Genomic DNA, 57,671 nt, shown 5'->3' with positions numbered 1-57,671 from the left:
CTAAAAACACGTAATCTATATTAGCAGCTACTATTTGTTCTTCTATTTTTTCTCCTGCAGATTGCCTTGAGAATTGACTAATTCTTGGCAATACCTTTTGAATAATTGCTTTGTTTTCACCTTTTAACGGTTCAATTACAACCCAATCACCAACAGATGGATAATCACTTTTCACTTTTGCTTGGAATTGAAATTTACCAGAAACTTCACCAGTTAGTTCATTTTCTCCATCATGCAATTTATAAATTTGTCTTTGTTCAGATATAACTCTCGCAACTATAGTATTTTGATCCTTTTCTCCGAACGCTTCGTTCCAACCTAATTGTTTTAAATTCATTTTGTCCTCCAATGTATAAGGACAATAATGAAGATTTACTCCATTTTTTGTCCTCTAATATTTACCTTCTTCTGAACTAAATTAATTAACTTTCCCATATTCATCACTCCGTTTCATATATAGTACTTTTAGTATATCCAAATTTTAGAAAATCGTCCATACGAATTAATTGAATATTAAAAAAGGACAAAACATTCTATTATTATTTCGACAAATTTTGACAATTCCCACTTTTTTGTTTAATTAAACTTTTATAATATTAAAGTAAAAAATAATAAAAACCCTTGAAATATTTAAAAAATTTATTATTATTTAGATATAGGTCTTTTTGTTCAGGCTGTACTAATACAGGTCAATCGACAAAATCTAAAAATACTAGTTTAATAAGAAAAATCAGTATTGCAAGATTTGTCTGACAATATAAAAAACTTTACAGAGATACGCTATTATGTGTTATACTAAAATAGTAAATTGGTCCCAAGTTATTTTTGCGGATCTAGATAAAAATTTAGTAGCATTGTTCTGATGAAAATAGTTAGAAATTTTTTTTAACTTAAATTGTCGAAATTTGTTGAATTCAGAAATTATTTTTTACAATAAATTGACAGAATAGTATATGAATTGACGACAATAAATATTCATACAGAAAAATACACAGAATAGCACTTATGAGGGAGGAATTTGCATGAGCGTAGCAGCAAAACAAAACGTTTCATCAAACGAGCAAAATCAAAAAACGAAACACCCACCTGGCCTTTACTTACTTTTTGCAACTGAGGCTTGGGAACGCTTTAGTTATTATGGAATGCGTGCACTTTTAGTTCTTTACTTAACAACTTCAGTAGTTCAAGGTGGACTTGGATTTAAGGATGCTTGGGCACTACAACTTTATGGATTATTTACTGGACTAGTATATTTCACTCCAATCATTGGTGGTTGGATTACAGATAATTTCCTTGCAAAGCGTGCTGCTATAACTCTTGGTGGTATTATTATGGCAGCTGGTAATATCGCATTATTCGGTATTCATTCTTCAACAGGTTTATATCTTGGTTTAATTTTAATGATTATCGGTAATGGTTTCTTCAAGCCAAACATTTCAACTATTGTTGGTGAACTTTATGAAGGAGATGACCCACGTCGTGATGGTGCATTCACAATCTTCTACATGGGTATCAACTTAGGTGCATTCTTTGCTCCACTTGTTACTGGTTATTTAGCACAAACTTTATTTATGTCTAAAAATGCTGCTGGCGATGATTTATTTGGTTACCGTTATGGTTTCTTAGCATCTGCGATCGGTATGATTATTGGTCAAATTATTTTCAACGTATTAGCTCAAAAATATTTAGGTGATTTAGGTACTAAACCTAACGCTAAAGTTGTACAAGAGGGTAACAGCAAATCTGTTAAGGATGTTCCTCTTACTAAAAAGGAAAAACAACGTACTACAGTTATCTTTATCTTAGCTGCATTCGTAGTATTTTTCTGGGCTGGATTTGAACAAGCTGGTTCATCATTAACGCTTTATACTGAACGTTTCTTAGATCTTAAAGTTGGAAGCTTCAATGTACCATCTGCATGGTTCCAATCTGTTAACCCATTATTCATTATGCTTTTCGCTCCAGTTCTTTCTATGATCTGGATTAAAATGGCAAGAAATGGTAAAAACATTAGTGTTCCTGCGAAAATGGCAATGGGTCTTATCCTATTAGGTATTGGTTTCGCATTTACGATTATGGCGGTTATGAAAACAGGTTCTGATCCAAATCATATTACTGTAAAAGCAAACATGTTATTCATGATTATGACATATTTCTTCCATACAATTGCTGAATTAGTACTTTCACCAGTTGGTTTATCTGCAGTATCTCGTTATGCACCTGCTAAACTTGCTTCATTATTAATGGGTGTATGGTTATCATCAAGTTTCATTGCAAACTTAGTTGGTGGTCAATTAGCTGCATTTACAACAACTCTTGGAATGTTACAAGTATTCTTAGTGGTAGGTGGAGCAGCAATCGTAGCAGGCTTAATCTTACTTGCTTTATCACCAAAACTTGCAAGAATGTTAGACTAATTACAAAATTAAAAGAACTCGAGCATATCGAGTTCTTTTTTTATTTCTATATTATTTGCCTGTACTTCCAAATCCACTTACTCGTTCTTCCCCTGCAAAATCTTCATCAGCTAATAAAAACTTTTGGAAAACAGCTTGTCCAATTCTCTCACCTTTTTGAATGATAACAGGCTCCTTTGATACATTTATTAATTGCATCATAATATGGCCATCGTTTGAAGGATTGCTGTAGTAGTCTGAATCAATAACCCCTACCCCATTTCCTTTCATTAAACCTTTCTTTAACGGTGTAGACGAGCGTACAAATAATGCTAAAAATTCGTCTTTTTGCATATACGCTTTTAATCCTGTACCAACAAGTTTGATCTCGTTTGGATTAATAATCGTCTCTTCAATACTTTCGATATCATAACCAGCTGCATGAGTAGTTGCTCTTTTAGGAAGATTCACTCCACAGTTTTCAAATCCTTTTGCTACTTCAAATCCTCTTATTTTTTCCAAATCTTTCACCCTTTACCATTTAATCCTTTTCTAGTGTAACATAGAAATTTTCATAATGATAAAATTATTATAGTAAGTTAAAAAAGAGGCTGTCTGAACAAACAGACGACCTCTTACTATAAATTATTGGCTAATTTTATAATAATCTTGAGTGTTGTATTGTCTAAATCCACAATCTAAATATAATTTCTTCGCGTTACTATTTTCTAGAGCAACTTCTAGATGAATTTCGTTCCCAATCTCATTTTCTTTTTGAATGGTTTGGAGTAATGCATTTTTCCCATATCCCTTACCTTGGTATTCTGGAAGTATCGCAAAACCATAAATCCAACTTTCATTATTTTCACGTAGTAAACTCATTTTACCAATTTTTTCATCATTTACTTCTATAATAAATAAATCACGATCTGGTTCATCTATGATGCGCTGATTGTATTTCTCGGCATCAGTTTTTTCAAATCCAAAACATACAACATCTAAATTTGAAATAAAAGAGAAATCTAATTGCTCTGCTTTCGTGAATTTAACGATTGGTGTAAATTCTTTTACTTCTTGGTTTTTCCAAGCCATTTGATATTCTGAAAAAGAATAAGAACAATTTTTTTGATTTCTAATAAATTCCTTCGCTGATGTTGAAGCTTCAGGAGCATTTAATAAAATCGTAGTAACTGGAGATATTGCATTTAGCGCTTCATTTAACAAGCTAGAAAAAATACCTTTTTGGCGAAAACCTGGATGAACCATACCACAGATTTCAACTTTTTCTCCAAAATAGTAAGTTGCTAAAAATCCTACTAGTTGATTTTCTTCATAGTAAAAGAAATCTTCTTTAACATCATTTCTTCGATTTCTTAACATTTCCCAGTTTAACTTTAAAGTTATTTCATCAAATTTCTCGCATGTTTCTTGTAATATGTTGATTTCGTTTAATTGTTTTTCTGTAATCAATTTTTCCACCTTCTTCTTACACTATTTCTTTTAGTCACTTTAGAGTTATTCAACAAAAAAGCATCTCTTCCTTTATTTAGAAGAATGCTTTAATAGAATCAATTTCTATTTATTTCCTCAAGAAGTACATTTAGTGCATTACTTTGATTCGATGATTTCATATTTGTAATGAAAATGTCTTTTTTAGTTTGAAGTTCTTCAATTGATTCTTGTAGTGATTTGTTCGTTAATTCCTCTTCTTCCATCATTAATGCAAAGCCTTTTTCTTTAAAAGAATTTGCATTTAATATTTGGTCTCCCCTACTTTGATTTTTCGTAAGTGGGATAATTAACATCGGTTTATGTAACGCTAAAAATTCAAATATTGCATTTGACCCACCTCTTGTGATAATCATTTGAGATGCGGCCAATACATCAGCTAGCTCGTCATGAACATATTCAAATTGCTTATATCCTTCAATATTTTTTAAACTTTCATCAACATTTCCTTTACCACATAAGTGGACAATCTGATACTTTTTCGTTAGATCCGGTAATGATTCTCTAACCGTTTCATTGATTTTCTTTGCGCCTAAGCTACCACCCATAATTGTTAATATTGGTATATAGCTTTTAAAATGAAGATAGTCTAAGCCCTTTTGTCTTGAACCATTTAATAGTTCCTTTCTAATTGGAGAACCAATAACAGTTGTTTTATTTTTTGGAAAATAATTTTTTGCTTCTTCAAAAGACGTGAAAATTTTTGTAGCAAATCGCTGAGAAATTTTATTTGCAAGTCCTGGTGTCATATCACTTTCATGTATAAATATTGGAATTTTCAATGTGCTAGCAGCAATAATTACTGGTACAGAAACAAAGCCTCCCTTTGAAAAAACTAAACTCGGATTAATTTTTCTTAATGCTTTTCTAGCGTCAAGACAGCCTTTTATTACCCGAAACATATCAATAATATTTTCAAAATCTATATATCGTCTTAATTTTCCGCTTGAGATCCCATAATAAGGTATATCAATTTTATTTATTAGTTCCTTTTCAATTCCTTTTTTAGATCCAATATAATGGATATCCCAATCATTTTTATTCAACTCATTTATAATGGCGATATTTGGTGTTACATGCCCCGCAGAACCACCACCGGTAAATACAATCTTTTTCTTAGACATATTATCTCCAATCTATTTTCTTATTCAAATCAAAAATTTTCACAAAGCCCATACTGGGACTGGAATATCTTTATCGCCCCCACATATTAACTCTCTATTTATTCTCAATTTTATATCTTTATGAACCTTCATAGCTAAAAAATGCATAATTAGGCAAAGTATACTCTTGATAAATTCACCAAATCAGAGTGTATTTCCTCTATAAAGCAAAAATGCATTACTTCACTTTTTAGAAGTAATGCATTTGTTCAGTTGCAAATATATTTGTAACTAACTCTATGTTGTTGAATCTCACTACTGATTTGGCTAATAGATCAAATAGATAACCACTTCGCTCCAAAATCATTTAATCAGATCAAGCGATTTTATCTTTTATCATTAGGATCTACTTCAAACCATTCTGACATCGATAAGTTCGTAGTAGAATCCTCCCAATCATCAATTGATAAATCTGAAAAATCGGTTTCTAATAATTGTTCGGATGTCTTCTTTTGACTAGAGTCATTATCTTGATTGTGAGCATGATTGTGATTTTGGTGTTCTTCTTCATTATGATTTGTATTAGAAGACGATAATTCTGAATAATTTTTTTGATTAAAACTCGTTAATCCAGATGTTATCCCGCTCAATTCAATTTCGTCCATCGTACTTGCAGAGTACTGGTTAATATCTTCTATATTTTGATTATTATACTTTCTCCTATTTGCAACTCTTGAGTTATGTTGCTTTTCCTCGAAATGTTCATGTTCTTGATGTTCATGATGCTCTTGAACCTCTTGTTTATGTTGTTCATGCTCATGCTGTTGATTATGTTCTTGATGTTCTTGATGTCCTTGATGCTCTTTATGCTCTTTATGACCTTCATGATTAGGTTCAAATATACTTGCTGAAAATTCCTCCACATTATGTATAAGATTTTCAGCCCAATTAGGATGATCAGGATGGTGTTCGTGACCTCTGTGATGCTTGTGATGTTCGTTCTGCTCATGCTGATTGTGATGATCTTGATGTTTGTGATGATCTTGATGATCATTTTGTTCGTAATGTCCTTCGTTATGATCTATATTGTGGTGTGAACTTGATTCATTTTCACTGTTAATCATTGATAGAGTACTTTTTAAATCTTTTTCTATATTAACAATTTGATGGTCAAAATTATGTAATTGCTTTTTAATTTCTTCCATATGAGACTCTATTTCATCTATTCTTTTGTTAACCTTATGCAAATTTTTTTGGTGTTCATTTTTTTTCAAATCAAATTGCTCTAATAATTTATCAAATGAAAGATCCATTTTTCTCACCTATTTCGTTTTTTAATATTATGTGTAAATCCACTGTATCCAAATCCTATTTATTGTAAAATTAACATTAATGAAATCGAAATTGTAAAATACAAAAGGGACTCCTTTTAGAAGTCCCAATTTGATGCAGTATCATTCATATAATTTAAATAAAATTTTACCAGTAATAACAGTTACATCGTTCTGGTTCTTTGCGTTTACTTTAAAATATAGGTTGTTTTCATCAACTTTTTCAAGTGTTGAATTTAATGTGATTACATCATTTAAAAATACCATATTCTTAAATCTTATGGAGTAATTTTCAATAAAGCCAACTTCTAAATAATCTGAAAAAAGCTTCGCTAAATTTCCCATTGTCCACATGCCATGTGCAATAATTCCAGGTAAACCAGCTTTCTTTGCTTCTTCATCAATTGTATGAATAGGATTAAAATCACCCGAAGCTCCTGCGTATTTTATTAAATCAATTCGAGATACTGGTTCTAGTACGACTGGTTTTAATGAGTCGCCAATTTGCAAATCTAATACTGTCGTCATACCGAAAGCACCTTCCTAACCTCTTCAGTTATGATAACAACTGATTTAGTAGTAAATATCATATTGCCTGCTTGATCTTCTCCGTTATCTGACAGTACTAGAAAACCCATAAACCCATGCCCACCACGTTTTTCATAATAATCATTAATCTCTGTATAACAATTAATGGTTTCACCAACTAAAAGTGGTCTTTTATATTCAAATGTTTGCTCACCATGAATTAGACCGACATTAGGTAGGTTAAAATTGTCTATTTTCCCATAGTCAAATACTCTTGGAAAAGTCGTCGGAGCAATATTTTGTCTATACCTTGATTGTTTTCCGTATTCTTCGTCAACATAGATTGGATGTAAATCCCCAATTGCTTCAGCAAATTTTTTCACTGCACCACGTTCTACTGTATTTTCAACTGATTTAGAGCGTTTACCGATAAACGATTTAAACATTTATATTCACCTCAATTTTTTTAAGCTTTAGGTCCACCTGCAACATATAAAACTTGACCATTTACATAAGAAGACTTTTCATCGGCAAAGAAAGCAACTGCATTTGCAATATCTTCTGGTTTGCCTGTTCTTCCGGCTGGAATTTGGCTTAAACTTGCCTCAACTAGTTGTTCAAAAGTAATACCGATTCGATTTGCCGTTTCTTTCGTCATTTCAGTTTCGATAAATCCTGGTGCCACAGCGTTAGATGTGATTCCATATTTCCCAAGTTCAATTGCAAGTGTTTTCGTTAGACCTTGTAAACCAGCCTTTGCAGTTGCATAGTTTGATTGTCCACGGTTACCAAGTGCAGATGTTGAAGAAATATTAATGATTCTTCCATATTTTTGTTTAACCATATAGACTTGTGCAGCACGTACAACATTAAATGAACCTTTCAAGTGTACATCCATAACAGTATCCCAATCTGAGTCTGTCATTTTAAATAATAAATTATCGCGAATAACACCTGCATTATTGACTACAATATCTATTGAACCGAATGTATCATTTACTTCTTTCATAGCAGTTTCAACTTCATTGGAGTTTGTAACGTTTGCAACTTTAGTGAATAGTTCATACTGCTTAAATTCTGAAGCAGTTTGTGATAGTGCTTCTTCATTTACATCAATAATGGCTACTTTTGCACCTTCTTTTGCAAATAATTCTACAATACCTTTACCAATCCCTCTACTACCACCTGTAATAAAGGCTACTCTACCTTCGAATCTTCCTCCCATTTTCCTCACTCCTTATCTTTTAAACGTATTGTCCTAATTTGACATGTCCTTTTAGTAAATTACGTGAAATGATTAATCGTTGAATTTCATCAGTACCGTCGTAAATTCTCCATAATCTTGCTTCACGGTACCATCTTTCAATTGGAAGTTCTTTTGTATAACCGATTCCACCATGAATTTGAAGTACACGGTCAACAACTCGATTTCCCATATTCGAACCATAAAGTTTTGCCATTGAAGCTAAATGCCTATTGTCTTCTCCTTGATCGAGTGTATATGCTGCATTTAATACAAGCCATTTAGCAGCTTCTATTTCAACAGCAGAATCCGCTATTTGCCATTGGATAGCTTGTCGTTCGGCAATTGGTTTTCCGAAAGTTTCTCTTTCTTTTGAATAGTCAATGGCCATTTGTAATAAACGCTCAGCGGCACCAACAGCTGTAGCCCCTACAATCCATCTTGCAAATCCGATCCATTCAAGTCCTAAATTATATCCACCATTTAATTCACCTAAAATATTTTCTTCAGGCACACGGACATTCTCAAATACTAAACCAGCTGGTCCCCATTCGCCCATTGTATGAATAAATTCAGATCTCCAACCCATGTCCCGGTCTACTATAAAACAAGTTACACCATCTCTTCCACCAGTTTTTTGATGTCTTTCTTTATCCGTAATTGCAATGACCATTACAAAATCTGCTTCGTTTCCACCTGTAATAAATGTTTTCTCACCGTTTAATACCCATTCATTCCCATCCTTAATAGCGGTCATTTTAATGTTTTGAGTATCAGAACCCGCATTAGGCTCCGTCATCGCAAAGCATGATTTTTTATCGCCATTTATTGTAGGGATAAGGTAGTTCTTTTTTTGTTCCTCGTTACAATAAAATAAAATATTATCCGCATAACCACCGAATTTAAAAGGAACGAATGTTTTTGAAATTTCCATATAAATAATTGCTAACATCATTTGGCCTAAATCAGCACCACCATATTCAGTAGGTGTATTAATTCCCCAGAAACCAGCTTTTTTCGCTTTTAATTGAAGTTCCTTTTCAACTACCGGATCTAAGCTTGGTCTACCTTCACGCTCATTTCTAAGTACTTCATTTTCTAAAGGGATTAATTCTTTTTCAACAAATTTTCGAATTGTTTTTTGAATCATTTTTTGTTCGTCAGTCAGGCGTAAATGCATTTAAATTTCCCCCGTTTCGATCTGATCAAAGTTTTTCATATCAAAAATTCATTATTTTTTCGGCTCTAAAATCACTTTTCCTACTGTTTTTCTTGATTGCAATATCGTATGGACATTGGCTGCTTCACTTAATGGAAATACTTCTCCAATCGTGATCTTTAATTTTCCTTCAGCTAAATATGTAAATAACTCTTCTAAGCTTTGTTTTATTAATGCCTTTTTTCTCAAAAGAGGTGGTAAGAAAAACCCGATGACTGATTGATTTTTTGCCATTAAAGAGGACGGGTAAAACTTACTTTGCTGGCCACTTGCTACACCATAAATAACTAATCTTCCGAAATAAGCTAAGCAGTCTAATGTTTTATAAAAAACATCGCCACCTGCCATCTCTAAGGCAACATCTACACCTTTTCCGTTTGTAGCTTCAAGTACTTTTTGTTCCCAACCTTCTTCGGTATAATTGATTAATACATCAGCGCCCATCTCTTTTGCTAGCTGTAATTTTTCGGATGTACTTGCTGTTGCGATTACTTTGCCAGCTCCAAAAAGCTTCGCTAATTGCACTGCTAAAGTACCTAGACCACCAGCTGCCGCATGAACTAAAACGGTTTCTCCCGGTTCTAGCATCCCCATTGTTTTTAAGATATGGTAGGCACTTAATCCTTGGACGGGTAATGCAGCGGCTATTTTAAAATCCATTTTGTTCGGTAAAGGAATTACCGAACGCTCATCAGTCAAGGCAAAATCTGAGTATCCACCACATTCCAACATTGAAACAACTCGATCACCAATTTTAACTGAACTAACCTCATCTCCAATTTCCACTACGACTCCAGCAACTTCAGCACCAGGTACATATGGCAAAGTGGTCTTAACTACATATTGATTTTCTCTTCGCGCTGTATCAGCATAATTGACACCTGCTGCATGCACTTCAATTAATACTTCTTTTCCCTTTGGTACTGGTCTTGCAAGTTCGACTTTTTCTAATACCTCAGGGCCACCAAATTGTTTAAATTGAATTGATTGCATTATAAACTTCCTCTCAGTTTTTTATTTTCCAGTAAAAATCGCTTTTCTTTTTTCTTTAAATGCAGCAACACCTTCTTGATGATCTTCAGTTGCTACCATTAATGGCTGAGTAATTCTTTCAAGTTCTAGCATTTCATCTAATGTTGATGTAAAAGATTGATTAATTAATTTTTTCATCATACCATTTGCTTTTCCAGGTCCAGCGGCTATTTTATTTGCAAATTTTACTGTTTCCACAGCTAAATTTTCAGGTGGTACGAGTGTGTTAATCATACCTAGCTGATACAATCTTTCAGCAGGAACTGGCTCTGCAGTAAAGAAAAACTGTTTTGCTAAATATGGACCGATTAACCTTGGTAGGAAATAAGAACCGCCTCCATCTGAAATTAATCCTACTTGAGAAAAGCTTAAAGCAAATTTACTATCGTCTGCTGCGATGATTAAATCACATGCTAAAGCCAAGTTAAAACCAGCACCAGCTGCAAAACCATGAACTGAAGCAATAACAGGTTTTTCGATTTCACGAATCGTTTTAATAACTGTATTTAAGATTCCTATATGCTCATATACTGCATTTGGAGTAACGTTTCCCATCGTTTTAACATCTCCACCTGCTGAAAATGAACGACCTGCACCTTTTAGTACAATTGCTTTAATTTCCGGATTCAAATTTGCTTGATTAAGCGCTTCAGTCATACTATTCAACATTTCATAACTAAAAGAATTTAGACTTTCTGGCCTATTTAACGTTAAAGTTAATATCCGCGCTTTAACTTCTACTAATAAATGTTGATTACTCATTTATTACACTCCCTTTATATGAATCTATTTAACTGCTAGATCATTGGCAATCCTAATCAAATTTTCTGCGAATTGGTCAAACTTTGCAAAACGCTGGTCACTTGTTTGCCCTGCTTTAAATCGATAGAAGATTTGTTGAACAATTACTGCTAATTTAAAATAAGCAAAAGCCATGTAGTAATGTATGTTTGATAAATCTCTACCACTTTTCTTTGCATATGCTTCAATAAATTCATCTCTTGTAATAAATCCTTCTTGAATCGTAACAGGTGGTTTACCTAATCCAAATTTTAATAAATCTGGATCATCATTTTGAATCCAATAGCATAAAGCTACACCTAAATCAGCTAAGGGATCACCAATTGTTGCCATTTCCCAATCAAATAGTCCAATCATTTCCTTTAAATCATGACTAAACATTGAATTATTCAATTTAAAATCATAATGAATAATTGATGAGTGATGATTTTTTGGTACATTATTGATTAACCAACTCATTAGTCGATCAACCTCGGCAATTTCACTAGTCTTTGCTCTGTTATAACGTCCAATCCATCCGTTAACTTGTCTTTCCATAAAATTCTCAGGTTTCGTTATTTCTAGGAGTTTTGTTTTTGTATAGTCTATGGAGTGTAACTCTACCAGCTTATTTACCATTACAGTAGATAATCTTTTACGATCTTCAATCGTTACGTTTAAATGTGGAGGAAATGATGAGTCAAATACTTCACCATTTTTTCTTTCCATTATGAAAAATGGACTACCTACGATTACTTCGTTTTCTGAATATAAAATCGGCTTAGGTGCAGCCGAAAAGTGGGGATGTATTTCTGATAAAATCCGAAATTCTCTTTTCATATCATGTGCCTTTGGGGCAACTGGGCCAAGTGGTGGCCGTCTTAACACAACCTCCCATTCTCGAATTTTTAGTAAATAAGTTAAGTTTGAATGACCCGCTGAGAACTGACGAATTGTTAATTCTCCATCTGGAAGACCATCAATATTTTTTTCTAAAAATTTATGTAGAACATGAGGATTTAACTCTTCACCTTTACGAACTTGAATCGTTTCTAATTCAACCTTTTCAGCCATATTACCCCTCCTTCGCTTTAGAAAATCCAGTTTATTTCACAACTAAATGCCTATCTAACTTCTCTCTAAAAACTTCTGGAAGTACTTCACTACGTTGCTCTTTAAAGTTAAAAAATACGATGATCGCATTACCTGTAGCAATCATTTGATTTGTCTCTTCACAACAAATTTCATGTTCGAGATGAAAGCTTTTATTTCCTATTTTTGAAATATAAGTTGATACTGACAATTTTTGATTAAAGTGACCTTGATTTACAAAATCGCATTTTGTAGACGCTAGAATAAACTTCCAATCATCTAGATTCATTGAATAGCCAAGAGATTGGAAGAATTTAATTCGCGCTTCTTCTAAATAAATAAAGTAACTAGTATTGTTAATATGACCTAATGCATCCGTTTCACAAAATCTAGGGGTTACGGTGAATTTTTCCATAAAACAACCTACCTTTATCAATTATTTTGTATTTACCAATACTAACTAGTCGGTATGTAAAGTAGAAGGAGAAACTACTCCCCTACTTTAATCCCTTTTAAGATCATTTCTTGGAATGACTTCGCGATTTCAAATGCATTTTTTTGTCCTTCTGCGTTATACCATTCATAACTCCAGTTCATAACACCTAAAATACCGAATGAAACGATTGGTACATCTAAATCTGATCTTAAATCACCATTTTTAATTCCTTCATTCAGAAGTTTCTCAATATTAAATCGATATAAATCCCTTTTAGCCTTAATTTCTGTTAAACTTTCAGGATTTAAATGTCTCATTTCACGATAAAACACTTTTGCGCTTGGGCCTTGTTTTTTAATGTCCATTAAGCTTAAATAAATGACTTCAAATAGCTTATCTGAAAAGCTTTTCTTTGCATCATTAATAACTTCTTCTTGTTCATTTAATACTTCATCAATAAATTGAAGGTGAATTTCCATAAGAAGCTGTTCTTTGCTTGTATAATAATAGTAAAAAGTTCCTTTTGTAACTCCGATCGATTCGACGATATCTTGAATGGATGTACTCGTAAATCCTTTTTTATCAAATAGCTGTATAGAGTGTTCCTTTATTTTTTGTTTCATTAGATGTCCTCGCAATCTTAAAAATTCAATAGAATTATATCATAGTACAAGGAAGGTTTTATCATAATCTAAATAATTAAATAGAAGGACATCACATCTTACTATATTTATAGATGTTCCTTGTGAAAGATACTTATTATTTTTACTTATGCATAGTATTAATGAAATGCAGTATCAAAAGTAATACCATAAATACATTCTTTCCTTATACTTGCCTGATCGAGCTTTCTTCTTCTCTAATAGCTCTTCTTAATATTTTGCCAACATTCGTTTTTGGTAGTTCATTTCGGAATTCGATCACTCTTGGAACTTTATATGTCGCTAAATGATTTTTGCAGTATTCCTTCATTTCCTCTAAGGTAAGATGTTTATCTTCTTTAAGTACAATCACTGCTTTAACTGTCTCACCTCTATAAGAGTCGGGTACACCTATTACTACAGCTTCTTTTACGAAAGGATGCTCATAAATTACTTCTTCGATTTCACGTGGATACACATTAAAGCCACTTGCTATAATCATATCTTTTTTTCGATCTAAAATTGAGACGTATCCATCTTCATCGACGCTCGCAATATCACCAGTATATAACCATCCATCTCTAATTGTATTTGCAGTTTCTTCTGGCAAATTCCAATAGCCTTTCATCACTTGAGGACCTTTAATAATTAATTCACCAATTTCACCAACTGGAACTTCGTCTAATCCGCTAGCTATATCAACGATTTTTGAATCAGTTGATGGATATGGGATTCCCACAGTACCAGGCTTTCTTGTTGCAAATGCAGGATTACTATGAGTCGTTGGCGATGCTTCAGATAATCCATAGCCTTCTAAAATAGTAGCACCTGTCTTTTTTTCGAATTGCTTCATTAGTTCTACTGGCATCGGTGCACTTCCACTATTACAAAGCTTTATCGCATCTATCGCGTATTTTTCAGACTCAGGATGATTAATTAATGCAATATACATAGTTGGAACACCTGGAAATAGCGTAGGTTGTTCATTTTTTATCGTATTTAAAACTTCTTCAATTTCAAAACGTGGAAGGATAATCATTTCATTTGCCATAAAAACACTTAAATTAATGCATACTGTCATTCCATAAACATGGAAAAACGGTATGATGGATAAAACCCGCTCACGACCCGGATCAAATGCGCCATTAAAAAATTCGCTTTGCTGCATTATATTTGCGTAGAGATTTCGGTGGGTTAGCATGACTCCTTTTGAACGTCCAGTTGTTCCACCCGTATATTGAAGAATTGCAACATCTTCATGAGAATCGATTGTAACTCTTGATCTCCGCTTTGCAAAAATGTTCCAAATGGAACGCCTTCGCCATAATACTCTTCTGTACCAGTTAAATTTACTACGATAATTTTCCGTAAGTTCGTTTCTTCAATTAACGGTTTGACGGTTGGGTACAAACTATTTAATACAACAATCGTTTCAGTTCCTGAATCATTTAATAATTCCTTTAGTTCTCTTTCAACCGACATTGGGTTTATTTGGGTTACGATACCACCTACAGTAAGAATTCCATAATATGAAATAACATATTGTGGACAATTTGGAAGCATGATTGCTACACGGTCACCTTTTTGAATGCCATTTTTTTGTAAAGCAGAAGCAAATCTATTAACAGCCGACTGTACTTCTTTATAAGTATTTTTTTTACCATAAAATGATAAACAAGAATGATTAGGATAGTGATCGACAGTTTCATTAAACATTTCTGGAATTGATTTTGTTGGAATTGATAGTTCTTTTGCAATATATTCAGGATAGTGAGCTAACCAAACTTTATTTGTTGACATACATAACTCTCCATTTCTGATTATGAATATTGTTTTAAACAACTTTTCAAATCTAATAGATTAGAATATTAATCCTCCACCATCAACTGATAACGTTGCTCCAGTCACGAACGATGCTTCATCGGATGCTAAAAATAGTGCAGCAGATGCGACTTCATCAGGAGTCCCTATTCTACCAAGTGCATTTGCACGGGATAAAATCGGCCACTTTCTTTCATCATTTTTCCATTCCTTAATAATATTTGTATCGATTATTCCAGGAGCAATTGCATTTACTCGAATATTATATTTTCCGTACTACAATGCTGCATTTTGTGTTAATAAGACTACTCCACCCTTAGAAGCATTGTAAGCACTTACATATTTCCTACCTTTTAAGCCTAGTAAACTAGCTGTATTTATAATCACACCACTGCCAGATTTTTTCAGCTCAGGAATTGCATATTTTATGCCTAAAAATACACTTTTTAGATTAATATCAATTACCTGATCCCATTCCTCCTCTGCTAAGTCTACACTTCTTACTTCGGAGTTCCCTATTCCAGCATTGTTAAACAAAATATCAATTCTACCAAAATGTTCAACAGCCCGCATCATCAAATTTTGAATGCTCTTACTTTCGGCAACATTCGTTTTAACGAAAATAGCTTCTGGATATTGTTCTTTTATGATACCTAGCGTTTCTTCACCAGTAACTTCATTAATGTCTGCTATAACAATTTTTGCTCTCTCTTTTGCGAAGCGGATAGCTGTAGCACGCCCGATACCACTACCTCCGCCTGTAATAACTGCGACTTTATCTTTTAGTCTCATTTCGACCCTCTCTCAATCTGTCATTTAATTTGAATTAATTCTTTATTGTTGAGAAGTTATTTTCTGCAGCATGTTTTTTTAATTCTAATCTTGCTAATTGCGCTCGATGTACTTCATCTGGACCATCAGCTAATCTTAACGTTCTGGCATTTGCCCATTGAGCAGCTAATGTATAATCATCAGATACACCTGCAGCTCCAAAGGCTTGAATAGCGCGGTCAATTACTCGCAGGGCCATTGAAGGCGCGACGACTTTTATCATTGCAATTTCTGCTTTCGCCTCTTTATTCCCAACTGTGTCCATCATATATGCAGCCTTTAATGTTAGTAATCTAGCTTGTTCAATTTCTATTCTTGAATTAGCAATCCATTCTTGAATAACGCCTTGATTTGCAATCGGTTTACCAAATGCTGCTCGATTTTGAACACGCTTACACATTTCTTCGAGTGCCCGTTCTGCAGCACCAATTAATCTCATACAATGGTGGATCCGACCTGGACCAAGTCTACCTTGTGCAATCGCAAATCCTTTCCCTTCTCCCCATAAAATATTGCTTGCAGGAACTTTTACATTTGTAAACGTAATTTCTGCGTGTCCATGCGGTGCATGATCATAACCGAATACTGGTAATACCCTTTCGATTTTTACGCCAAGTGTATTTAATGGGACTAGAATCATCGATTGCTGTTCATACTTAGGTGCATCCGGATTCGTTTTCCCCATAAATATTGCAATTTTGCATCTAGGATCCCCCGCTCCTGAAGACCACCATTTTCGACCATTGATGATATAATAATCACCATCTTTTTTGATACTCGCTTCAATATTTGTTGCATCAGAAGAAGCAACCTCTGGCTCCGTCATTGAAAAGCATGAGCGAATTTCACCATTTAAAAGTGGTGCCAACCATTTTTCCTTTTGCTCTTTCGTACCATATCTTTCTAAAACTTCCATATTTCCAGTATCTGGTGCACTACAATTAAACACTTCTGGTCCAATCATAGAACGTCCCATAATTTCGCATAATGGGGCGTATTCTAAATTCGTTAACCCTGCTCCAAGGTCACTTTCAGGTAAAAATAAATTCCATAATCCTGCTTGTTTTGCTTTTTGTTTTAATTCTTCCATAATCGGAGGTACATCACTCCACCTAGTTTCTTGTGCATTTAACTGTTGCTCATATATTCGCTCGTTAGGATAAACATAAGTTTCCATAAAATTTTTTAATTTTAATTGAAGCTCTTTACTTTTTTGCGAATATAAAAAATCCATTCAATCATCCCTTTCACATATCGTTTTTGACTAACAAGAAGTTACAGTGATTAATAGATCAGTATTTAAATAGTTTCCTTTGAAAAATTGACATTTACTACGCTTATACCATCTGCAAATACCGGAACAACATTAAAAATACTTTTACTACAAACAAATTTTAATTCCTCTTCAAATCCATAGCGAATTAACATTTTACCAACATTTGATTCCGCTAAAATCTCATCACATTTTTCTTTCAACCCTAAGTAAAAATAATGAGCAGATTTAGCTGCATCGGATAAATCTAAATGACATGATTCATTTACTAAGCAATCAATAAAATAACCTGCTCCATAAAAGTCTTCCATATTAAATTGTCCTGACGACCCCGAACATACTAAAATAACAGACTCATCTTTATAGGATTGTATTAAATGATTTGCAACTGCATTTGCATTCAAAATGGATGCAGCGTATACCCTCTTTGCATTTTGAGAATTTTTTAATGCCACAGTTCCATTCGTTGTTGATAACACGATTGACTGTTCAGCAACAACTTTCTTTAAAGTTAATGGATTAGGAGATAGAAAACCTTCTATTGTATTCCCTTCGTATTCTCCTATTAATAGATATTCTTTGTTCAAATTTTTATTTGTGAAACGAACTGCCTCTTGTCCATTCTTAACAGGTATAACCTCTTTAGCACCAAAGGCTAATGTCGCTGTAATTGTTGAAGTAGCAAGTAACACATCAAAAACGACTACTATCTTTTCATCGTTTATTTTTTGAAAATCAATGTCTTCTTTTTTCATCAAAAGATGAAGTTTGCCCATTAACAAAACTCCTTTTTGATTATGATGTTTCAAACATTACACAATTGATGCTCCACCATCAACAACTAGAACAGATCCAGTCACATAATTCGAAGCTGGCGTTGCTAAAAATAAAGCCGCACCTTTTAATTCGTCTTCATTTCCAAATTTCTTAAGTGGTATAGATTCTATTATTTCATCTGTTCCGTGGGAAATAACATCTTTAGACATTTTTGTTGGGAAAAAACCAGGAGCTAATGCATTTACATGAATGCCACTAGGACCCCATTTAGCAGCTAAATCTTTTGTAAAACTGATCACTGCACCTTTACTTGCACTATAACCAACCGCATTCATTACTTTCGGATTAGTTCCCACTAAGCCAGCAATAGAAGCAATATTGATAATTTTTCCAGATTTTTGTTCTAACATGATTTTCCCAACTGCTTGGGACATTAAAAAAGTACCGGTTACATTAACATTCATTACTTTATTCCATGCCTCTAATGGCATGTCTTCAGCAGGTGCTCCCCAAGACGCACCACTATTGTTTACTAATATATCAATTCGCCCAAATTTCTCTTTCGTTTCTTCAACTACTCTTTGCACATCTTCTTTGTTTGTTACATCACACTTCAATGCGAAAGATTCTACACCTAAACTTTTCAATTCTTCACTAATTTCCTGGCATGCTTCTACATTTCGAGAACAAAGTACAACATTTGCACCTGCTTCAGCGAATCCTTTTGCAATTTGTTCACCAAGACCTCGTCCTCCACCAGTTACAATAGCTACTTTCCCAGTTAAATCAAATAACTCTTTTACGTGCATTTCAAATCCTCCTAAAATTAGTATTTATTTTATAAAGCCCCAATTTTTGCTCAATACTTTCGCTTCATTCTAAAACAAACTTTTAGATACTAACCAGTCGGTATGTTTGTTAATTAGATAATACAAGATAAATTCTGAATATTCAATATTAAATGTTGTTATTTTTTTTTATGTTACTTTTTATCCATATTCACATTTACTAGATTATTTGCTTACTATTTTAGTTTGAGTTAGGATATACCTTTTTCAAATAACCCATTTAAATAGGTTCCAACAGTAAAAAAATCTTTTAAAACGTTTAAACCAATAGATTTTTGATCATCCTTCATTTATACGGCTCCTTTTGTTTGTAGCTCTACAATTGGTTTGGGTAGGATTTATCCATCTCATTCGTTCCAATTGCAACCTACGTTCAGCAAAATGGAGCCGTTTCGTTTTTTACCAAGATAAATATAGTTTTATGCAATCGTCCCTCAAGCATTTGCTCAATAAATAGATTCAAATACATTTTTCATAATTTATGATGTCTACACTGCTGATTAGGTGTAGATTTTTCAAGATCTATGTGAGTTTCTAGTTTAGTCGGATTCATAATCGGTTGATGGTGGATTCGATGTGGTATTTGATTTACTTTTGCTGTTAAACGTGAAAGTGTATAGAAGAAGAATGAGGATCAGTATACTTGCGACAGTATCTTGAATGTAAAAACTGGTTTTGTAATCTGCCCAAAGTGTTTTGCTTGAGCTCATTTTTTGTTTCGATTCATGAATATAGTGTTTTACTTCTGGGTGGTTCGGATAGATTTTTTGGACTGCTTCAAATTTTGTCAGTGCATTTTTGTAATAGCCGGCCCAGTAGAAAATTAACCCTTCTTTGAACAATTTATCAGTTTTGCTTTCAGTGACATGAACGTCTGCTTTCTTGACAACCTTTTTCAATGTGTTCACAGGTACCGCAAAATGAAATCCTTGCACTTCTTGGTCATTCACCGTATCTCCTCGGAAAGTGAGTAAGCCAATCAATTGTCCTTTGTTATTAATGATGGGTCCTCCACTATTTCCATGGGTAGATGCTGCATTGATTTGAAGGACTGGGCTACCAGCTAATGTAGTTTTTGAGATAGCTGAGATTTGCCCTTTATTCATCGTGGGGATCACATAACTATGCATCGATAGCAATTCAGAATCTGCCGCAGCTGGGTAGCCAATCACCCAAATATTGTCTTGATCTTGAATGGAGTCACTGTTTCCAAGTGGAATTGTAGGATAGTGGGAGCCGTCTATTTTTAAGAGGGCCACATCTTTGCCATGATCGGTAGGTTGTTGATAGCTTTTGACGACTGCGCTAATAGGATCATCTACTGTCGGCAAGTATACGTCGACGCCTTTTTGGAAGATTTCGTAACTAGTATACTGTTTCAAGTATGCATCTGTGAATTTGTGCGTCCAATTATTTTCCGTAGCAACATCATCCACAAGAATTGAAAATGCTTGAGAAAGAATATCATGATCGGACAATTGATGAGAATAAATGAGAACATGAGCGTTTGTTACAATATAGCCGTCCGAATTAATGATAGCTCCAGATCCAAAACCGTCAAGTTCGGTTTTATAATCCCATTTCTTCAGCACACTCGTCACGCGTTCATCATCTAAATTAATCGTCCATTTCACAATCGCATAATCAACAATTCGAACAACTGCGGGCTTTGTGGTTTCAGCTAATTGTTGAGGTTTGAGTAAGTCAGGGGTTGAAGGTTTAGTCGAAGTGAGCACAAACGTTGTAGCGATAAGGATTGCTAACAAGATACAAAACGGAATGGTTATGAATGCTTTTTTTTTCATTCCACACATCCTCTCATTTGTTTTGCTTACGATCATCTCCCAATTGAGAGTACATACACAAAAGCAAAAAAATGACATACACCCTTACTGATATTTGCACTATAAAATCAATCATTTCTTTAGCCATTTAACTTTAATGCAATAGAAAAAGCCGCAATTATGCAGCTTATACTCTACTACTATTGTATGGTAATTCAATAAAAATTAGATTATTTATTGAAAATTTCTTCTCCAATCTACAATTAAAATATTATCATTACTAATTAAGGGATCGTAGTTAATTCTACATTTACTAACCATTTATCGATTGCTGATTTAGGATAGTAAAACTCTGATCCAATTTTTAAATGAGGAAGTTCACTCGAATAACTACCTTCACCATCATCTAACTCTGTTAATTTTTGAATTTCTTCCTTACTTAATCCTAAATAATCAACTAACTCTGACTGTGTTAATAGTTGATGTTGATGCTGTACAGAAAGACTCGTTGAAACTTTTGTTCCCATTCCATTAGAAATCATCCAACTTCCAATCACGATACATATCCCTAAAAGAAATATTGATATAGCTATAATATAATTTTTCATATGTTCACCTCTATTCATTTAATTCAATATCAGCACACTTTCCCTTTATTAAAAAACTAAACTTTTATCCAGTAATCAAAATTAGAGATTGAGAGTAAAACACATACTTTTACATTTGAAAGTTAATTTCATATTTATACCAAAGGGCTAAGATTTATGTTGTAAAACTTTATAAATCTTATTCTTCTTTTTCACATAACGGCAAAACGGTAGAATATTTGATTTCTCTTAAAGCTAAACTTGTTTGAATTCTTGTAATTCCGAGTTGATTTAACTTACGAATAAAGTTCTCCAATTCTTTTCGTTCTCTGTTGGCAACTTTTAATAAATAGTCATACTCCCCTGTTAATAAGTGGCACTCTAAAACTTCAGGCATAGATTGTAACGCTTTCTCTAACACTTCTAATTTATCGGCTTGATGGATATTTGTATTGATAAAAATAAAACAAAGCAAGTCAAATCCCAGCTTTTCTTGATTTAAGATCGCAACTTGTCGATCGATATATCCCTCATTTTCTAATCGTTTAACTCTCGCATGTGTAGCTGGTGGTGACAAATTCACATGTCGCGCTAGTTCCGTATTGCTAATTTGGCTTTCCTTTTGTAACTTATCTAAAATTTTAAGATCTACTTCATCTAATACTTTATTTCCTTGGTGTTCCACTTCTATCTACTCCCTTTCATTTATTCGGAAAATGGTTTCGATTCAACACTTAAAACGAATTATATTTCCCGAAATAACGCTTTTGATTAAGATTATTTCGTATTTATATCATTATACAAAATAATCTACGGTGAAATAAACAATTATGTTAAACTATTAAAAAAATAGTAAGAAATCACTGTGTAAGGTCTTTTTTAAACATTAAAACAGTGAATTTGGGGGTTTAGATATGCCAATCTTATATATACTGTTGTTATTATTAACAAGTTTGTTATGGGGAGGAAATTTTGTCGTTGGAAAATCCCTTGTTGGTCACGCTTCTCCAATGACCTTGACGACGCTAAGATGGGGAATTGCAATTATCGTATTATTACCAATCGTATGGTGGAAAGAAAAGAAGATTTTACCTCCACGTAAAGCTATTCTACCATTAATCATGATGGGAGTTACAGGTGTTGTTCTTTTTAATCTCTTTCAATTTATGGCATTAGAAAAGACATCTGCAACAAATGTCGGTTTAATTTCGACCCTAAATACAATTTCCATTGCTTTATTTTCATCTTTATTTTTAAAAGAAAGAATGAACTTTTTACAAATATTTTCAATGTTTATTTCGTTCTTAGGGGTTATCCTTGTACTTTCTAAGGGAGATCTTAATCTATTATTCTCAATGAAGTTTAATTTAGGAGATTTATGGATGGTCATTGCCGTCTGCATATGGGGAATCTATTCGGTTTGTAGTAGATGGGCAACAAGGCTTATATCACCTATGTTGTCTACACTATACTCAGGGATATTTGGACTCGTTGTAATCATCCCTTTTAATCTCTCAGATTTTACGCTTGTGAAAATGAATGGCTCATTTATTTTCTCAATTTTATATACTGGTATTATTTCGACTGTCTTATGTATGCTCTTTTGGAATATTGGTGTCCAAAAAATTGGAGCAACTTCAGCAGGTATTTTCCTAAACTTCAATCCGATTTTCACAGCCATTTTAGCGTTTTTCTTATTAAATGAAAAAATGACATGGGTTCAAGGACTTGGGAGCATTATCGTAATACTAGGTAGTTTCTTGTTCACTTACTTTAAAACAAATGGAATGTCTAAAAACAATCGGATTGTAAAGAAATCTATGAAATCTCCAGCTTAAAGTCTTCAAGTTGAGAATTTCTTCTGCCGTATATTCGTTAGCTGAATAATAATTATTAAAATAGCCTGTATCAACGATTACTTGGTAATCTTAGATACAGGCATTTTATATTAATCTTGTTTTCTTAAATAGATCTAGACTTTCACTCTTTAATGATCATTTCACTTTCTGGATTTATCTATTTTCGTAGAACAAATACTCCCCTTAATCTAAATAAGACATATACTCATATGCTGTAGTTCCATATACACTTTTAAAATGTTTATTTAAATGGGTTAAATCTACAAAGCCACATTCCGATACCGCTGAATATATATCTCTATTTTTTTCGATCAACTGCTTTGCGCGTTCAATCTTACAGTTAAGAAAGTATTGATATGGTGATATGCCCGTATGAGTCTTAAAGTATCTAATAAACTTGAATTTGGATAAATTAAGTTCATTACATATCTCATCAAGCTTAAGAACTTTTTCCAAATTGGAATGAATCAAATTCTTCGCTTTTTTCATTAGCGCGTTATCTTTCTTATAATCTCTTGAAAGATTAGTTCTAATAAGACGATCTGCTAGAGATACTAGTAATTCACTACAAAATGCCTCATCTTTTTCACTTAATATAGCATTAGAAAGACTTACTATTTTTTGTTCAAGTTGATGATCATACACAATAGGGTTCGAAAAACGTACTAAGTCCTTGTTCTCATTTACTTCTAACAGCAATTGTGGATCTAAATATAGCATGACATAATCAATACCAGACTCATCATATGCCATTCCGTCATGTGCTTGTTCTGGATTAAAAAGCATGACACCATTTTGATGTGATAACTGTAAACTTCCATCCAGATTATATTGTTGTATACCACGTAATGTAACACCTATGGCATACTCTTTGTGAGAGTGTTTTTTATACTTAAAATCAGTCATACTTGCTGAGAGCGCCGTAATACCTGATGATTTTTTGTAGATAAATTTCTCCATTAAACTCACCTCTTTAACAGCTTACTTATATCCATATCATGACTGCTGCGTAAACTAAGCAAAATGCCATCACGATATTAACAGTTTTTTTGTGTTTCTGTAAAAAAACTTTGAAGATTGAACCGAAAAGAACCCATGTAATAAATGCTAAGAATCCAATGATTGTGATCACGATAACATTAATTGTAACAGTAGACATTTTGACATGATAAGGCAATATATAGCTAGGAATAACTGTCATTGTAAACAGTACCACCTTTGGATTTAAAAACTGCATCAGAAATCCTGACATAAAGGTACCTGATTGTTTCTCGGATGATTTTGATGAATCCATTTTGTAAATCTGATAGGCAAGATAGATCATATAAAAGCTTCCTATAACCTGCATAAGATTTAAAATTTTTGGGATAATCCCTATCAGCATTGTGTTTAACATAGCAGAAATTAAAAGTAATAAACCAAAAGCAAGCGTTGCACCATATGTATATTCCAATGCCTTTTTTGTCCCAGTATTATGCACTGTCGATAATATTACGATATTAGTAGGTCCTGGTGTAAAAGTAACAATAAAACAATATAAAATAAAAGATGTAAAATTCATGAGGTAACTCCTTTCACGTTATTCTCATTTCATCTTACAGCTTAAATTTAAATGCTATATAGTATATTATTGCAAGTTTATTCTATAATTTCACGACACAAAAAAAGGTTGTCTAATTAGAAACCTTTATAAACCCTTATTGAACTTATGTATGTGTTGTTGTATCAGAAACTTATTTTAAGTCTAAGGAGTCATGACTATTAATTAATAATTAGGTCTAATAGAAAAAAAACCAGAAAAACCATCTCATAGGTTTTTCTGGCTTCTAACTTAATAAGGTAGTACTAAAAGCATTTTTTCTCCGACAACGCTTTCATCTCATATTCTCTATTTGTTTCATTTTTGCATCGATAAACATCATTATGAAAGTGGAACGTTGCCTATTTCAACTCGCTGTTGTTTCATGTTTTGATTCGACTTTCTCTTTCTTTCCAATTTTAAAAATAAAAAACGATGAAATTACTAAAACTGTAATTAATGATGTTAAAAAGAACTGTGAGCGAAGACCATCCATAAAGTACATCGAGAAATAAATTACGACCATTGCTATAATCGTAATGTAGGTTAAAAATGGAAAACCCCACATTTTTAAACGTAACACTTTTCCGTTTTTCTCAGCTTGTTTGCGCTTTATTACATGTGATACTGCAATAACAATATAAACTAGAAGGGCAATTGACCCTGATGCATTTAAAAGAAATGAAAAAAGTTTATCTGGTGAAATAAAATTAAATACTGCAGCCAAGAATGCAAAAGCTGAACTTGCCCAAACTCCCCAATATGGTGACCCACCTTTGTTTACTTTTGTAAAAATTTTCGGAGCATTCCCTTGCTTCGCTAACGAATATAGCATACGAGAATTCGTATAAAGTGCTGAATTCAGACAAGAAAGTACTGACAGAAGTACAACCACTTTCATGATTGTTGCAGCCCCAGGAATTCCTAGATTTGTAAGTAAAGTTACATATGGGCTACTTAACGATTTTGCGTCATTCCAAGGCATTAATAAAACTAAAATAGCAACTGATCCGATGTAGAACAATGCTACACGCCAAACAACTGAATTAATAGCCGTTACAACAGATTTTTGAGGGTCTTTAGATTCACCTGCAGCAATTGCAGCAATTTCAGATCCAAAGAAAGCAAACATTACAGTCATAAATCCACCTAATATCGCACTTATACCTTTCGGGAAAAATCCGCCATGCTGTGTCAAATTTGATAATCCCGGAGATTGAATGTTAGGGAAGAATTTAAATAAAATCGCAAGCCCTACTAACATAAACGCTGAGATCGCCACTACCTTTGTAATGGCAAACCAATATTCAAACTCTCCAAATGTTTTCACTGATAAAATATTAGAAAGTGTAAGTACAAAGGTAAGGATTAAAGCCCAGCCCCATAATGGAATACTTGGAAACCATGAATTCATAATATTTGCACCTGCAATCGCCTCGATTGCGATTGTAATAAGCCAGAAAAACCAATACAACCAGCCAATCGTGTATCCTGCCCAAGGGCCAATCGACTCTTTTGCATACGTTGAAAACGATCCACTATCTGGATTTTCAGCTGCCATTTCTCCTAACATTCTCATAAGAAGAGCAACTAATATTCCAGCTATTAAATAGGCAACAATTGCTGATGGACCTGCACTATGAATTACATTTCCACTACCTACAAATAAACCTGCCCCAATGATACCACCAATTGAAATCATCTGAATATGACGGTTCTTTAAATTTTGTTGTAAACCTTTGTTATGTTTCTCCATACTCACATATTCACCCTATTCTTTTTAACGTTAATATAAAACCCTTTATAAAAACCTTGCATTAAAAGACTCGAGCATTTCCAATTCAACTCCACATTCGGAGGTTACATTAAAAAAATTTAGACATATGAAAATGATTAAACGAACTGTTTAGTTGAAATTTGACAATCAGATAGTACGTTTTCTAAAATTGCAAGCCCTTCACTTAGTTCCTCATCTGTAATCACTAGTGGACTTAAAAATCGAATGATATTTCCATCTAGACCTGCAGTAAGTAATAAAAGTCCAGCTTCATTAGCTGCTTTTGCAATTTTTGTTGTTAGATCTTTATTAGGTGTTTTTGATGTTTGATCCGTCACAATTTCTACTGCACACATTGCTCCTAGACGACGGAATTCTCCAAAACAGTTGTACTTTTCTTGCCATTCTTTCACTTGGCTCTCAAGCACTTCTCCAATCCATTGTGCTCTTTCACATAATTGTTCTTCGTCAATGACTTCTAATACTGCTAATGCAGCTTCACAAGCAAGTGGATTTCCACAATAAGTTCCACCTAATTCACCTGGATCTGCCGTATCCATTATTTCCGCCTTTCCTATAACAGCACTTAATGGCATACCACCTGCGATCGATTTAGAAGCAGTCATAAGATCAGCTGCAATTTCGAAATGCTCCATCGCAAACAATTTTCCTGTTCTTGCGAATCCAGTTTGAATTTCATCTGCAACCATCAAAATACCATGTTTTGTACAAAATTCACGAACATGTTTTACAAATGATTTTGGCGGTATAACAAATCCACCTTCTCCTTGAATCGGCTCCATGACAATACATGCAACAGTCTCTGGTGCTACTGTTGCTACAAAAAATTGATCAAACTGTGCAATAACATCTGCTTCGTATTGCTCATCAGTCATCCCCTCTGGCTTACGATACATATATGGATATGGTGCTTGATATACTTCAGGTGCAAAAGGACCAAAACCAAGTTTGTATGGTTTCACTTTACTTGTCATTGTCATCGTCATTAATGTACGACCGTGGAATCCACGAGTAAATGTCACAACTCCTTGGCGCTTTGTATATTTTCTTGCGATTTTTACAGCATTCTCAACAGCTTCAGCACCGCTGTTTAGTAAAATTGCTTTTTTCGCAAAATCTCCTGGCGTTACTTCACACAATTTTTCACAAATTTCAATGTATGACGGGTACATAATGACATTGAATCCAGGATGAATGACCTTTTCTGCTTGCTTTTGTATAGCTGCTACTACTTTTGGATGTGAGTGCCCGACGTTGATTGTTCCGATCGCTGCACCAAAGTCAATAAACTTCTTACCTTCTATATCGTATAGTGTCGCTCCTTTACCCTCTACAGCAATTGCTCGGTTTCCATTACTAACGCCTTTTACTACGTATTTATCTCGTTTTTCTTGCCATTCTTTTGTTGATAGTTGCTTACCCATAATTTCATTCCTCCATTTTTATAATGATTCGTTGTTCGACTTTTCAATAACTGCATCTTTTAATTAGGGAGTAACCATAGCTATTATTTATAACTGCAAATTTCCTCACTTCAATTACCAGTATGAGAAACTATAAATATAAAAACGTATACCATCTATAAAGCCAATAAAGCTAGAAGGTAAACTTGAAAATAAATTATTTTTAGGCGATATATGCAATTTATCCTTTATGCCAAATAACTAGTTTCATTTCAGTCATCTCTTCAATTGCATATTTCAATCCTTCACGTCCTGTTCCACTTTCTTTTACGCCACCATATGGCATTTGATCAACACGGAACGTAGGGACATCATTAATAACAACTCCACCAACATGCAGCTCGTCCGCTGCTTTCAGTGCATTCGAAACACTATTTGTGTAAATTCCAGCTTGCAACCCATAACAGGAATCATTCACAGCATCGATTGCTTCGTCAACTGAAGATACTTTACAAATTGAAACAATAGGAGCAAAAACTTCGTTACACGATACTTTCATGTTACGCGTTACACCTAAAATAACTGTTGGTTCGAGAATGTTACCTTGCGTTTTACCACCTGAAGCAATTGTCGCACCATGAGATTTTGCTTCTTCGATCCAGCTTAAAGCACGATCTAAATCATTAGGTGAAATTAGAGATGAAACATACGTTTCAGGATTTAGAGGGTCACCTAGTTTAAGTTTGCTAGCCGCATCTGCAAACTGCGAAACAAACACATCGTAGATTTTTTCGTGTATGTAAATACGTTGTAAAGAGATACATACTTGTCCTTGGTTTGAAAATGCACCCATTAAGCAACGATCAATGACCTTTTTTACGTCGATGTCTTCGTCAATGATTAATGCAGCATTTGAACCAAGTTCAAGAGTTGTTTTCTTAAGCCCTGCCTTCGCTCGAAGTGAAATTCCAACAGAGGTACTTCCTGTAAAAGTCACCATACTAACTAGATCACTTTCTACAATAGTGTCACCTACGACTCCGCCTGGACCCGTTACAACATTTAATGCCCCGTCCGGTAGTCCTGCTTTTTTGAACAAGTCAGCTATAAAAAATGCAGAAAGTGGTGTTTGTGAAGCTGGCTTCAATACAACAGTATTGCCTGAAGCAATAGCAGGACCAACTTTATGTGCAACTAGATTCATAGGAAAATTAAACGGAGTAATTGCTCCAATAACTCCAATTGGATTTCGAACGGTGTAGCCTATTTTTCCAACTCCTCCAACTGCCGCATCAAATGGGATCGTCTCTCCATGGATTCGTTTTGCTTCTTCTGATGCAAATTTATAAGTTTCAATGGTTCTTATTACTTCTGCTTTGGCGAATATAAGTGGTTTAGCTGACTCGAGAGCAATCACTTTCACAGCTTCTTCAAAATTTTCTTCAAGAAGCTGTGAAACTTTCTCTAAAATCGTTGCTCGTTGATGAGCAGGCATTTTAGCCATTACTTCTTTAACATCATAAGCAGCTTGAATCGCTATTTGCGTTTGCTCTTTATTAGCTATTGAAATGTCTGCAATCTTTTCTCGTGAATAGGGAGAAAGCAATTCTGAAAAATGTTCTGTTTCTACATGTAGTCCGTTTATCCAAAGATTCTGTTTCATGGTTTCCCCTCCATAATTTATGAATACGTATTAATGATAAACGTCAGCAGGAATAAGTGTCAAATAATTTTTATTTTTTAGCATTTTTAAAATATTCATTTTTTTCCTAAAACCGTACCCGTTTTCTCAGTTTAGTGAGATTCTACTTCAAAATTACGTTAATTTCGGTTAGAACACTCTCGATTAAGCACATTTTTTTAAACAATCTCGGCGTTCCAATCTACATGATCAATAGTCATTCATTCTAGTTTTATGAATACGTATCCAAAATTTTCAATTATTTCCGTAAAAGTCTTAATCAAATTCTTTTTTATTTGTTATAATTAAGAATAATCTCATAAAATTTCTAAAGATTATGTTGTTTATGGAAATTAAAGTAGTTTTGGAGCCTGCCTTATTCATTGCATTTTTAAAATTAATTCACTATTATTTTAAATTAATATACTATGAGCTTGGAGTGATTTATTTGGTTTCTTCACACGATGTTGCGAGGTTAGCTGGTGTCTCTCAATCTACTGTTTCTCGCGTACTAAATGGATCTAAAAATATTAAACAAACTACAGTATCGAAAGTAGAGAGAGCCATAAAAGAATTAAATTATCGTCCGAATATGATTGCTAGAAATCTCGTGAAGAGAAAAACCAACATGATTGCATTAATCACAGGACATATTCAAGATCCATTTTATGAAGAATCTACGCGTGGAATTGTAACCATCGCAGCAAAAAAAGGATATAATGTTCTCGTTTATTTTCATAAATCAGATAACGATAACATGCTTTACAACCAAGTTTTAAGTGCACCTGTTGATGGAATCATAATGTCCTCTATTTTAATGGATGATCCTATTTTTCCTTTATTAGAAAGTATGGAAGGCAAACCGTATGTGACTTTCAATCGTAAGCATTCGTTTGGGAAAAACTATTTTGAGATTGATAACATAAAAGCTGGTGAACTAATTACAAATCATATGATAGAGCTAGGTCATAAAAATCTAGCCTTTATAGGTGGACCGCTACAAGCTTCTACTTTTTACGGTCGATTAGAAGGGTATAAAACAGAGGCTAATAGACAAAAAATAGAAATTCACGAAGATTGGATAAAATCAACCGATACAAGTGTAGAATCCATCGTCAAAGCATGTAAAGAGTTATTTTCAGGTATTGAATTTCCAACAGCCATTGTCGCTGCAACGGATGCTATTGCATTAATATGCTTGGATTTCCTACTTAATAAAGGCTTTAAAATACCAGAAGATATCAGTATTGGTGCAATTGACAATATAGAGTTTTCTGCCCATGCATCTATACAATTAACTACAGTGGGAACTCATTTAAGTCAATCTCTAGGAAATCTAGCTATGGAACATCTAATTAATATGATTGAAAATAAGGAGAAACAAATTGATCCTACAACAACTACAATCACACCCAATTTGATTGTTCGACGTTCAACTAGCCAACCAAGAATAAATAAGTAAAAAGAGACGTGAATAACTCACGTCTCCGATTTTCCAATCCATTTTCCAAATATCATTATGTTCACACCCTAATAAACTCATCCAATTTTCTCCCTTTTAGCACCTCCATTTTTTTAGTATTCTACTTTTTTATGAGTACTTTACATCTTTAATTGCAGCTAATAAATTTTCTCCAACAATAGGATAATGTTCAGGTTTAATTCCTAAGCTTCTATGTTTATGTGCAATTAGATTTACTTCTTTTAATATTTCGCCTAAATTTTCAATATGTAGCGCCGCCGCATAAACTGCATTTGCTAAAGCAGTTTGTTGTCTTCCTCTTTTTTTTTTTTGCTTCGTTAAATACATTAAGGAGTTCAGGGTGTTTCTGAAATAACAATTCATAAAAACGAGTTGTAATTGCTTCACCATGAATCTCTAATACTGGCACTGTTGACTTAATAATTTTTATCTTTTCTGGACTTAATATATAAAAAATATCCCTCCTTAAAATGGAAATACTTTGTTATAATTTCCTTTTAATTGAAAGAAAATTCGCAAATAGATTTGTAAATTACAATTAGTTTAACTACTAGAATACTTGTAAGTAGATTGAATAACTTTGAAAAATATGAAATAATTTATTTACTATCAGGAGGGATAAAATGACATTAATTTCAGAAATTCTAGAATACAATCAACAATTCGTTGAAAATAAAGAATATGAAAAATACATAACGACTAAATTTCCAAAAAAAAAAATGGTGATTCTTACATGTATGGATACACGACTTGTTGAATTATTACCACAAGCGATGAACTTTAAAAATGGTGATATCAAAATTATAAAAAATGCTGGAGCAATCGTTTCGCACCCATTTGGCAGTGTGATGCGAAGCATACTAGTTGCAATTATTGAGCTTGGCGCAAAAGAGGTAGCTATCGTTGGACATCATGGTTGCGGCATGAAAGGGCTAGAATCTGATTCTTTTATAGAAAAATGTGAACAAGCTGGGTTAGATAAAGAAATCATAAATACGTTAACAAACGCAGGTATTGATATTAAAAGTTGGTTAACAGGATTTCAAACAGTTGAAGAAAGCGTTGAACAAAGTGTTAAGATGGTCAAAAATCACCCAATGTTTCCGAAAAACATCAGTGTTCATGGACTTGTAATAGATCCAGAAACAGGAAAATTGGATATAGTTGTAGACGGATATGAGAGCTAGTTTAGTGGGAAATTTCATCCTTAAAGCAGTTTCACGATAAGAAAAAGGATTTCCCATTTTGTTATATCCCTGTCAAGTAGACAATAAATAAAAGGTACGCAAATTAAACAACCTTATCCCAATATTCAGTAGGGACTAAGGTTGTTTTAATTTCTTTTCGATTTCAGAAAAAACACTCCGTTTTTACATGGTTAAAAACTCTCTATACAAGCATTATCCAAACTATTCCCTTTTCTGGACTTTACCTTTTATTTTTGTCTTCAGTTAATACTTGTCCTAAATCTTTTGAAAAAGTTGCATGATCTTGATCAACTAAGCTAGTTGCCTCAGTCTCTGTTAGCTGTTGACCTTTTAAACTTGATTCAAGTTGAGCGACTTTTGCTGGCTTATTATTAAATTCAACAATTACACTCGTTTGGTTAGTAGATTCTAAATCGATATCAGGTTTAACTCGAAGCCCTGTCTCATTACTCGTTGAAAGTTGATGAAGTGCTGCTCTCTCGGCTGGTGATAAATTTGCTAGCATTTCATCTACTTTCGAATAACTAGCTGCCTTTGTTGAGTTTGTTACATGAGTTAGGGAACCAAGAAAAAACTTGAAGATAACGCTTATACGGAAAAACTTTTTACAATCTTACTCCTAATTCTTTTTTCTCATAATCATTTGCTTACTCATATAAGTAAAATTTTCTTATTAAGTAAAGGATACTTAATGAGTAGTTAAAATTAAAAATACTACCTATCTAAGGAGGTATTGTGTTTGGCTAAGCGTTTATTAATATTCATATTTACTTTATTATTTTTTTTATTTTCTCCAGTTTTAAGTGCTAATGCTTTGATTGTATATGAAGTAAAACCGGGAGATACTTTGAAAAATATATCAAAACAATATAAATTGAATGAAAAAAGCTTTGCAAATTTAAATGGATTAGATCGAAATGATAATCTTGTGATTGGACAATCTATGATAATTCCTGGGTCTACTTACTATGTGAGACAAGGAGAAACTTTATGGGATATTGCATTTCGACATTCAATTGACATTAATTATTTGAAAAGTAAAAATAATATTACTAGCGATGTAGTAATTCCAGGCCAAAAATTAATTATTCCTTCATCTCCTAAAATCACTATTTGGACTGGTTCTTATTTAATTCCTAAAAATAAAAAAACTAATACATGGATGATTGATTATTATAAAAAGTCACTTACAAGTATTTTTATATTTGAATTTCACCCTACTTCTCAAGGGAATATAATTAAAGTAAAAGAAAATCAGTCTAATCGGATAGCTTGGAAAAATCACATTTTTCCGTACGCTACATTAACTAATATTAGTAAAAATGGTTTCGATCCAAAGCTAGTGCATTCATTACTTAGTAAAACATCAATGCGAAAAAAGTTGGTAAATAACATCTATACTCTTTTAGACAAAAATGATTATAAAGGAATAATGATAGATTTTGAATCACTAAACCCTGAAGATAGGAATAGCCTTAATTTATTTATAAAAGCATTATCTGAGAAACTTCATCGTTCAAAAATGGAAGTTTTAATGGCGATGCCTCCAAAGGAAGCAGATCATATTCCTCAATTTTATGATGCTTATGATTATTATACCCTTGGTAAATATGTTGATAAGATGTTTTTAATGACATATAACTGGCATTGGCCGAACAGTCCCTCAGGCCCGATAGCTCCATTAAATGAAGTGAGAAAAACGTTAAATTATGCTGTATCCGTTGTACCAAAATCAAAATTATTATTAGGAATTCCTCAGTATGCCTACGATTGGCCTATTACTGGTGAGAAACGAAAAGGAAGCGCATATTCCACTCAAAATGCTATTAAAATGTATAAGAAATATGAAAGTGAAGTCTATTTCGATCGAGAAACTTTATCACCAGCATTTCGTTACACTGACAAAGATGGAATTATCCATGACGTTTGGTTTGAAGATCCTCGAAGTTTACTAGCAAAATTTCACCTTGTAAAAGAATATGCTTTAGGCGGATTAGGGTGTTGGCATCTGGGTATTACAATGCCTCAGACTGAACAATTATTACTTAATGAATTTAAAATTAATTAAAAAATTAACAGCCAATTTTTAAATGATTGGCTGTTTTTTATGCTGTGTAATGATTTTTACTTTTTTCTTCTAAAATTGTTCTTAATTCCCAAGTAGTTGCTTCTGAAAATTGTTTCTCAATTAACTGGATAGATTTTGGTGCAATTCCCATCCCCTGGTATTCTGGCAAAATGAATATTGGACTGATCCAAAACTAAGTTTCCTCATTCCAATAGATACAAATTGCCCCTACAAGAACATCATCATGCAAAATTTTATAAAATCCACCAAAAGAATAATTATTTCTCTTAATTACATTATCAAACGGTTCTTTTGCTGTTTTTTTACGGCATCTTTATATTTATCTAACAATGGCATAAAGGCATTCACTTACATATCAAAAATTACTTGTGCATCTGCGTCTATTACTTTGTCTAATTTTTACTAGCTCACACCAACTAAATTTTTAAGTTCCGATTATTAAATTCTATATTTTATATTGTTTTTCCTTGTTCGACTATCCTGCCATTTAGTTCAACAAAAAAATCGACTATAAAGTCGAGCATGTTGTACAGATAATGCACTGCGTAAGTTGTATTAGAAGAGTAGTCTTTACTTTTCTAATTTAACTCATCAATTCTTTGAATACTTAGTTAGTGTAAACACACTAAAATAAGAACCTATGTATGTATCCTTCATGTATTAGAACCCACCAATTTTTTATTTGGACGGCTAATTTTTTAGTTACGATTTTACAATATTATACGTAAGGCCAATTGCACCGGAATTAAATGTTTTGTTTTCAACAAGTGAGAGGTTGCGTTTATTTTCTGAGCCCTTAAATAAAGGTAGACCACTTCCTATAATAACTGGTGAAATTGTAATTTTAATTACATCAACTAAATCAAGTTCCATAAGATAATGTGCAAATCTTGGACTACCTAAAATAATAATATCTTTACCAGGTTGTTTTTTTATGTTCTTAATTTCTTCCTCAATATTTTCTTTTATTAATCTTGAATTATTCCATTCAGCTTTTTCAAGAGTTGTAGAAAAAACAACCTTTGATGTCTCTTCTATCCATTTAGCATGTTCAATTTCATATTCTGATGCTTCAGGGTTAGAAGGTACAGAAGTCCAATAATTTTCCATCATTTGGTATGTACCTCTTCCCCATAATACTGTATCTACAGTACTTAAAATTTCTCTAGCATGTTTTTCTAATTCTTCATTGTAAGATACCCACCCGATATCCATTGCACCGTTTGGCCCTTCTACAAAACCATCTAAAGAAGAATGTAAAAATAAAATGACATTTCTCATAAAATCCTCCTATTTACTAAGTTATGTTTTTTCTTATGTTTATATAAACGAGAAACTACTAACTGTTTTTATGGTTTATAAGATATTTTTCTTATTCCTTCCCTTTTCTTATATTCTTCACTTGAAAAAAAATCCCTTTAAAATCTGGTTTTCAACGTCAAATCTTTGATAATTTTCCCATTTCTAAATTGATCAATACTGTCAGTTAGTACATTATTTTATCTGCCATTTTTGTTGAATAAAAATAAGCCTATCTCGGCTCCAAAATAGAACGATTAGCTGGTTAAGTTGAACAACGACGATCTAAAATTAAACTATGGCCATAATAGTTTTTTTAACCATCTATCACCCTCGAAGCTATATCTTAATCGTATATGCCTACGATCTTCGTCAGCCTGCCAGAACTCCACTTCTTTAGCAACTAATCGATACAAAGTCCACGAAGGAAACACTAAACTTGGATTATGTTGTAAAATTTCAATTTGTTTGTTTAGTGCCTCATCTAACTCAGAATGTTCTTTTAAGATTGAACTTTGTTTGCCAATCAAAGCTATTGCACGGGCTACAGTTCCTCTAGCTAAAAAATCTTTAACACTTAATTCATTTTCCATTTTAATTGCAGTCCCACGTATTCTGACTTGTCTACCAATTAGTGCCCAATAAAAAGTCATAGCAACATTGGGATTAAAATCTATCTGTTTACCTTTTTCACTTTGTGAACTTGATGCAAAATACCACCCATATTGATCCACATCTTTAATAATTAGAACCCTAGCATCGGGAAATCCATTATGATCAATTGTTGAAAGAGTCATTGAATGTGGTTCGTGTATGCCATAATCAATTGCTTCTTGGAACCATTCTAAAAAAAGTTCATTTGGAAATTCTGACGTATTGTTAAAATTAAACGCAGGAAAGGGTCCATTAAGTGTTTTAATTTTTGTTATAACTTTCCTAATGTCGTCCATATAAATCCTCCATCTATTTAATCAAACATTTATAATTAAGACATTCTCCAAATTTTAACTAACCCGCTAAATTTTAAAAAGGGAGCGGATTAACAGCTCCTAATTCTATTTAACTAACACAATGCGTTAATTCAAATTTCCCCCTTCTTATAAATACTTGTAATATGTAACTATTGCATTATTTAGTTGAACAAGCGATATATACAAACTGAACTAACGATAAATACCAAAAGAGATAAATGTATCTTTAACCCTACCTATAATCAAAGAACTATTTTCCTGTTAATATTAACTTTCGAGTTTTACCATCATATATTTTATAACTAATACCATACTTATGGTCTTTTGTAGTTGTCACCTTACAAAAATAAGGAATTGACTTCCCATAAGCATCTAGTGCTGGAATACCTCTGAAGGAAAACATCTCATCTGTATCGAGAATATCAAAGTCAGCTTCAGAAGAACGACCTGATGAATCTATTTCGATAACACATTTTCCACTGACGACATCATATTTTTTGAATACAATATATTTTAGGCTAGGGAGAGTTGCTATTAAAAATAAAACACCAATTAAAAGGAATCCAATACCTCCAATTAATATTTTATAGTCTTTAAAGCCATCCATTGCAATAAAGAGAAATACTGCTGCTATTAAAAATCCAACTCCGAGAATGAGCAATACATAATAAATGAGCATTTTTTCACTTCCTATCACTAATATTGCCTTCCTCAGACAACTCTTCTATATATAGATAGTAGCTTTTTATTTTGTTCAATCATTTAATTGTTTCATTACTTATCCAACTAACCCGCCATTCAGCTAAATAAAAAAAATCGACTAAATAGCCGATCATGTTGTTCAACTAATGCAATGTGTTAGTTTGCATACTTGGTATCACTTTTTAAATAAATTCGATTCGTGCTGTATCAGTATCAATAACAAAATATGATTTAGGCAACTTCTCAATCGAATAATAAAATCAATAGTATTACTAATACCATCCCAATAGGTAGCGAAATTAACAATCGCTTCCACTTTTCATAATTAAGAATAAATACTAATATGGATACTATTTCTAATAACCATAAAGAGACTCTTTCACTTATATTTAATGAATCTGGTAAATACATTGCAGTTATTAATAAAAGGATAGTCCAAAATATTGAATATTTAATAATACTTAAAACCAATTTAAAGTGCACGATAATCCATTCCTTATTTACTATTTTATATGAATAATATCATATATCTTTCTATTAATTTTAAAGTACAATACTCGGAAATACTATATAAAAATTGCAATTAAGCAGTTAGTGTTCAAAAAACTAAAGTTTTGTTAGATCAATAAGGTATATAACAAAATATAATTCTCTGTGTTTTCAGTATTTCCTCAAGATGATTCACTTTTATTAGTCCATTTAACTTTACCATATCTTGGAATATTTATGTTTATTTTTTGGGAATTTCTTATCCCACAAAAACATGCTACTTAAAAACTATCAACCTAAAAAATTATAAGATTTATAGAGACCTTATTCCCCTCTATCATAGATTGACTATGCAGATCATTTTATGAAACAGACGTATACTTTAGTTCAATTGCAATAAAGTAATATATAAATCTGCTCAATTCTTGTTTAACTCATAAGTTAATTGGAAATTACTAAAAAACTGTATGATATTTAGTGTATAATAAGTATGAGGTGTTTAAATGAGTAAAGCTAAAGCTAAGGGCGGTACAGGTCGAGGTACAGATAAAAAGGGTTGGAATAGATGGCAAGCTAGCGCAAAAAAAGCAAAGAACGCGAAGCCATATGTTAGCAAAGGTACTAAAAAGGGCAGTTCCAAAACAACTAATAATAATTCAAATGTCTAATTGTATTAAATGATTAATTTTATCTTCATTTTATATAGGCTATAAAATTTAATTCATAATCGCGTTAGATTTTACCCTTATTCTTTTTCGAATAGGGGTTTTTAATTTATAAGACAAATTTATAAGACATAAAAAGAGTCAGATCCTACTATATAGAATCCGACTCTTTTTGGTCAATTAAGCCTTTTTAACATTAGTTGCTTGTGGTCCGCGTTGACCTTGTTCTACTTCAAATGTAACAGCTTGACCTTCGTCTAAAGATTTAAATCCATCAGTTTGAATTGCTGAAAAATGTACGAATACATCATCACCATTTTCACGCTCAATAAATCCAAATCCTTTTTCTGCATTAAACCATTTTACTTTACCATTTTCCATTTTTGTTACCTCCCAGTGTGGCTTACACACATTGTAATATAACAATTTTAACAATATAATTTCAATTAATCAAATTTCCATCAAAAATAGCGAATGAACAAAGAAATATGGCTAATCATAAGTCCGATATTATGTAACTAACCCTTTGCTTTATTTAATAATAGGTGTCACTATTTTTTCTCTAAATTACTTATTCTTTGCTCTAATTCTTCAATTTTTTTATAAGAAATATACAAATTCTTTGTTGCAAATAACCTTACTTTTTTTACAATCTTAAACACTACATACACTACTACAATTAAAATGATCAATTGAAATAACGTAATGATTAAACTAAAATTATCCATTTTGCACTCTCCTTTTCAAACTCGCATTTAATCATTAATACAATTTACTAAAATGATATGCGTCGTGCATCTCTAGACTCTTTAGTTCAAAGTGTTTATACATCCATTTTCTATTCCCTCCAATTTAATCCCTATAAAATAAAGCCCCTTTGGTCATTCTTATAATTCCATTTAAGTTTAAAAATTCCTTTAATGATTAAACGATCCTGCCATTTACTGCAATAAAAAAACTGCAATTAAGCAGTTTAGGATTCGCTAGTTATATAAAAATTCTTGCATTGATACAATGAAACCAAGCAAGGATACTATGAAATAAATATAACCCAACTTTTTTTGTTTTTGTTTAAATTCTGGTATACATGCCAATAAAAACAATGCTGCTAAGAAAAAGTGCATATAAGGGAGTAATCCTAACTTATGTGTTATTAAGCCAAAAATAGATAATATTAAGACAATCAATATAAATATCATTCTTAAAATTTTTAGCATTCGAATTATTCCCTTCGTACGATTTACATACTTTAGTTTAAGTACTGTAATTCTCAATTTTTAATATATCTCACAGGTTATTTTGCTTTATTCGATTAAATAACCGACGTATTAAATTTATTACTTCAGCAGCTACAAAACCAATCAATATCATCTTTAAGAAAAATATGTTATCTGAAGTAAATGTCAATTGTCTAGTTCTCAAATAGTGAACTAAATAACCCAATACAGCACCGCATATAAGCCAAATCCATATGTGTTTAAATCTTTCCAAAATATATGTTTTCATTTAGCTGACTATTATCTCCTTGCTAACTATCTAACTTGTCATTTGAATTTGATATCCTTTTTCAGCAAACATGTCATTTAATTTTTAATTAACACCAAAGATTGACACTCTAATAAACTAACAAAATTTAATACTATTATATTATACAATAAAGTCATAATTATTATTTTGGGGGAATTCCCACTTTTTGCATAAAAAAACAATTTTCCTTTTACCCTTAAATGCATTTCATCAGAAAAAATCGATTTTTAGCCAAAGTACTGTTCAACTAAATCAATACGGTAGTTACATAAGAAGTTATTTTATTTTTTCTTCAGTAAAGGTAAATCGGAAAAAGTAAAAACAAGTGAAAAAGGTATAGTCGATGATAAAATCCTATCCAAATATACTGATCAAACCTACTATTGCAATTTCAAATCCTATTTAACCGTTCAAGAATACTTATTACTATACTTCATACAACCACAAATATAAGAGTTACTACCTAAAGGATTTTTAAACGTAGTAAAGAATAAATTAGATAGTAGATAAATAAAATTGACTTTTTTACTTGAAATTTCGATTTCAGCTTTAAATTTAGGGATACATAATTAAAAATGAACAATAACGATCACATTAATCAAATAAATAATCAATATGCTTGCTACAGATACTCATACTAAAAGCTTCACTCATTTTTTAGGTATTCAATGAATCAATTGAATAATTTTGAAAGGTCATAGGGAGGTAAAGGATGAAAGAAAATAACAAGACTCTTATTTTAATAGGACTAATGATTGGAGTCATTTTCTCAGAGCTTGATGAGACAGTCGTTTCAACAGCTATGCCTACAATTATTAGAGATTTAGGAGGTCTAGCGCTTTACGGCTGGGTTGGTGGAGTTTACATGCTTTCGATGACATCTTTTATGGCAATACTCGGCAAACTTGCGGATTTATATGGACGAAAAAAAATATATTTATTTAGTATGGGATTATTCATAGCTGGATCAATAATTAGTGGAACAGCCCAATCAATGGAAGTCCTTTTAATTGGACGTGGGATCCAAGGGATTGGTGCCGGCGGATTAATGCCACTCGCGATGGTCATTTTCGGAGACAGCTTCCCAGTTGAACAGCGTGCTAAGCTACAAGGTATTTTCGGAGCTGTCATGTTTATACCTCAACTACTTGGACCGCTCATTGGAGGATATTTTGTACAACATATTTCATGGCACTGGATCTTTTTAGTAAATATTCCAGTTGGAGTTTTAGCTGCAATTTTATTAGCTTTAGGATTAAACGAAACGAAAGTAGACAAAAAAATAAATATCGACTGGTTTGGCGGAATCTTACTAGTCACCACTTTAATCAGTTATCTTCTCACTCCTGTACTTCATCAAACAGAAGGATATGCATGGAGTGAACCTAAAATGATTGGTTTACTAATTTTAGGAACCATTTTCCTTGGCCTATTTATTTTTGTCGAGTCAAAAGCAAAAGAACCAATTATCCCATTGCATTTATTTAAAAATAGAAACTTTGTTGTCATTTCGGCTCTTGTATTTGTATTTGTTCTTGCGATAATGGGTTCACTTTCATCTTTCCCATTCTTCTCGCAAAATGTACTCGGTTTAACACCTACTGAATCTGGCTATTTAAATGTACCAATTATGGTTGGTGCAATGGGGGCAAGTGTAGTTGCTGGTCGAGTAATGAATAAATTCTCCTATCGAAATATTTACGGTGTTTCATTTATTATTCCTATGATCGGTTTCTATTTACTTACAGGTATCACGGCTCACACTTCAATTATTACATTCGTTTTTTATTTCATTATTCTTGGACTTGGATTCGGTGCACTATTTAACAATGCATTAATTGTTCAAGAATCAGTTGAAAAAGAAAATGTAGGGATTGCTCAATCTGCCGTTATGTTATTTCAATCCATTGGTATGACGATTGGCTTTAGTTTATTTGGTTCATTATTAGCCTCTAAAATTACATCAGGGATGAAATCACTAGCTGGAAGTCTTACTGTGGATCAATTACTACAATTAAAAAATGTAGAAAATGGTATGATTCAAACAAATCTTGATTCTAATTTACTAGAAAAAGTAAAAACAGTCTTCACTCATGCATTCCAGGATTTATATTGGGTATCTTTCGTGCTTTCCATTTTAACATTTTTAATTTGTTGGGGACTGAAAAAGGAAATTTTAATAAAGAAAGATGAATCAAGTGAAGTAAAAGAAGTAAATTCTATTTAATTTAGTACACCATTCCATTTTGTAATACTGCTTCAGTTGACGGAAAAAGCATTTAAAAAATAGTGATTTTTAAACAATTGAGTTATCATTTTAAAGAATATTCTGAGGCATTGCTCATGCAATGCCTTTTGTTGTTGTTAATTTGCTAATAGTGGACGGACAAATCATCATTGATCCTCCATTGGACTTGAGATTTGTCACCTCAAACAACTTTTAGCCGCTAATCATATTTTCTAAGTTCGGAACTTTCACCCTTTAGTTCAAATATACCTTTTTATGAACGTAGACTTTTTAACTTATAAAATAAAATAATTGCTGCAAACACAAACGTTACTGAATTAGCCGAAACAACTGCAAAATCATGAATAAATATTCCGTAAATTAACCAAAGAAAAACACCTGCACTAAATAAAATATACATAATTAGTGAAATGCCTGACGTGTCTTTTGTTTTTATTGTTTTAATTGCTTGAGGTAAAAAGGAAGCTGTCGTTAATACAGAAGCAATTGCCCTAAAATACTTAAAGTAAGAATTAAAAAGTGAAGTAATTTCTAATTGACACTGATATCACAATAAAAAAAGAGATACAAATTCAGTTGTGAATTGTATCTCCAATGTATATGCTTTTTATTGTTTTCATCCAAATAACCGAATCCATTGACCTTTTTGGGAAGGGTTTCTACTTTACTTTCCAGTTATATGCTTAATTACATCTTCTAAAGATTTTTCTGCCATAGATGATAATCGTAAACTATGATTCTCAAACTCTAAATGTGAGGTAACCTGATTAGGAACAATTACACAGTGTAATCCTGCTTTCGTTGCAGCAATTAATCCGTTCAACGAATCTTCAAATGCAATAGCCTCTGATACTTGAACTCCAATTTCCTCAATTGCTTTTAAATATAACTCTGGATCTGGTTTAACTTTCTTTACATCATCTTTTGTCTTAATTACTGAAAAGTATTTATAAATATTTAATTTTTTTAAGAAACTTTCTACCCATTCTTTTGATGAGCTAGAAGCTAAAGCTATTTTTAATCCCGCATTTTTTGCTGAAATTAAATAGTCTTCTACACTTTCTCTTAAAGAAGGCTCGAGTAGTTTCTCATCAACTAGCTCTTTAGCCATTTGTTCGATTAGTTCTTTTTCAATTGGTTCTTTTAAATTTGAATTAATAAAATCGAATAAAATCTCATCACTTGTTCCCACAACCTCTGAAAACTTTTGAAGAGTTAACTCCACTTCATACCGATGTAGTACTTCCTTATATGCTTCGAACCAAACAGACTCAGTATCGACAATTAGACCATCAAAATCAAATATTACAGCTTTAATCATTCCATTTCTCCTTTTCCTTAGTTGGACCATTTTACTATATTATGATTATTTCAGTTTATCATTTTTCTAGAGCAACAAAAAATATAAATATAATATCTAAGTTTAATAGTTCACTTTAGCCAATCAGGTTTAATGAGAGAAAATACGTTTAAATCATGAGACTGATCCCCTTGAACTAAATAGCCTCTCAATAATCCTTCCTTTTGAAAGCCTATATTCTCAACTAAGGTAGCTGAGGCTGTATTATCCGGGAAAATATTAGCTCCAATTCGATATAGTCCTAGTTTATCAAAGCAATATGATGTAATTTCCTTAATTGCTTCTGACATAAATCCTTTTCTCCAATATTCAGGTAATAAATCATATCCAATTTCAGTTCTTCTAGCGTGTAAAACTAAATTATTTAGTCCAATTGTTCCGATTAATTTTTTTGATTCTTTTTCTACGATTCCAAAGCGTATTCCTTGTTGATTTTCAAATCTAGTTTGAAAAGAATCGATCATTTTAACCGCTTGATCTTTTTCTGTAAAAGGTTCCATACCATAGTATTTAATTACCTCTTCATTTGAAAAGATGGAAAATATCTCATCTACATTTTTTTGTGTAATTTGTACTAAAGATAATCTCTCTGTTTCTAGAACTGGAAAATCCATCATATTACCCCTTTCACAACCATCGAATTATTTCATAAAAATCAGTTTTTCATTTGAAATACCTTATTTTACCATAAATCATGATTTAATTTTCTTAAATTTCATATGATTTATTTATTATTCATTTATACCTAATTCCTCATGAAAATCATTCTGTACAAAAGTATCCTTTTTTTGTGTTATCCAAAATTTGGGAATAATCCATTTTCACAGAAATAGAAATAAATAGACTCATTTCATTCATAAGGGAGAACAGGTACATGAACAATCAATTAAAAGTGAATCCACAGCATTTTTACAAAGATCCATATTCGTATTTTAGTAGCGCGAGAAAAATAAGTCCTATGCTTTACACAGAGCTATTTCAGAGAACTGGTTGGCTAGTAACAGGCTATAGAGAAGCAGAAATCTTGCTAAAAGACCCTCGTTTTATAAAAGAAGCATCCAAAGTCACTCCACCTGAACAATTACCTGAAAGTGTTATGCCTGCAATTGCAATAAATCAAAAAATGATGTTATTTCGAGATGCTCCTGATCATACGAGATTGAGAAATCTCGTGAACAAAGCCTTTTCTCCAAGAATGGTTGAAAATTTACGAGCCTCTGTAAATGAAATTGCTGATCATTTAATCGCAAATATGAAGGGGAAATTTACACACGAGCTAATACGTGATTTTTCATATTTATTACCTGTATTTGTCATAACTGACCTTTTAGGTGTTCCAAAAGAAGATCGAGATTTATTTCGCAATTGGTCTGATGCATTTATTAAATTTATTGATTTTAATACGACTATAGAGGATTTAGAATTAGTATCAAAGCATTTTCTTGATGCTTCTAATTATTTCAGACATCTTATTTCTGAAAGAAGATTAGAACCTAAAGAGGATTTAATCAGTAATTTAATCGTAGCAGAGGAATCTGGAGACAAATTAAATGAGGATGAAATGATCGCAAGTTGTCTTCTATTATTAATTGCTGGTCATGAAACGACGGTTAATTTAATAACGAATGGCTATTATTTATTATTAAAACATCCTGAGCAATTTGAGCTATTAAAAAATGATTTAACGTTAATTCCTTCTGCAATAGAAGAAATATTAAGATACGAATCACCCGTTATTTTTACATCTAGATGGGCTAGAGAAGACTTTGAATTCGCTGGAAATTCGATTAAAAAAGGCGATTACTTTATGGTTTCATTAGGTGGAGCCAATTACGATCCAAAAATCACAAATAATCCTGAAACATTTGATATCACTCGAAAAAATATAAAACATTTATCCTTTTCATCCGGCCCGCATTTCTGCTTAGGTGCACCTCTTGCTAGATTAGAAGGACAAATTGCAATAGAAAAACTAATAAGACATTTAGTTAATCCAGTTCTAATTGAGGAGCCGACTCGCCGTAAAAATGTTGCTTTTCGTGGGTTTGAAAACTTAAAAATTCAAGCAAGTATTCAATAAAAGACTAAGTTGCAGTAATAAAAATAACACAATAAATAAACATAAAAGAGCATCGAGATCTCGGTGCTCTTTTAACTGTTCAAAATCGGTTTCTTATTATCAACACTCTCAAAAAAATGAAATAAAATCACAGTTGCTGGATTATTTGTTGTAAAATATTTAACCCTTTTTTTAAGTCTTCCAAAGACGCGTATGCATATGAAAGACGAATATGGTGTAAATCTCTTGGATCGTAAATATAACCTGGATTTATCAATATATTTTGTTTAAGTAATTTTAGAAATAAAGTCTTATTTACAATTGGATTATGAAACCTGAGCCATATGTAGAAACCACCTTCAGGCTTTTTCCATGAAGCTATTTTTTTAAATTCCTTTTCTAAAATTTCTTCTACGTATTTAGCTCTTCTTTGCAATTGTTCACGAAGGTTAATAAGATGCTTTTCGTATAGACCATTTGAGATCCAGTATGATACGATTTCTTGCGAAAAGCCACTTGAACCATAATCTGTTTGCATTTTAATATCAGCCAATCGTTCAATTACAGGTGAAGGTGCAACAACCCAACCAATTCTTAATCCCGGACTTAGTGTTTTGGATACACTCCCTATATAAAGAACTTGCCCTGATGTATCAAGCGATTTTATAGCCGGTGAAGATGATTCAAATAGCAATTCGTGATAAACATCATCTTCAATAATCGGAATTTGTAGCTCTTTGCAAGTATTAAATAGATTTTGTTTTTCTTTCAACGACCAATTATAGCCTGTTGGATTGTTTAGTGTTGGAACACAGTAGAATAAAGATTGCCTCTTCCCTTTAAGTGCACGTATGTTATCTGGTAATAGATGTTCCCTTGAAACTGAAATCATTCGCATTCCATTAGATTGAAAGGGATGTACTGAATTTAAATACGAAAATTGTTCTTGAAATAAAATAGATCCCTCTTCTAATAATCCAACTGCAATTAATTGAAGTGCTTGAAGTGCACCTGAAACAATTAAAATGTTCTCTGGTGCTGATTCAATACCGCGTTTTTTTAAATAATTACATAAAATTCCTCTGAGCTTTTCACTTCCTTGCGGAGATGAATAGCCAATTGCTTTAGAATCAAGTGAAATCTTTTTTAACGAATCTTCTATTTGTTTAGTTGGTAGTAAATCAGGTGATAATTCACCTGTTCCAAGACGTATGATATGATCCATTTGCTCATATTCATTTATGAGTTGAATAGTATGGTAGTTTGGTTTATGAATACTTGACTCAATATGTCTCTGCCAATTTGGTTGATATTTGCTCAAAAGTACGTTCCAGGAATTGTTAGCCACAAATACCCCTGAACCCACTTTTGATTCGATCAAACCATCTGCCCTTAATTCATCAAGTGCAAGTTGAACGGTACTGCGGTTCACATTAAATTGCGTTGCTAGTTGGCGCTGTGTTGGAATCTTTGTGCCAACAGACCAATCACCTCGTTCAATACGAGATTTTATCCAATCTACAATTTGATGTTGAACAGTCAAATGAGAATCACGATTTGGTTTCCATTTCATCTAACTCCCCCTAAATTGGATGGATATAAAACCATCCAATTGGTTGTTTTCTTTTAGTTTTATCATAGTACGATAGTAATTGAAAGGGAGTTGATTAGATGGAAGCTATTATTCATGGTCTAGTCTTAGCATTCGGACTTATTTTACCTTTAGGGGTACAGAATGTATTTGTATTTTCACAAGGTGCTACTCAATCAAAACTAATTCGAGCGCTTCCAGCGACTTTTACTGCTGCGCTATGTGATACTTTTTTAATTCTTTTAGCTGTTTTTGGACTTTCCACGATCGTTCTACAATTTGAATGGCTAAGAATTAGTCTGATGATTTCTGGTATTTTGTTTTTAGTTTACATGGGCTATGTTATTTGGCGTTCTAAACCAACAACAAGTGAATCGAACAGAGCATTACCTAGCCGTCAGCAAATCATTTTTGCTTTATCAGTATCCTTATTAAACCCTCATGCAATCTTAGATACAGTAGGTGTGATTGGAACAAGTGCATTAAAATATGTCGGAAAGGAACAAGTTCTCTTTACGATCGCATGTATTGCAGTATCTTGGATTTGGTTTTTGGGATTAACGGTCGCCGGCTCAATCATGAAGAAGATAGACAGCACAGGAGGTTTAATGAACATATTCAACAAATGCTCCGCCATATTTATTTTGGGAACCTCCATTTATCTTTTAATTGGTTTAACTTAATGTATTTTAGAGGATACTCGAATAATGATCATCCTATATTAATAGTTTTACATAATCTTAGGGTAATTGAATAAGTGTTTTTAAATTTATCTTTTTACAGTAGGTTTAGTAAAAAAATAGTTATTAAGTAGAAAAATGACAGACTAAAATTTTATTAGTCTGTCACTTCACTTTACATGATTCTTAACAATCAAGTTTTTTTAGTTATTAAGTTAGTTGAATCTATATTTCTTTTAATCAACTAGTCGATACTTTCCTCAAATAGAAAGGTTAATTATTGTAGATTTTTTCTATAAAGAAAGCACCTCAATATTTTGTTCAATCAAAATTCATTTCTAATTCATGTTAATCGAACAAAATATGATCCCTATCACTCTTCCAATTTTAATAGATTTAATTTCTACATAATGTTTCTATCTCCTTTGATTTTAAGGCGGGTTATTTTACCATTGAAATGATCGTAATTTCTAATCAATGGAAGAAGTATTCTTAGTTATTCGACAAAAATTAATACACAAAAACGGTCTGTTCTTAATCCTCTCAATTCGGTAGTTGAACCAAATTTAATTCTATTTAAACTGCTTCTTTACTTCTGCAAGCGTTTAAAAAACTTTATTATACTTACAATTATTGCAATCAGGAAAACTATTAAACTATTTATTAATAGATAGCATCCCACAAGATTTAATCCGAAGAAGAATCCAAAAGCATCTTTAAGAATAATCATTGCGATGAATCCCTCAACAATTGCTAAAACTCCTGCAGAGATCAGGATAATAAATGCAGAGAAGTATATATTTTTCGTTTTTCGATAATAAAAAAATGCGATTAAATTTACAGATAATATTGAAATGATCAGTAATAACATTAGAAGTTGTGTCACCATGTAATCCTCCATGTGTACATAATTTTTATTATCAATAAACAATTAGTAATTCCCGATTTAATATATCCATATTTTACCATATGTTTTAAAAAGAAAATTTAATAATTATTTTTAGGAAAATTTGTAGGAATACAAAAGGGGCTGCTGTCAAATTAAATACTAATTTGTCAGCAGTCCCTTTATGTAATCAACCTCTATTTATTGTTCAAGTTACAGTCTACTTCTTTTAAATTGAAACGGCTTTTTAGCACATGCAAGGAGAGACTATTTCGGTCTCTTTCTTTTTCGAGGGTCTGAAACCAGTTAAGTCTGAAGTCTGAAATAAAAATCAAGCTCTAGCACGATTACCAAAGGTTTAGAAAAAACGTAATATGAAATCAAGATAAAACAAATACCCTGCGGGGGTACTTCAAGATATTATATTAATACCCAAAAGGGTGCGATTATTATGATAGTCAATACATTTGTTTCCGAAGGAGGATTATAATATGAAAAGATTAGTCATGCGTTTAGCTGTTTATTTATTAATTTTAGTTGTGTTTGTCGGGGGACTTGAGCTTTATGGCTTTAATCGTCATCAAAAAGATTTTTACTTAAACGTTCGCCATGAGCCAGTTCCTTCACTACAAGGAGTGAAAGTTCCCCAGTTTGACCCAAATAAACCTACTGTGGCAGTTGTGATGGCGGATTCATCAATACCAACTGAAGATTTCGATTTTCTCATTCCATACACACTGTTTTCTATGACGGATGCTTACAATGTATATGCTGTTGCACCGGAAAAAAACATCAAGTCATTATCAGGTGGTTTGGATGTAATCCCACATTACTCTTATAAAGAACTGGATTTTCTATTAAATAAAAGTCCAGATATCATTGTTGTTCCTTATATGAAGATGACAGATGAAAAGAAATACAAACCAACTCGCGAATGGATTCAAAAACATTCCAACAGTAAAACGACGACGTTTTTAAGTATTTGTGGTGGATCAGAGAATCTTGCTGATGCAGGTTTATTAAAAGGAAAATCCGCCACTTCACACTGGCAAGCTTTACCTCTATTAATCAAGAAATATACTGAAACACAATGGAAAGAGGATGTGCGGTTTGTTCATGATGGAAACACCTTAACTACAGCCGGTCAAAGCGCAGGGATCGATGGAGTACTTCATCTGATTTCTCAGAAACTAGGGGAACCTGTGGCTGCAAAAATAGCTAAGGAAATTAATTATCCTACGTACCATTTCGTTCATAATCCAAAAGTAGAACCTTTTAAGATGAATTTAGAATTTACAACATATTTACTAAATCTTGGATTCAATTGGGATAAGAACCAAAACGGGGTTCTTCTGTATAAAGATATGGATGAAATAGCTTTATCTTCTATATTTGATTCTTATGGAGATACCGGAACTACACAAATCTTGACTGTGTCAAGTTCAGATGCTCCAATAAATACGAAACATCATCTTAATATTCTGGCTAGGCATCAAATAGCTAATGCTCCGAAATTAGACAAAATGATCATACCAGGTGGCGACGCAAAATCACTTGCTGGAAAAGATATAAAGCTTTGGGATGAAAAAGGTAATGCTAAAGAGACTCTCCTTATCCATAGTGACTCACCAAACAGATATCTATTCGAAGCACCATTAGAAGACTTAGCTAAACAAGAAGATCTGTTAACTGCCAAACACGCTATTAAACGTTTCGAATATCGTGCGCATGGTATCCATCTTGAGGGCAATCCATATCCGCTTAAAACTTACGGCCATTTACTTCTAACCGTTCTACTATCTTTGTTAGTAGCTTTCTGTATTGACAGACGATTCATTATGAAAAAACCAATCTTCAACTCGAATAAATAATCCAATTATCCATTACCGCTTACGGGCGGTTTTTTCATTTATTTTATGTCAGCTAAAAAAGTGCTCCCCCATTGGAGGTGAAATTGCGAATTTAAAGTTCGTCACCACTCACTTTTTTATGTCTTTTTAATATTTTACTAAATAAAGTAAGGGGGCAATAATATGGATTTAAATGAAAATTTTATTATTATTCTTCTCAAAGAAATTTCAAATTTATTACTTAGTGGTAATCTAGCTGAGACTTTCGCTTTTGCAATCCTACTAAGAACAATAACTAACGATCGAATAATAAGAGACTTGTTCGTTTTATTAATCATTGTCATACGGATCACAAATTCGAATGAGAATCATGATGCAACAAATGAATCAACTAACAATAATTCAACTGCCACACTATAATATTTTAGTCTTTTAATTTAATTTTTCATTGCATATTGCAAAAAAATATACAATTGTTTTGGTGATTTTCTTTCCCCCTTTAAAAAAATAAATTAGTATCAAAATTAAAGCATTTAATGATTGTTATGATAATAAGTTTCTTTTTGTTTCTACATATCCATCTATCGATATTCCAATAAAACTCTTATAATCTATAGCCCAATTTTTTTGTAGTTTGCCTAAAAAAATGACAGACTAAAATATTGTTTTAGTCTGTCATTTCACTTTAACGATTCAATTAATTAGAAGCAACTAATTCAATTTCAGATTGATAATCACCAACTTTAATTTCTTTTCCGTTTACATGGTTCTTAACCACTAGTTTTCTCATTAATAAGTTTTCCTCAAGCATTCCTTTAAACTTTTCAATGATTTCAATAAACTCTAGATTAGCTGTTATTCCAATATCTACACGCATATTAATTGGTAGATTCAATTCTTTTCGGTATTCTTGAATAGACCTAATTAGTTCTCTTACAGTACCTTCTTGGATAAGCTCTTCTGTTAGTAATGTGTCGAGTGTCACTGTATAATCACCATACGTCGCAGATGCATATCCTTCTTTTGCACTTTTTTCAACTAAAATATCTTGTGCATCGACTTTAACAGTTTCTCCTGTTTCAATGACTACATTAACGTACCCGCTCTCAATCACTTTTTTTGCTTCTTCATTTGTTAATGTTTGAAGTGATTTATTGACTAAATTTGAAAGCTTTCCAAATTTTGCTCCTGATTTTTTAAAATCCAATTTCATTTTTAAGTTTGAAAACTCATTTTCATTGTTTACTTGTTGGAATTTTTTTACGTTTAACTCATCTAAAACAATTTCTTTATATAAATCCCAATCGATGTCCTCATTGTTGCTAACTAAAGTTAAACTAGCTAGTGGCTGTTTAATCTTTAATGAATTTGCATTTCGAATGCTTCTTCCAAGTTCCACAACTTTTAGAACTGCATCCATTTCCTTTTCAAGCTGATAATCGATTAGTGTTTCATCGCAAACTGGAAAGTCAGACAAATGGACACTTTGTTTTGTTAAATTAAGATATACATCTTCCGCTAAGAATGGTGTAAACGGAGCTAATAATTGACTTACTTTTGTTAATACTTCAAACAGTGTATAGTAAGCCGCTGCCTTCTCTTTATTCATTCCATTTGACCAAAATCGTTCTCTAGATCTTCTTACATACCAATTGCTGACCTCATCTACTAATTTAGCAATGTCTCTTGCAGCATTTGTAAATTGATAATCCTCTAAATTTTTCGTTACATTTTTGATTGTGCTATGCATACGTGAAATGATCCAATTATCCAATGTACTTGATTGATACTCATATTGTTTGTTTGAATTAAATCCATCTAAATTGGCATATAAACTGTAAAAACTATAAACATTGTCGAATGTATCAATGAGTTTCGATTTAGCCTCTTGAACAACTCTTTCTGAAAAACGTTTCGGGTTCCAAGGCGCACTATCTACTAATAAAGCCCATCTTAATGAATCTGCTCCATATTTATGGATTAATTCTACTGGATCAAGTGCATTACCTTTACTCTTAGACATTTTTTGACCATTTTCATCTAAAACATGGCCTAGTGATAATACTCGTTTATACGGTACTTCCCCAGTAAATAAAGTAGATACTGCAAGCAAACTATAGAACCAGCCTCTCGTTTGATCAATCCCTTCAATGACAACATCTGCAGGGAATTGTTTTGCAAATTTCTCTTTATTTTCAAAAGGATAATGATATTGGGCAAATGGCATCGAACCGCTATCGAACCAGACATCAATTACTTCAGCTGTTCTTTTCATATCCCCGCTACAATTTGGACAATTAAAAGTGATTTCATCAACAAATGGTTTATGCAATTCAATTGAGTCGTCAATTTCTTCAACTGAATAGTTACATAATTCATTTATACTTTTTGGTGCTAATTGATGATTACATGAATCACATTCCCAAACATTTAATGGGGTGCCCCAATATCTTTTTCGGCTAATATTCCAATCTACCATTTGTTCTAAAAAATTACCGAATCGACCGTGTTTTATATGATCTGGATGCCATGTTACTTCTTCATTATTTTTAATAAACTGTTCCTTTAATGCTGTCGTTTTGATAAACCAACTTTCATTCGCATAATAGAGAAGGGGTGAATCACAACGCCAACAATGAGGATAGCTGTGCTCATATTTTTCTTTACTAAATAATAATTCATGTTCAGCTAAATACCTCACTATATCTACATCACACTCTTTAACAAAACGACCTTTAAAATTAGGTACTTCATCAGTATATTGACCCTTTTCATTCACTACATTTACAAAAGATAAACCATTTTCTTGAACAACCTTATAGTCATCTTCTCCGTATGCAGGTGCGATATGGACAATTCCAGTTCCACTACTTTCTGTCACAAAATCAGCTTTCACAACTTTATGTCCAACTTCAACTTTTACGAAATTAAATGGTGCTAGATAGCTAATACCGATTAGATCGGCCCCGAGAAATTCTGATAAAATGACGTAATCAGCTTTTAATACTTTTTCTAATAGAGCCTTAGCAAGAATATATACGTCCTCACCTTTTTTAGCACGAACATATTCCATTGTTGGATTTACAGCTAACGCTACATTAGCTGGAAGGGTCCACGGAGTTGTCGTCCATCCAAGGAAATAGACATTTTCTTCATCTTGCAATTTAAACTTAACCGTTGCGGATAAATCCTTAACGTCTTTATATCCTTGCGCTACTTCATGTGAGCTTAATGATGTTTGACAGCTAGGGCAATAAGGTGAAACACGATGACCTTTTACTAGTAAACCATTTTCATGAATTGTCCCAAGGATATTCCATACACTTTCGATATAGGAATTATCCAATGTTACATATGGATCATCCATATCAACCCAATAACCTAACTGCTCAGTAAAATCTCGCCATTGTTTCTCGTAAGTAAAAACACTTTCTTTACATTTCTCAAGAAAAGCTTTTACACCATAACGTTCAATTTCTGCCTTACCTGAAATGCCTAACATCTTCTCAACACCTAGTTCAACTGGTAAACCATGAGTATCCCATCCAGCTTTACGAACAACTTGAAAACCTGCCATTGTTTTATATCTTGCTACCACATCTTTAATTGTACGACCTAATGCGTGACCAACATGTGGCAAGCCATTTGCAGTTGGGGGACCTTCATAAAAAACAAAGGTTTGTTTATTTTCTCTTTGTTCAATTGACTTAATAAAGGTATTATTTTTAGACCAAAGTTCACTAATCTTTTTTTCGCGTTGCTGAACTGTTGCTTTTGTATTTTCTTTTTCCATATGATATCGCCTCTCTTATTTTTTTAAAGCACACAAAAACCCGCCCCTATGATAAGGGACGGGTTTAACCGCGATACCACCCTAATTCTATTGAAAAAAGTCCGTTCTTCAATAGCACTTAGCCACGTACAATCATACGCGTTCCTTTTAACGGTAGACACCCGTTCAAACCTACTTATGTTTTCAGTTTGACTTCTCGGAGAGGATCTTCATTTAAGTACTATTCACCGGATTTCAGCTTCCCCCGGCTCTCTGTAGAACAGTATCGAAAATTACTTTTCTCGTCATTGAATTCATTTGTGTGCTTTAATTGTTATTTATTATATCCATCTAGTATTAAAAAGTCAAAGTTTTCTTAAACATTTTTTCTTAATTCAAATTTAATTATTTTGATTCGAGTATTGTGATAAACTGATTTTGGAGAAAATTAACGAGAAAAGTGGTGAGCAAAAATGATCAAAACGATGGCTATATACAAAGACGGAACCCATGCATTTGATGTATCAATTGAAGAATTAAATTCCGAACTAATTGATTGGGTTTGGGTCGATTTTGAAAAACCTAAAAAAGAAGAAATTGATTTATTACGTACTCAATTCCACTTTGATGAAATAGCAATTAAGCATTGTGTAAGCTATAAAGAAAGACCGAAAATGGATTATTACGAAGGCTATCGTTTTATCATTCTACAATCATTGCAGGAGAATATGGAACAAGCTGAAATCGATCTCTTTTTATCCCACAAGTACATCGTTTCATTTTGTTGGGAGAAGTCTAATGCGATCCAAATCGTGTGGAACAAACTAAAAGGATTAAAGAGTACAAAAGGAATGAAACCAGAACGAATCCTGTATCATATTTGTGATGAAATTGTCGACAAATTCTTTCCAATCGTCCAAACAATTGAAGATGATATTGAAGAGATTGATGAATTAGGGTCAAATTCCGATCTAAGCATGATCGATGGAATTAAAACACAACTAAGCAAGTTATCAAAAGTAAGAAAAGCAGTGAAACCAACAAAAGATTTAATTTATCGTATATTAAATTCAACACATGTTGAAATTGACAAAGAAACGACAAAGAGATTAAGAATCGTCTACGAACACTTAGTAAAATTATTAGATGACATTGCAGACAACAGAGAAATGGCAAATGACATTAGAGAAAGTTATATTTCAACGAACTCACATAAAATGAATAAAACGATGAAAATGTTAACATCAGTCTCAATTGTGTTCATGCCATTAACCTTCATCGTCGGAGTATACGGAATGAATTTTGTTCACATGCCTGAACTTCAATTAAAGTATGGTTATTATTACTGTTGGGCAATCATGCTAATCATTATTATTGGATTAGTGATGTGGTTCAAGAAAAAAGATTGGTTCTAGAATCAAAAGAAAAATCAATCTACTTCTAAATTGTTCCCTTTACAATTGGCACTTTTAATAAAGTTATCCAACAAAAATAAAATGACCTCTGTACAAGGTCATCTTATTTTTGTTGGTACCTAATTATATATTCACACTTAGTTTTGTTATTTTAAAATTACATTGATTCCGCTGTTTTTTCAAACATTACACTTTGATCGATTAAACCACAAGCTCCACATTGAACTAAATATTCAGGACCTTTATATGGAACAAAAAATGGATCTAGCCCACTTGAAACATATTCTTCTCTTTCAACATCACCACTTTGAACATTTAATTTAACTGCTTTTGGGTTTTGTTCGATTAAATAAAATCTACTTTTGTTTGTTTTACAGCGTGGACATGCTAATTTATGCATATTTTCACCTCATTTTATTCATATAAGGTTACTATTCCATTAAATTATTATCTTTATTCATATTAATTCGTATTTAATCTTCCTTCAAAAACGATCTTTCTTCCAGTCGGTTCAATTTCTACCTTTCCATTAACCATTTGCTCTGAAAATATTGGTACTTCCATTCTTTTTACTGGTGTATAGCCTTCTCTTTCCATTCTTTCTAAACATTCATTAATCGTTTCGTTTTCAAACACCTCAAATTTTTTCTTACTCATCTATTTCCCTACTTTCCACTTTTGTAATTCTATCTAATCATGATCGAATTCATATCAAAATATAGTAAAAAACCTTACTTTCATTTGAGAGTAAGGTCTGACTGACTAAAATTATTTAATCGCGAAGCCTCGAAAGGAATCGAAGTGCTTCAATATAAACCCATATGACTGTTACTAATAAACCAAAAGCACAATACCATTCGAATTCTTTTGGCGCACCTTGTCTAACACTCTTCGTAATTAAATCAAAATCCAAGAATAGATTTAATGAAGCAATTACTAGAATCGCTAAACTAACAAATATTCCTATTGGACCAGATTGATGGATGTATGGAATTGGAACATGGAAAAGTTGAAGGACCATCGTTAATAAATAAAATAAAAATACGCCGATTGTTAAGCCGAAAACAATTGATCTAAAACGGTGCGTTACTTTTACAAGTCCCGTAGCATAACAAATTAATGTTCCTGCAATAATTGCAATTGTTAATAACACTGCTTGTAGGACAATCATTCCATATGACGCTTCGTAAACAGCTGAAATATTTCCAATTAGAATCCCTTCAACTGCTGCATAAATAGGTGTAGTAATCGGCGCAATTCTAGGAGAAAAAGATGTTACTAACCCAATAATGAATGCAACAATTAAACATCCAATAAACACTTTAGAATTAAGTGTTCCAGTAGCCGTTAAATAATATGAGTATCCTGCTGTTGCGATTAGTAAGATTAATGCGATTATTGTTTTACCAATTGTCCCGCCCATCGTCATCGCTTTAGCAGAATGTCTTGATTTCGCTAATTGTTCAGAATTTAAGATAGGATTTGAACTTCTCATTTAAACTCCTCCTTTATTTTATACCTTTATTTTACCATTTTTAGTAAATTTCTTAAACTTTAAACAAGCTTTAGTAAAATATATGAAAAAAGATGTCCAAAAGGACACCTTATTTCAAAAAACTAAATTAAAATTTAATTTTATTTGCTAAAAATGATTGTAATTCGCTTATTGCAACACGAGTTTGCTCCATTGTGTCACGGTCACGAACTGTTACTTTTCCGTCTTCAATTGAATCGAAGTCGTATGTGATACAGAAAGGAGTACCGATTTCATCTTGACGTCTATAACGTTTACCAATTGAACCAGTTTCATCAAAATCAACATTGAA

Annotated in this window: 54 protein-coding genes, 3 pseudogenes and 1 other annotated feature (2 of these 58 only partly in view); of the genes and pseudogenes, 12 read left to right on the top strand and 45 right to left on the bottom strand. The window is 32.6% G+C overall.

All coding sequences use genetic code 11. The features are described 5' to 3' along the window. A protein-coding gene (gene rsgA, locus AN960_RS23020; RefSeq protein WP_056476941.1) for a ribosome small subunit-dependent GTPase A crosses the window boundary here: on the bottom strand, window positions 1-337 show its 5' end (the start). The gene continues 710 nt to the left of window position 1, outside the view; the window shows 337 of its 1,047 coding nt (coding positions 1-337); it begins with the start codon at window positions 335-337; its stop codon lies off the left edge, out of view. A 685-nt stretch (window positions 338-1,022) separates the two neighbouring features. On the opposite strand from rsgA, the gene AN960_RS23015 reads away from it, so the two are divergent. Beyond that, on the top strand, window positions 1,023-2,417 hold the full coding sequence (locus tag AN960_RS23015) for a peptide MFS transporter (RefSeq protein WP_056476940.1): 1,395 nt from the start codon (window positions 1,023-1,025) through the stop codon (window positions 2,415-2,417). A gap of 51 nt (window positions 2,418-2,468) precedes the next feature. On the opposite strand, the gene AN960_RS23010 is transcribed toward AN960_RS23015, so the two are convergent. The 21 genes and pseudogenes from AN960_RS23010 to AN960_RS22910 all read right to left on the bottom strand — a co-directional run bounded on the left by AN960_RS23010 (window position 2,469) and on the right by AN960_RS22910 (window position 21,916). Beyond that, window positions 2,469-2,918, bottom strand: a complete 450-nt coding sequence (locus tag AN960_RS23010; protein ID WP_056476939.1) for a dCTP deaminase domain-containing protein — start codon at window positions 2,916-2,918, stop codon at window positions 2,469-2,471. Window positions 2,919-3,041: 123 nt separating this feature from the next. Continuing rightward, entirely contained in the window at window positions 3,042-3,866 is an 825-nt protein-coding gene (locus AN960_RS23005) for a GNAT family N-acetyltransferase (RefSeq protein WP_056476938.1), read from the bottom strand. A gap of 98 nt (window positions 3,867-3,964) precedes the next feature. Further along, the gene (gene murG, locus AN960_RS23000) at window positions 3,965-5,029 is read right to left on the bottom strand and encodes an undecaprenyldiphospho-muramoylpentapeptide beta-N-acetylglucosaminyltransferase (RefSeq protein WP_056476937.1); all 1,065 of its coding nucleotides are present in this window, start codon (window positions 5,027-5,029) and stop codon (window positions 3,965-3,967) included. A gap of 365 nt (window positions 5,030-5,394) precedes the next feature. Beyond that, window positions 5,395-6,321 (bottom strand): hypothetical protein, encoded by a 927-nt coding sequence (locus AN960_RS22995; protein WP_056476935.1) that lies wholly within the window; start codon window positions 6,319-6,321, stop codon window positions 5,395-5,397. A gap of 141 nt (window positions 6,322-6,462) precedes the next feature. Continuing rightward, window positions 6,463-6,867: a MaoC/PaaZ C-terminal domain-containing protein gene (locus AN960_RS22990; protein WP_056476930.1), complete on the bottom strand. Its 405-nt coding sequence runs from the start codon at window positions 6,865-6,867 to the stop codon at window positions 6,463-6,465. Further along, window positions 6,864-7,313, bottom strand: a complete 450-nt coding sequence (locus tag AN960_RS22985; protein WP_056476929.1) for a MaoC family dehydratase N-terminal domain-containing protein — start codon at window positions 7,311-7,313, stop codon at window positions 6,864-6,866. Before AN960_RS22985 ends, AN960_RS22990 begins: the two co-directional genes overlap by 4 nt. A 20-nt stretch (window positions 7,314-7,333) precedes the next feature. Beyond that, entirely contained in the window at window positions 7,334-8,092 is a 759-nt protein-coding gene (fabG, locus tag AN960_RS22980) for a 3-oxoacyl-ACP reductase FabG (RefSeq protein ID WP_056476927.1), read from the bottom strand. Window positions 8,093-8,111: 19 nt separating this feature from the next. Then, window positions 8,112-9,290: an acyl-CoA dehydrogenase family protein gene (locus AN960_RS22975; RefSeq protein WP_056476924.1), complete on the bottom strand. Its 1,179-nt coding sequence runs from the start codon at window positions 9,288-9,290 to the stop codon at window positions 8,112-8,114. Window positions 9,291-9,341: 51 nt separating this feature from the next. Beyond that, window positions 9,342-10,322, bottom strand: a complete 981-nt coding sequence (locus tag AN960_RS22970) for a quinone oxidoreductase family protein (protein ID WP_056476921.1) — start codon at window positions 10,320-10,322, stop codon at window positions 9,342-9,344. A gap of 21 nt (window positions 10,323-10,343) precedes the next feature. Then, entirely contained in the window at window positions 10,344-11,123 is a 780-nt protein-coding gene (locus AN960_RS22965) for an enoyl-CoA hydratase/isomerase family protein (RefSeq protein ID WP_056476918.1), read from the bottom strand. Window positions 11,124-11,147: 24 nt separating this feature from the next. Continuing rightward, a complete protein-coding gene (locus AN960_RS22960) occupies window positions 11,148-12,215 on the bottom strand; it encodes a phosphotransferase family protein (protein ID WP_056476915.1) in 1,068 nt (355 codons plus the stop codon). Between the two features lie 31 nt (window positions 12,216-12,246). After that, window positions 12,247-12,648 (bottom strand): acyl-CoA thioesterase, encoded by a 402-nt coding sequence (locus tag AN960_RS22955; protein ID WP_056476912.1) that lies wholly within the window; start codon window positions 12,646-12,648, stop codon window positions 12,247-12,249. Window positions 12,649-12,722: 74 nt separating this feature from the next. After that, a complete protein-coding gene (locus AN960_RS22950) occupies window positions 12,723-13,292 on the bottom strand; it encodes a TetR/AcrR family transcriptional regulator (protein WP_056476909.1) in 570 nt (189 codons plus the stop codon). Window positions 13,293-13,497: 205 nt separating this feature from the next. Beyond that, a pseudogene (locus tag AN960_RS22945) lies at window positions 13,498-15,110 on the bottom strand (long-chain-fatty-acid--CoA ligase). 60 nt (window positions 15,111-15,170) lie between these two features. Then, window positions 15,171-15,923 (bottom strand): annotated as a pseudogene (locus AN960_RS22940) (SDR family NAD(P)-dependent oxidoreductase). A gap of 34 nt (window positions 15,924-15,957) precedes the next feature. Then, complete coding sequence (locus AN960_RS22935) at window positions 15,958-17,196, bottom strand: acyl-CoA dehydrogenase family protein (protein WP_056476906.1); 1,239 nt, start codon at window positions 17,194-17,196, stop codon at window positions 15,958-15,960. Window positions 17,197-17,261: 65 nt separating this feature from the next. Further along, window positions 17,262-18,011 (bottom strand): 2-phosphosulfolactate phosphatase, encoded by a 750-nt coding sequence (locus AN960_RS22930; protein ID WP_056476903.1) that lies wholly within the window; start codon window positions 18,009-18,011, stop codon window positions 17,262-17,264. A 36-nt stretch (window positions 18,012-18,047) separates the two neighbouring features. Further along, the gene (locus AN960_RS22925) at window positions 18,048-18,821 is read right to left on the bottom strand and encodes an SDR family oxidoreductase (protein ID WP_056476900.1); all 774 of its coding nucleotides are present in this window, start codon (window positions 18,819-18,821) and stop codon (window positions 18,048-18,050) included. Window positions 18,822-19,399: 578 nt separating this feature from the next. After that, complete coding sequence (locus AN960_RS22920; protein WP_056476897.1) at window positions 19,400-20,665, bottom strand: S1C family serine protease; 1,266 nt, start codon at window positions 20,663-20,665, stop codon at window positions 19,400-19,402. Between the two features lie 263 nt (window positions 20,666-20,928). Beyond that, window positions 20,929-21,252, bottom strand: a complete 324-nt coding sequence (locus tag AN960_RS22915) for a helix-turn-helix domain-containing protein (protein ID WP_056476894.1) — start codon at window positions 21,250-21,252, stop codon at window positions 20,929-20,931. A 178-nt stretch (window positions 21,253-21,430) separates the two neighbouring features. After that, window positions 21,431-21,916, bottom strand: a complete 486-nt coding sequence (locus AN960_RS22910; RefSeq protein ID WP_056476891.1) for an Lrp/AsnC family transcriptional regulator — start codon at window positions 21,914-21,916, stop codon at window positions 21,431-21,433. A gap of 229 nt (window positions 21,917-22,145) precedes the next feature. On the opposite strand from AN960_RS22910, the gene AN960_RS22905 reads away from it, so the two are divergent. Beyond that, complete coding sequence (locus tag AN960_RS22905; protein ID WP_056476887.1) at window positions 22,146-23,069, top strand: DMT family transporter; 924 nt, start codon at window positions 22,146-22,148, stop codon at window positions 23,067-23,069. Window positions 23,070-23,273: 204 nt separating this feature from the next. Here AN960_RS22905 and AN960_RS22900 read toward each other — a convergent pair whose 3' ends face one another. From AN960_RS22900 to AN960_RS22880, 5 genes are all read right to left on the bottom strand, one after another. Next, window positions 23,274-24,050 carry an AraC family transcriptional regulator gene (locus AN960_RS22900; protein ID WP_056476884.1) on the bottom strand — a complete coding sequence of 259 codons (777 nt, stop codon included), beginning with the start codon at window positions 24,048-24,050 and terminating at the stop codon, window positions 23,274-23,276. A gap of 25 nt (window positions 24,051-24,075) precedes the next feature. Beyond that, a complete protein-coding gene (locus tag AN960_RS22895) occupies window positions 24,076-24,651 on the bottom strand; it encodes a LysE family translocator (protein WP_056476881.1) in 576 nt (191 codons plus the stop codon). A gap of 385 nt (window positions 24,652-25,036) precedes the next feature. Then, window positions 25,037-26,425 carry an amino acid permease gene (locus AN960_RS22890; RefSeq protein WP_056476878.1) on the bottom strand — a complete coding sequence of 463 codons (1,389 nt, stop codon included), beginning with the start codon at window positions 26,423-26,425 and terminating at the stop codon, window positions 25,037-25,039. A gap of 137 nt (window positions 26,426-26,562) precedes the next feature. Next, window positions 26,563-27,891 carry a 4-aminobutyrate--2-oxoglutarate transaminase gene (gabT, locus tag AN960_RS22885; protein WP_056476875.1) on the bottom strand — a complete coding sequence of 443 codons (1,329 nt, stop codon included), beginning with the start codon at window positions 27,889-27,891 and terminating at the stop codon, window positions 26,563-26,565. Between the two features lie 220 nt (window positions 27,892-28,111). Further along, on the bottom strand, window positions 28,112-29,533 hold the full coding sequence (locus AN960_RS22880) for an aldehyde dehydrogenase family protein (protein WP_056476872.1): 1,422 nt from the start codon (window positions 29,531-29,533) through the stop codon (window positions 28,112-28,114). Between the two features lie 466 nt (window positions 29,534-29,999). Between AN960_RS22880 and AN960_RS22875 the strand changes: the two genes are divergently transcribed. Then, window positions 30,000-31,013, top strand: coding sequence for a LacI family DNA-binding transcriptional regulator (locus AN960_RS22875; RefSeq protein WP_172795451.1), 1,014 nt, complete (start codon window positions 30,000-30,002; stop codon window positions 31,011-31,013). Window positions 31,014-31,154: 141 nt separating this feature from the next. Here AN960_RS22875 and AN960_RS22870 read toward each other — a convergent pair. Beyond that, window positions 31,155-31,482 (bottom strand): annotated as a pseudogene (locus tag AN960_RS22870) (globin domain-containing protein); the annotation flags it as partial. A 175-nt stretch (window positions 31,483-31,657) separates the two neighbouring features. Between AN960_RS22870 and AN960_RS22865 the strand changes: the two are divergent. Beyond that, a complete protein-coding gene (locus tag AN960_RS22865) occupies window positions 31,658-32,221 on the top strand; it encodes a beta-class carbonic anhydrase (RefSeq protein ID WP_056476863.1) in 564 nt (187 codons plus the stop codon). 241 nt (window positions 32,222-32,462) lie between these two features. Here the strand turns inward: AN960_RS22865 and AN960_RS22860 are convergent, their stop codons facing one another. Continuing rightward, window positions 32,463-32,747 (bottom strand): hypothetical protein, encoded by a 285-nt coding sequence (locus AN960_RS22860; protein ID WP_056476860.1) that lies wholly within the window; start codon window positions 32,745-32,747, stop codon window positions 32,463-32,465. Window positions 32,748-32,981: 234 nt separating this feature from the next. Between AN960_RS22860 and AN960_RS22855 the strand changes: the two genes are divergently transcribed. Next, window positions 32,982-34,310, top strand: a complete 1,329-nt coding sequence (locus AN960_RS22855; protein WP_056476857.1) for a glycosyl hydrolase family 18 protein — start codon at window positions 32,982-32,984, stop codon at window positions 34,308-34,310. Window positions 34,311-35,033: 723 nt separating this feature from the next. Here AN960_RS22855 and AN960_RS22845 read toward each other — a convergent pair. The 3 genes from AN960_RS22845 to AN960_RS22835 form a co-directional block, all read right to left on the bottom strand. Next, window positions 35,034-35,612 carry a dihydrofolate reductase family protein gene (locus AN960_RS22845; RefSeq protein WP_056476854.1) on the bottom strand — a complete coding sequence of 193 codons (579 nt, stop codon included), beginning with the start codon at window positions 35,610-35,612 and terminating at the stop codon, window positions 35,034-35,036. Window positions 35,613-35,926: 314 nt separating this feature from the next. Next, on the bottom strand, window positions 35,927-36,580 hold the full coding sequence (locus AN960_RS22840) for a pyridoxine/pyridoxamine 5'-phosphate oxidase (RefSeq protein ID WP_056476851.1): 654 nt from the start codon (window positions 36,578-36,580) through the stop codon (window positions 35,927-35,929). Between the two features lie 271 nt (window positions 36,581-36,851). Next, window positions 36,852-37,280, bottom strand: a complete 429-nt coding sequence (locus AN960_RS22835; protein ID WP_156339758.1) for a hypothetical protein — start codon at window positions 37,278-37,280, stop codon at window positions 36,852-36,854. Between the two features lie 1,015 nt (window positions 37,281-38,295). On the opposite strand from AN960_RS22835, the gene AN960_RS24215 reads away from it, so the two are divergent. Beyond that, complete coding sequence (locus tag AN960_RS24215; protein ID WP_082459653.1) at window positions 38,296-38,460, top strand: DUF3934 domain-containing protein; 165 nt, start codon at window positions 38,296-38,298, stop codon at window positions 38,458-38,460. 177 nt (window positions 38,461-38,637) lie between these two features. Here AN960_RS24215 and AN960_RS22825 read toward each other — a convergent pair whose 3' ends face one another. The 3 genes from AN960_RS22825 to AN960_RS25380 form a co-directional block, all read right to left on the bottom strand. Continuing rightward, window positions 38,638-38,838: a cold-shock protein gene (locus tag AN960_RS22825; protein WP_056476843.1), complete on the bottom strand. Its 201-nt coding sequence runs from the start codon at window positions 38,836-38,838 to the stop codon at window positions 38,638-38,640. Between the two features lie 170 nt (window positions 38,839-39,008). Continuing rightward, the gene (locus AN960_RS24680) at window positions 39,009-39,185 is read right to left on the bottom strand and encodes a hypothetical protein (protein WP_156339757.1); all 177 of its coding nucleotides are present in this window, start codon (window positions 39,183-39,185) and stop codon (window positions 39,009-39,011) included. 255 nt (window positions 39,186-39,440) lie between these two features. After that, the gene (locus AN960_RS25380) at window positions 39,441-39,581 is read right to left on the bottom strand and encodes a DUF3953 domain-containing protein (protein ID WP_353611593.1); all 141 of its coding nucleotides are present in this window, start codon (window positions 39,579-39,581) and stop codon (window positions 39,441-39,443) included. A gap of 1,115 nt (window positions 39,582-40,696) precedes the next feature. On the opposite strand from AN960_RS25380, the gene AN960_RS22810 reads away from it, so the two are divergent. After that, entirely contained in the window at window positions 40,697-42,211 is a 1,515-nt protein-coding gene (locus AN960_RS22810) for an MDR family MFS transporter (RefSeq protein WP_056476834.1), read from the top strand. A gap of 274 nt (window positions 42,212-42,485) precedes the next feature. Here the strand turns inward: AN960_RS22810 and AN960_RS24210 are convergent, their stop codons facing one another. The 3 genes from AN960_RS24210 to AN960_RS22800 form a co-directional block, all read right to left on the bottom strand. Next, window positions 42,486-42,761 (bottom strand): SemiSWEET transporter, encoded by a 276-nt coding sequence (locus AN960_RS24210; protein ID WP_216600092.1) that lies wholly within the window; start codon window positions 42,759-42,761, stop codon window positions 42,486-42,488. A 135-nt stretch (window positions 42,762-42,896) separates the two neighbouring features. Further along, entirely contained in the window at window positions 42,897-43,553 is a 657-nt protein-coding gene (locus AN960_RS22805) for an HAD family hydrolase (RefSeq protein WP_056476832.1), read from the bottom strand. Between the two features lie 110 nt (window positions 43,554-43,663). Then, entirely contained in the window at window positions 43,664-44,206 is a 543-nt protein-coding gene (locus AN960_RS22800; RefSeq protein ID WP_056476829.1) for a GNAT family N-acetyltransferase, read from the bottom strand. A gap of 260 nt (window positions 44,207-44,466) precedes the next feature. On the opposite strand from AN960_RS22800, the gene AN960_RS22795 reads away from it, so the two are divergent. Further along, on the top strand, window positions 44,467-45,672 hold the full coding sequence (locus AN960_RS22795; protein ID WP_056476826.1) for a cytochrome P450: 1,206 nt from the start codon (window positions 44,467-44,469) through the stop codon (window positions 45,670-45,672). 127 nt (window positions 45,673-45,799) lie between these two features. On the opposite strand, the gene AN960_RS22790 is transcribed toward AN960_RS22795, so the two are convergent. After that, the gene (locus AN960_RS22790) at window positions 45,800-47,224 is read right to left on the bottom strand and encodes an aminotransferase-like domain-containing protein (protein ID WP_056476823.1); all 1,425 of its coding nucleotides are present in this window, start codon (window positions 47,222-47,224) and stop codon (window positions 45,800-45,802) included. A 98-nt stretch (window positions 47,225-47,322) separates the two neighbouring features. Here AN960_RS22790 and AN960_RS22785 point away from each other — a divergent pair, with 98 nt between their 5' ends. Then, window positions 47,323-47,925, top strand: a complete 603-nt coding sequence (locus tag AN960_RS22785; RefSeq protein ID WP_056476819.1) for a LysE/ArgO family amino acid transporter — start codon at window positions 47,323-47,325, stop codon at window positions 47,923-47,925. Between the two features lie 586 nt (window positions 47,926-48,511). Here the strand turns inward: AN960_RS22785 and AN960_RS22780 are convergent. Further along, window positions 48,512-48,808, bottom strand: a complete 297-nt coding sequence (locus AN960_RS22780) for a 3-isopropylmalate dehydrogenase (protein WP_286131786.1) — start codon at window positions 48,806-48,808, stop codon at window positions 48,512-48,514. A gap of 491 nt (window positions 48,809-49,299) precedes the next feature. Between AN960_RS22780 and AN960_RS22775 the strand changes: the two genes are divergently transcribed. Together AN960_RS22775 and AN960_RS22770 are read left to right on the top strand one after the other, a co-directional pair. Then, window positions 49,300-50,679 carry a DJ-1/PfpI family protein gene (locus tag AN960_RS22775; RefSeq protein WP_056476813.1) on the top strand — a complete coding sequence of 460 codons (1,380 nt, stop codon included), beginning with the start codon at window positions 49,300-49,302 and terminating at the stop codon, window positions 50,677-50,679. A 162-nt stretch (window positions 50,680-50,841) separates the two neighbouring features. Further along, window positions 50,842-51,078: a hypothetical protein gene (locus AN960_RS22770; protein WP_056476810.1), complete on the top strand. Its 237-nt coding sequence runs from the start codon at window positions 50,842-50,844 to the stop codon at window positions 51,076-51,078. 277 nt (window positions 51,079-51,355) lie between these two features. Here AN960_RS22770 and ileS read toward each other — a convergent pair whose 3' ends face one another. Then, the gene (gene ileS / locus AN960_RS22765) at window positions 51,356-54,451 is read right to left on the bottom strand and encodes an isoleucine--tRNA ligase (RefSeq protein ID WP_056476808.1); all 3,096 of its coding nucleotides are present in this window, start codon (window positions 54,449-54,451) and stop codon (window positions 51,356-51,358) included. 51 nt (window positions 54,452-54,502) lie between these two features. Beyond that, window positions 54,503-54,748: a binding site (T-box leader), on the bottom strand. A gap of 155 nt (window positions 54,749-54,903) precedes the next feature. On the opposite strand from ileS, the gene corA reads away from it, so the two are divergent. Next, the gene (gene corA, locus AN960_RS22760; RefSeq protein WP_056476805.1) at window positions 54,904-55,845 is read left to right on the top strand and encodes a magnesium/cobalt transporter CorA; all 942 of its coding nucleotides are present in this window, start codon (window positions 54,904-54,906) and stop codon (window positions 55,843-55,845) included. Window positions 55,846-56,002: 157 nt separating this feature from the next. Here the strand turns inward: corA and AN960_RS22755 are convergent, their stop codons facing one another. From AN960_RS22755 to AN960_RS22740, 4 genes are all read right to left on the bottom strand, one after another. Then, window positions 56,003-56,245: a hypothetical protein gene (locus AN960_RS22755; protein ID WP_056476802.1), complete on the bottom strand. Its 243-nt coding sequence runs from the start codon at window positions 56,243-56,245 to the stop codon at window positions 56,003-56,005. A gap of 62 nt (window positions 56,246-56,307) precedes the next feature. Next, window positions 56,308-56,502: an NETI motif-containing protein gene (locus tag AN960_RS22750; RefSeq protein WP_056476799.1), complete on the bottom strand. Its 195-nt coding sequence runs from the start codon at window positions 56,500-56,502 to the stop codon at window positions 56,308-56,310. Window positions 56,503-56,617: 115 nt separating this feature from the next. Then, window positions 56,618-57,340: a Bax inhibitor-1/YccA family protein gene (locus AN960_RS22745; RefSeq protein ID WP_056476797.1), complete on the bottom strand. Its 723-nt coding sequence runs from the start codon at window positions 57,338-57,340 to the stop codon at window positions 56,618-56,620. Between the two features lie 127 nt (window positions 57,341-57,467). Then, window positions 57,468-57,671: the 3' portion of a glycine--tRNA ligase gene (locus AN960_RS22740; RefSeq protein ID WP_056476794.1), read on the bottom strand. It continues 1,182 nt past the right edge of the window; the window shows 204 of its 1,386 coding nt (coding positions 1,183-1,386); its start codon lies off the right edge, out of view; its stop codon occupies window positions 57,468-57,470.

Origin of the sequence: Bacillus sp. FJAT-25509, assembly GCF_001420605.1 — a bacterium.
In the GTDB taxonomy this organism is placed as follows: domain Bacteria; phylum Bacillota; class Bacilli; order Bacillales; family Bacillaceae_G; genus Gottfriedia.
This window is presented reverse-complemented; position numbering and strand designations above follow the sequence as displayed.

Bases quoted from the DNA above. Each gene is read 5' to 3' on its own strand.
- AN960_RS22960 (WP_056476915.1), bottom strand. From the start codon at position 12,215: ATGGCTGAAAAGGTTGAATTAGAAACGATTCAAGTTCGTAAAGGTGAA.
- murG (WP_056476937.1), bottom strand. From the start codon at position 5,029: ATGTCTAAGAAAAAGATTGTATTTACCGGTGGTGGTTCTGCGGGGCAT.
- AN960_RS22995 (WP_056476935.1), bottom strand. From the start codon at position 6,321: ATGGATCTTTCATTTGATAAATTATTAGAGCAATTTGATTTGAAAAAA.
- AN960_RS22770 (WP_056476810.1), top strand. From the start codon at position 50,842: ATGGATTTAAATGAAAATTTTATTATTATTCTTCTCAAAGAAATTTCA.
- AN960_RS24680 (WP_156339757.1), bottom strand. From the start codon at position 39,185: ATGGATAATTTTAGTTTAATCATTACGTTATTTCAATTGATCATTTTA.
- AN960_RS22880 (WP_056476872.1), bottom strand. From the start codon at position 29,533: ATGAAACAGAATCTTTGGATAAACGGACTACATGTAGAAACAGAACAT.
- AN960_RS25380 (WP_353611593.1), bottom strand. From the start codon at position 39,581: ATGCACTTTTTCTTAGCAGCATTGTTTTTATTGGCATGTATACCAGAA.
- AN960_RS22920 (WP_056476897.1), bottom strand. From the start codon at position 20,665: ATGAAAAAAAAAGCATTCATAACCATTCCGTTTTGTATCTTGTTAGCA.
- AN960_RS22915 (WP_056476894.1), bottom strand. From the start codon at position 21,252: ATGAAAAATTATATTATAGCTATATCAATATTTCTTTTAGGGATATGT.
- AN960_RS22750 (WP_056476799.1), bottom strand. From the start codon at position 56,502: ATGAGTAAGAAAAAATTTGAGGTGTTTGAAAACGAAACGATTAATGAA.
- AN960_RS22745 (WP_056476797.1), bottom strand. From the start codon at position 57,340: ATGAGAAGTTCAAATCCTATCTTAAATTCTGAACAATTAGCGAAATCA.
- AN960_RS22965 (WP_056476918.1), bottom strand. From the start codon at position 11,123: ATGAGTAATCAACATTTATTAGTAGAAGTTAAAGCGCGGATATTAACT.
- gabT (WP_056476875.1), bottom strand. From the start codon at position 27,891: ATGGGTAAGCAACTATCAACAAAAGAATGGCAAGAAAAACGAGATAAA.
- AN960_RS23015 (WP_056476940.1), top strand. From the start codon at position 1,023: ATGAGCGTAGCAGCAAAACAAAACGTTTCATCAAACGAGCAAAATCAA.
- AN960_RS22935 (WP_056476906.1), bottom strand. From the start codon at position 17,196: ATGGATTTTTTATATTCGCAAAAAAGTAAAGAGCTTCAATTAAAATTA.
- AN960_RS22925 (WP_056476900.1), bottom strand. From the start codon at position 18,821: ATGCACGTAAAAGAGTTATTTGATTTAACTGGGAAAGTAGCTATTGTA.
- fabG (WP_056476927.1), bottom strand. From the start codon at position 8,092: ATGGGAGGAAGATTCGAAGGTAGAGTAGCCTTTATTACAGGTGGTAGT.
- AN960_RS22900 (WP_056476884.1), bottom strand. From the start codon at position 24,050: ATGGAGAAATTTATCTACAAAAAATCATCAGGTATTACGGCGCTCTCA.
- AN960_RS22890 (WP_056476878.1), bottom strand. From the start codon at position 26,425: ATGGAGAAACATAACAAAGGTTTACAACAAAATTTAAAGAACCGTCAT.
- AN960_RS22975 (WP_056476924.1), bottom strand. From the start codon at position 9,290: ATGCATTTACGCCTGACTGACGAACAAAAAATGATTCAAAAAACAATT.
- AN960_RS22930 (WP_056476903.1), bottom strand. From the start codon at position 18,011: ATGGGCAAACTTCATCTTTTGATGAAAAAAGAAGACATTGATTTTCAA.
- AN960_RS22990 (WP_056476930.1), bottom strand. From the start codon at position 6,867: ATGACGACAGTATTAGATTTGCAAATTGGCGACTCATTAAAACCAGTC.
- AN960_RS22785 (WP_056476819.1), top strand. From the start codon at position 47,323: ATGGAAGCTATTATTCATGGTCTAGTCTTAGCATTCGGACTTATTTTA.
- AN960_RS24215 (WP_082459653.1), top strand. From the start codon at position 38,296: ATGAGTAAAGCTAAAGCTAAGGGCGGTACAGGTCGAGGTACAGATAAA.
- AN960_RS22825 (WP_056476843.1), bottom strand. From the start codon at position 38,838: ATGGAAAATGGTAAAGTAAAATGGTTTAATGCAGAAAAAGGATTTGGA.
- AN960_RS22895 (WP_056476881.1), bottom strand. From the start codon at position 24,651: ATGAATTTTACATCTTTTATTTTATATTGTTTTATTGTTACTTTTACA.
- AN960_RS22800 (WP_056476829.1), bottom strand. From the start codon at position 44,206: ATGGATTTTCCAGTTCTAGAAACAGAGAGATTATCTTTAGTACAAATT.
- AN960_RS22840 (WP_056476851.1), bottom strand. From the start codon at position 36,580: ATGGACGACATTAGGAAAGTTATAACAAAAATTAAAACACTTAATGGA.
- corA (WP_056476805.1), top strand. From the start codon at position 54,904: ATGATCAAAACGATGGCTATATACAAAGACGGAACCCATGCATTTGAT.
- AN960_RS22860 (WP_056476860.1), bottom strand. From the start codon at position 32,747: ATGCTAGCAAATTTATCACCAGCCGAGAGAGCAGCACTTCATCAACTT.
- AN960_RS22810 (WP_056476834.1), top strand. From the start codon at position 40,697: ATGAAAGAAAATAACAAGACTCTTATTTTAATAGGACTAATGATTGGA.
- AN960_RS22775 (WP_056476813.1), top strand. From the start codon at position 49,300: ATGAAAAGATTAGTCATGCGTTTAGCTGTTTATTTATTAATTTTAGTT.
- AN960_RS22985 (WP_056476929.1), bottom strand. From the start codon at position 7,313: ATGTTTAAATCGTTTATCGGTAAACGCTCTAAATCAGTTGAAAATACA.
- AN960_RS22865 (WP_056476863.1), top strand. From the start codon at position 31,658: ATGACATTAATTTCAGAAATTCTAGAATACAATCAACAATTCGTTGAA.
- AN960_RS22845 (WP_056476854.1), bottom strand. From the start codon at position 35,612: ATGAGAAATGTCATTTTATTTTTACATTCTTCTTTAGATGGTTTTGTA.
- AN960_RS22905 (WP_056476887.1), top strand. From the start codon at position 22,146: ATGCCAATCTTATATATACTGTTGTTATTATTAACAAGTTTGTTATGG.
- AN960_RS22835 (WP_156339758.1), bottom strand. From the start codon at position 37,280: ATGCTCATTTATTATGTATTGCTCATTCTCGGAGTTGGATTTTTAATA.
- AN960_RS22805 (WP_056476832.1), bottom strand. From the start codon at position 43,553: ATGATTAAAGCTGTAATATTTGATTTTGATGGTCTAATTGTCGATACT.
- AN960_RS22970 (WP_056476921.1), bottom strand. From the start codon at position 10,322: ATGCAATCAATTCAATTTAAACAATTTGGTGGCCCTGAGGTATTAGAA.
- AN960_RS22795 (WP_056476826.1), top strand. From the start codon at position 44,467: ATGAACAATCAATTAAAAGTGAATCCACAGCATTTTTACAAAGATCCA.
- AN960_RS22790 (WP_056476823.1), bottom strand. From the start codon at position 47,224: ATGAAATGGAAACCAAATCGTGATTCTCATTTGACTGTTCAACATCAA.
- AN960_RS22950 (WP_056476909.1), bottom strand. From the start codon at position 13,292: ATGAAACAAAAAATAAAGGAACACTCTATACAGCTATTTGATAAAAAA.
- AN960_RS22755 (WP_056476802.1), bottom strand. From the start codon at position 56,245: ATGCATAAATTAGCATGTCCACGCTGTAAAACAAACAAAAGTAGATTT.
- AN960_RS22955 (WP_056476912.1), bottom strand. From the start codon at position 12,648: ATGGAAAAATTCACCGTAACCCCTAGATTTTGTGAAACGGATGCATTA.
- ileS (WP_056476808.1), bottom strand. From the start codon at position 54,451: ATGGAAAAAGAAAATACAAAAGCAACAGTTCAGCAACGCGAAAAAAAG.